The 44,821-nt window shown below is 56.4% G+C and carries 46 protein-coding genes, 1 other RNA gene and 1 other annotated feature; of the genes, 21 read left to right on the top strand and 26 right to left on the bottom strand.

Annotated features, from left to right (window positions below):
* Window positions 1-131: 131 nt before the first annotated feature.
* A complete protein-coding gene (tesB, locus tag F3I20_RS21630; RefSeq protein ID WP_013357007.1) occupies window positions 132-995 on the bottom strand; it encodes an acyl-CoA thioesterase II in 864 nt (287 codons plus the stop codon).
* Window positions 996-1,185: 190 nt separating this feature from the next.
* Here tesB and F3I20_RS21625 point away from each other — a divergent pair, with 190 nt between their 5' ends.
* Window positions 1,186-1,743, top strand: coding sequence for a YbaY family lipoprotein (locus F3I20_RS21625; protein ID WP_033731772.1), 558 nt, complete (start codon window positions 1,186-1,188; stop codon window positions 1,741-1,743).
* A 26-nt stretch (window positions 1,744-1,769) separates the two neighbouring features.
* On the opposite strand, the gene F3I20_RS21620 is transcribed toward F3I20_RS21625, so the two are convergent.
* Entirely contained in the window at window positions 1,770-2,090 is a 321-nt protein-coding gene (locus tag F3I20_RS21620; protein ID WP_150015580.1) for an MGMT family protein, read from the bottom strand.
* Between the two features lie 186 nt (window positions 2,091-2,276).
* On the opposite strand from F3I20_RS21620, the gene ffs reads away from it, so the two are divergent.
* Window positions 2,277-2,373: signal recognition particle sRNA small type (ffs, locus tag F3I20_RS21615), an RNA gene on the top strand.
* Window positions 2,374-2,507: 134 nt separating this feature from the next.
* Here ffs and hha read toward each other — a convergent pair.
* The 3 genes from hha to F3I20_RS21600 all read right to left on the bottom strand — a co-directional run bounded on the left by hha (window position 2,508) and on the right by F3I20_RS21600 (window position 3,626).
* Window positions 2,508-2,723 carry a hemolysin expression-modulating protein Hha gene (gene hha, locus F3I20_RS21610; protein WP_003850458.1) on the bottom strand — a complete coding sequence of 72 codons (216 nt, stop codon included), beginning with the start codon at window positions 2,721-2,723 and terminating at the stop codon, window positions 2,508-2,510.
* A gap of 24 nt (window positions 2,724-2,747) precedes the next feature.
* Window positions 2,748-3,125 (bottom strand): Hha toxicity modulator TomB, encoded by a 378-nt coding sequence (tomB, locus tag F3I20_RS21605; protein WP_013357010.1) that lies wholly within the window; start codon window positions 3,123-3,125, stop codon window positions 2,748-2,750.
* Window positions 3,126-3,272: 147 nt separating this feature from the next.
* A complete protein-coding gene (locus F3I20_RS21600; RefSeq protein ID WP_150015579.1) occupies window positions 3,273-3,626 on the bottom strand; it encodes a hypothetical protein in 354 nt (117 codons plus the stop codon).
* Between the two features lie 329 nt (window positions 3,627-3,955).
* Between F3I20_RS21600 and F3I20_RS21595 the strand changes: the two genes are divergently transcribed.
* From F3I20_RS21595 to F3I20_RS21585, 3 genes are read left to right on the top strand one after another with little or no spacing between them, the layout of a single operon-like run.
* A complete protein-coding gene (locus tag F3I20_RS21595) occupies window positions 3,956-4,624 on the top strand; it encodes a metal ABC transporter ATP-binding protein (RefSeq protein WP_150038620.1) in 669 nt (222 codons plus the stop codon).
* The gene (locus tag F3I20_RS21590) at window positions 4,621-5,460 is read left to right on the top strand and encodes a metal ABC transporter permease (protein WP_150015577.1); all 840 of its coding nucleotides are present in this window, start codon (window positions 4,621-4,623) and stop codon (window positions 5,458-5,460) included. Before F3I20_RS21595 ends, F3I20_RS21590 begins: the two co-directional genes overlap by 4 nt.
* Before the next feature lie 15 nt (window positions 5,461-5,475).
* On the top strand, window positions 5,476-6,354 hold the full coding sequence (locus F3I20_RS21585) for a metal ABC transporter substrate-binding protein (RefSeq protein ID WP_150015576.1): 879 nt from the start codon (window positions 5,476-5,478) through the stop codon (window positions 6,352-6,354).
* Between the two features lie 45 nt (window positions 6,355-6,399).
* Here F3I20_RS21585 and ykgO read toward each other — a convergent pair whose 3' ends face one another.
* From ykgO to F3I20_RS21565, 4 genes are all read right to left on the bottom strand, one after another.
* Window positions 6,400-6,540, bottom strand: a complete 141-nt coding sequence (gene ykgO / locus F3I20_RS21580; RefSeq protein WP_009091664.1) for a type B 50S ribosomal protein L36 — start codon at window positions 6,538-6,540, stop codon at window positions 6,400-6,402.
* Between the two features lie 11 nt (window positions 6,541-6,551).
* The gene (locus tag F3I20_RS21575; RefSeq protein ID WP_033782196.1) at window positions 6,552-6,806 is read right to left on the bottom strand and encodes a type B 50S ribosomal protein L31; all 255 of its coding nucleotides are present in this window, start codon (window positions 6,804-6,806) and stop codon (window positions 6,552-6,554) included.
* A gap of 162 nt (window positions 6,807-6,968) precedes the next feature.
* Window positions 6,969-10,124, bottom strand: coding sequence for an efflux RND transporter permease subunit (locus tag F3I20_RS21570; protein ID WP_150038618.1), 3,156 nt, complete (start codon window positions 10,122-10,124; stop codon window positions 6,969-6,971).
* Between the two features lie 16 nt (window positions 10,125-10,140).
* Window positions 10,141-11,334 (bottom strand): efflux RND transporter periplasmic adaptor subunit, encoded by a 1,194-nt coding sequence (locus tag F3I20_RS21565; RefSeq protein ID WP_150038616.1) that lies wholly within the window; start codon window positions 11,332-11,334, stop codon window positions 10,141-10,143.
* 142 nt (window positions 11,335-11,476) lie between these two features.
* Here F3I20_RS21565 and acrR point away from each other — a divergent pair, with 142 nt between their 5' ends.
* Window positions 11,477-12,115: a multidrug efflux transporter transcriptional repressor AcrR gene (acrR, locus tag F3I20_RS21560; protein ID WP_150015573.1), complete on the top strand. Its 639-nt coding sequence runs from the start codon at window positions 11,477-11,479 to the stop codon at window positions 12,113-12,115.
* Here the strand turns inward: acrR and rsmS are convergent.
* The 3 genes from rsmS to priC are packed head-to-tail and all read right to left on the bottom strand — an operon-like array spanning window position 12,112 to window position 13,106.
* Window positions 12,112-12,264: a pleiotropic regulatory protein RsmS gene (gene rsmS / locus F3I20_RS21555; protein WP_013357018.1), complete on the bottom strand. Its 153-nt coding sequence runs from the start codon at window positions 12,262-12,264 to the stop codon at window positions 12,112-12,114. The two genes, acrR and rsmS, sit on opposite strands and share 4 nt — an antisense overlap.
* Window positions 12,265-12,272: 8 nt before the next feature.
* Window positions 12,273-12,518, bottom strand: a complete 246-nt coding sequence (locus F3I20_RS21550) for a GlsB/YeaQ/YmgE family stress response membrane protein (protein ID WP_150015572.1) — start codon at window positions 12,516-12,518, stop codon at window positions 12,273-12,275.
* Window positions 12,519-12,575: 57 nt separating this feature from the next.
* Window positions 12,576-13,106, bottom strand: a complete 531-nt coding sequence (priC, locus tag F3I20_RS21545) for a primosomal replication protein PriC (RefSeq protein WP_150038614.1) — start codon at window positions 13,104-13,106, stop codon at window positions 12,576-12,578.
* A gap of 57 nt (window positions 13,107-13,163) precedes the next feature.
* Between priC and F3I20_RS21540 the strand changes: the two genes are divergently transcribed.
* The 9 genes from F3I20_RS21540 to F3I20_RS21500 all read left to right on the top strand — a co-directional run bounded on the left by F3I20_RS21540 (window position 13,164) and on the right by F3I20_RS21500 (window position 22,994).
* Complete coding sequence (locus F3I20_RS21540) at window positions 13,164-13,553, top strand: DUF454 family protein (RefSeq protein ID WP_150015570.1); 390 nt, start codon at window positions 13,164-13,166, stop codon at window positions 13,551-13,553.
* A 144-nt stretch (window positions 13,554-13,697) separates the two neighbouring features.
* Entirely contained in the window at window positions 13,698-14,249 is a 552-nt protein-coding gene (apt, locus tag F3I20_RS21535) for an adenine phosphoribosyltransferase (protein WP_013357022.1), read from the top strand.
* 158 nt (window positions 14,250-14,407) lie between these two features.
* The gene (gene dnaX / locus F3I20_RS21530; RefSeq protein ID WP_150038612.1) at window positions 14,408-16,486 is read left to right on the top strand and encodes a DNA polymerase III subunit gamma/tau; all 2,079 of its coding nucleotides are present in this window, start codon (window positions 14,408-14,410) and stop codon (window positions 16,484-16,486) included.
* Window positions 15,828-15,889 (top strand) — a sequence feature (DnaX frameshifting element). (Overlaps the previous gene by 62 nt.)
* 55 nt (window positions 16,487-16,541) lie before the next feature.
* A complete protein-coding gene (locus F3I20_RS21525; RefSeq protein WP_009091641.1) occupies window positions 16,542-16,874 on the top strand; it encodes a YbaB/EbfC family nucleoid-associated protein in 333 nt (110 codons plus the stop codon).
* Window positions 16,874-17,479 carry a recombination mediator RecR gene (gene recR, locus F3I20_RS21520; RefSeq protein ID WP_003850420.1) on the top strand — a complete coding sequence of 202 codons (606 nt, stop codon included), beginning with the start codon at window positions 16,874-16,876 and terminating at the stop codon, window positions 17,477-17,479. The genes F3I20_RS21525 and recR overlap by 1 nt, the downstream gene beginning before the upstream one ends.
* A gap of 97 nt (window positions 17,480-17,576) precedes the next feature.
* Entirely contained in the window at window positions 17,577-19,451 is a 1,875-nt protein-coding gene (gene htpG, locus F3I20_RS21515; RefSeq protein WP_150015567.1) for a molecular chaperone HtpG, read from the top strand.
* A 466-nt stretch (window positions 19,452-19,917) separates the two neighbouring features.
* Window positions 19,918-20,562 carry an adenylate kinase gene (gene adk, locus F3I20_RS21510; RefSeq protein WP_150015566.1) on the top strand — a complete coding sequence of 215 codons (645 nt, stop codon included), beginning with the start codon at window positions 19,918-19,920 and terminating at the stop codon, window positions 20,560-20,562.
* Between the two features lie 113 nt (window positions 20,563-20,675).
* On the top strand, window positions 20,676-21,635 hold the full coding sequence (gene hemH, locus F3I20_RS21505; RefSeq protein WP_150038610.1) for a ferrochelatase: 960 nt from the start codon (window positions 20,676-20,678) through the stop codon (window positions 21,633-21,635).
* Between the two features lie 57 nt (window positions 21,636-21,692).
* Window positions 21,693-22,994 carry an inosine/guanosine kinase gene (locus F3I20_RS21500; protein ID WP_150015564.1) on the top strand — a complete coding sequence of 434 codons (1,302 nt, stop codon included), beginning with the start codon at window positions 21,693-21,695 and terminating at the stop codon, window positions 22,992-22,994.
* A gap of 257 nt (window positions 22,995-23,251) precedes the next feature.
* Here F3I20_RS21500 and ybaL read toward each other — a convergent pair whose 3' ends face one another.
* Window positions 23,252-24,946, bottom strand: a complete 1,695-nt coding sequence (gene ybaL, locus F3I20_RS21495; RefSeq protein ID WP_150015563.1) for a YbaL family putative K(+) efflux transporter — start codon at window positions 24,944-24,946, stop codon at window positions 23,252-23,254.
* Window positions 24,947-25,500: 554 nt separating this feature from the next.
* On the opposite strand from ybaL, the gene ushA reads away from it, so the two are divergent.
* Window positions 25,501-27,267, top strand: coding sequence for a bifunctional UDP-sugar hydrolase/5'-nucleotidase UshA (gene ushA, locus F3I20_RS21490; protein WP_150038608.1), 1,767 nt, complete (start codon window positions 25,501-25,503; stop codon window positions 27,265-27,267).
* Between the two features lie 34 nt (window positions 27,268-27,301).
* Here the strand turns inward: ushA and F3I20_RS21485 are convergent, their stop codons facing one another.
* Window positions 27,302-27,733 (bottom strand): multidrug/biocide efflux PACE transporter, encoded by a 432-nt coding sequence (locus F3I20_RS21485; protein WP_150015561.1) that lies wholly within the window; start codon window positions 27,731-27,733, stop codon window positions 27,302-27,304.
* 89 nt (window positions 27,734-27,822) lie between these two features.
* Between F3I20_RS21485 and F3I20_RS21480 the strand changes: the two genes are divergently transcribed.
* Complete coding sequence (locus tag F3I20_RS21480; RefSeq protein ID WP_150015560.1) at window positions 27,823-28,692, top strand: LysR family transcriptional regulator; 870 nt, start codon at window positions 27,823-27,825, stop codon at window positions 28,690-28,692.
* Here F3I20_RS21480 and ybaK read toward each other — a convergent pair.
* From ybaK to copA, 3 genes are all read right to left on the bottom strand, one after another.
* Window positions 28,689-29,168 carry a Cys-tRNA(Pro)/Cys-tRNA(Cys) deacylase YbaK gene (gene ybaK / locus F3I20_RS21475; RefSeq protein WP_033731793.1) on the bottom strand — a complete coding sequence of 160 codons (480 nt, stop codon included), beginning with the start codon at window positions 29,166-29,168 and terminating at the stop codon, window positions 28,689-28,691. The two genes, F3I20_RS21480 and ybaK, sit on opposite strands and share 4 nt — an antisense overlap.
* A 173-nt stretch (window positions 29,169-29,341) precedes the next feature.
* On the bottom strand, window positions 29,342-30,145 hold the full coding sequence (locus tag F3I20_RS21470) for a TraB/GumN family protein (RefSeq protein WP_150019561.1): 804 nt from the start codon (window positions 30,143-30,145) through the stop codon (window positions 29,342-29,344).
* A gap of 71 nt (window positions 30,146-30,216) precedes the next feature.
* Window positions 30,217-32,730: a copper-exporting P-type ATPase CopA gene (copA, locus tag F3I20_RS21465; RefSeq protein WP_150038606.1), complete on the bottom strand. Its 2,514-nt coding sequence runs from the start codon at window positions 32,728-32,730 to the stop codon at window positions 30,217-30,219.
* A gap of 97 nt (window positions 32,731-32,827) precedes the next feature.
* On the opposite strand from copA, the gene cueR reads away from it, so the two are divergent.
* Entirely contained in the window at window positions 32,828-33,232 is a 405-nt protein-coding gene (gene cueR, locus F3I20_RS21460; RefSeq protein ID WP_150015616.1) for a Cu(I)-responsive transcriptional regulator, read from the top strand.
* Here cueR and F3I20_RS21455 read toward each other — a convergent pair.
* The 5 genes from F3I20_RS21455 to tesA all read right to left on the bottom strand — a co-directional run bounded on the left by F3I20_RS21455 (window position 33,220) and on the right by tesA (window position 37,005).
* A complete protein-coding gene (locus F3I20_RS21455; RefSeq protein WP_150038604.1) occupies window positions 33,220-33,666 on the bottom strand; it encodes an NfeD family protein in 447 nt (148 codons plus the stop codon). The two genes, cueR and F3I20_RS21455, sit on opposite strands and share 13 nt — an antisense overlap.
* Window positions 33,666-34,580, bottom strand: coding sequence for an SPFH domain-containing protein (locus F3I20_RS21450; RefSeq protein WP_150015618.1), 915 nt, complete (start codon window positions 34,578-34,580; stop codon window positions 33,666-33,668). The genes F3I20_RS21455 and F3I20_RS21450 overlap by 1 nt, the downstream gene beginning before the upstream one ends.
* A gap of 57 nt (window positions 34,581-34,637) precedes the next feature.
* Window positions 34,638-35,495, bottom strand: a complete 858-nt coding sequence (locus F3I20_RS21445) for a thioredoxin family protein (protein ID WP_150015619.1) — start codon at window positions 35,493-35,495, stop codon at window positions 34,638-34,640.
* Between the two features lie 79 nt (window positions 35,496-35,574).
* Entirely contained in the window at window positions 35,575-36,348 is a 774-nt protein-coding gene (locus tag F3I20_RS21440) for an SDR family oxidoreductase (RefSeq protein WP_150015620.1), read from the bottom strand.
* 30 nt (window positions 36,349-36,378) lie between these two features.
* Window positions 36,379-37,005, bottom strand: a complete 627-nt coding sequence (tesA, locus tag F3I20_RS21435; protein ID WP_150015621.1) for a multifunctional acyl-CoA thioesterase I/protease I/lysophospholipase L1 — start codon at window positions 37,003-37,005, stop codon at window positions 36,379-36,381.
* Between tesA and ybbA the strand changes: the two genes are divergently transcribed.
* Both ybbA and ybbP read left to right on the top strand, forming a co-directional pair.
* On the top strand, window positions 36,973-37,659 hold the full coding sequence (gene ybbA / locus F3I20_RS21430; protein WP_150038602.1) for a putative ABC transporter ATP-binding protein YbbA: 687 nt from the start codon (window positions 36,973-36,975) through the stop codon (window positions 37,657-37,659). The genes tesA and ybbA overlap by 33 nt on opposite strands.
* Entirely contained in the window at window positions 37,656-40,073 is a 2,418-nt protein-coding gene (gene ybbP / locus F3I20_RS21425; RefSeq protein ID WP_150038600.1) for a putative ABC transporter permease subunit YbbP, read from the top strand. The genes ybbA and ybbP overlap by 4 nt, the downstream gene beginning before the upstream one ends.
* Before the next feature lie 84 nt (window positions 40,074-40,157).
* Here ybbP and purK read toward each other — a convergent pair whose 3' ends face one another.
* From purK to ppiB, 4 genes are all read right to left on the bottom strand, one after another.
* The gene (purK, locus tag F3I20_RS21420) at window positions 40,158-41,222 is read right to left on the bottom strand and encodes a 5-(carboxyamino)imidazole ribonucleotide synthase (RefSeq protein ID WP_150038598.1); all 1,065 of its coding nucleotides are present in this window, start codon (window positions 41,220-41,222) and stop codon (window positions 40,158-40,160) included.
* Window positions 41,219-41,725, bottom strand: a complete 507-nt coding sequence (purE, locus tag F3I20_RS21415) for a 5-(carboxyamino)imidazole ribonucleotide mutase (RefSeq protein WP_150015625.1) — start codon at window positions 41,723-41,725, stop codon at window positions 41,219-41,221. The genes purK and purE overlap by 4 nt, the downstream gene beginning before the upstream one ends.
* A gap of 130 nt (window positions 41,726-41,855) precedes the next feature.
* Window positions 41,856-42,572 (bottom strand): UDP-2,3-diacylglucosamine diphosphatase, encoded by a 717-nt coding sequence (gene lpxH / locus F3I20_RS21410; RefSeq protein WP_150038596.1) that lies wholly within the window; start codon window positions 42,570-42,572, stop codon window positions 41,856-41,858.
* A complete protein-coding gene (gene ppiB, locus F3I20_RS21405) occupies window positions 42,572-43,066 on the bottom strand; it encodes a peptidylprolyl isomerase B (protein WP_013357047.1) in 495 nt (164 codons plus the stop codon). The genes lpxH and ppiB overlap by 1 nt, the downstream gene beginning before the upstream one ends.
* Window positions 43,067-43,278: 212 nt before the next feature.
* Between ppiB and cysS the strand changes: the two genes are divergently transcribed.
* The gene (cysS, locus tag F3I20_RS21400; protein ID WP_110331480.1) at window positions 43,279-44,664 is read left to right on the top strand and encodes a cysteine--tRNA ligase; all 1,386 of its coding nucleotides are present in this window, start codon (window positions 43,279-43,281) and stop codon (window positions 44,662-44,664) included.
* The last annotated feature ends 157 nt before the right edge of the window (window positions 44,665-44,821 follow it).

Raw genomic sequence — 44,821 nt, 5'->3', positions numbered from 1 at the left:
AGCATGAAGTTGAAGATAAACAACTGTCGCTTCATGAGGTGTGAAGAGAGGGCTCTAAGAGTCCGAACTTAGTACGCCCCTATGGGGCGGAAAACAAAGCCGCCTTCTATGAAGGCGGATTTTTACTTTCTTTATTCGCTGCGCTGGCGCATTACCCCTTCCTGAACGGTTGAGGCCACCAGCACACCCTGCTGATTGTAGAACTCGCCACGGACAAAACCGCGTGCCCCAGAAGCTGAGGTACTGACCACGCTGTAGAGCAGCCATTCAGTGAAGTCGAATGGGCGATGGAACCACATAGAGTGGTCGATCGTGGCGACCTGCATATCCGGCTCTAAAAAGCCTTTACCGTGCGGCTGCAGCGCGACCGGCAGGAAGTTGAGGTCGGACGCATAGCCGAGCAGGTACTGATGGATTCGCAGGTCATCGGGCAGGGGGCCGGTGGCACGGATCCAGACCTGACGCTCCGGTTTATCCACATGTCCACGAAGCGGGTTATGGATCTGCACCGGGCGAATCTCCAGCGGACGTTCAGCAATGAATTTTTCACGTAACTTTTCTGGCAGCAGATGCGCCATTTTTTGCGCCATCGCCTGTTCGGTTAACAGGTTCTCCGGTCCCGCCACCTGCGGCATCGGGTTCTGATGCTCAAATCCGCTTTCCGGTGACTGAAAAGAGGCCGTCATATAAAAAATCGGCTGACCATTCTGAATGGCGCTGACCCTGCGTGCGCTGAAACTTTTGCCATCACGCAGCGTTTCAACATCATAGATAATCGCTTTCTGGCTATCGCCGGGCCGCAAAAAATAGCTGTGAAATGAATGAATAATGCGATCTTCCGCGACGGTTTGCTTTGCGGCATAGAGTGCCTGACCTACCACCTGACCGCCAAACACCTGGCGCAGCCCCAGATCTTCGCTCTGGCCGCGATATAAACCCTCTTCCAGTTTTTCCAGATTCAATAAATTCAGCAGATTTTGCAGTGCCTGACTCATGGCGCATTCCTCAATATAGTGACCCGCTCAGTGTGAAAGAGCGGACCAGTTGACGTCAATCAGACTTTCCGCTTTGCCTGTGCCAGGCAAAATTTCATTTTTGTGCCAGTATTAAGCACATACGGCGAGTGAAGCGCTGTAAGCAGGATTCGCTGCCGACAATCATTTTGATCAAATGGAGACGACATCAATGAAACTCAGGCATGTGTTCAGTGGGGTAGTTATTGCGGTTGCTGTTGCGGGATGTGCCGACAAGAGTAAACCAGTGCCAACACCAACGCTGGGTTCTGCAGTTGCAGGACAGACGGCCGCAATTGCGCAGCCAAACGTAAGTGGCTCGGTCTTTATCCGCCAGCGCATTGCGCTGCCACCGGATGCGGTATTAACCGTTACGCTTTCCGATGCCTCTGTATCCGACGCCCCATCAAAAGTGCTGTCGCAGCGCGTGGTGCGTACTGAAGGCAAACAGGCACCGTTCCAGTTTGTATTACCGTTTAACCCGGCCGACATTCAGCCCAACGCGCGCATTCTGTTAAGCGCAGCCATCTCCATCGACGGCAAGCTGGCCTTTGTTACTGAAGGCGTGAAGCCGGTTATCAACCAGGGCGGCACCAAAGCTGAACTGCTGCTGGTACCGGTACCGTCAGTAGCGATGCCAACCCAGCCGGGCGCAGCGACGACGGTTCCGTCGACTTCACCCACTCAGGTGACGCCATCTGCTGCGGTTCCTGCCCCAACCCGTATTTAATTTATCGGGGCGACGTTGTCGCCCCTTCATCCTGCCTGAAATTGCCAGCGACAGGTCGCAAGATTGAGTTGCCCGTCATCACTGACCTCTATACCTTCCGCTTCCAGTGCATCCCGCTGCCGCATCAGACGGTCGCCCTGTAGTGAAATGTTGCCGTGACGATTGACAACGCGGTGCCAGGGGAGGGTAGTGCCTTCGGGTAACCGGCTCAGCACGCCGCCCACCTGACGTGCCGCGCGCGGGGAACCCGCCAGTCGCGCCACGTCGCCATAGGTCGCGACGTGCCCATAGGGAATGGCGGCAACAATTTGCCAGATGCGTTGCTGGAAAGAGTCAGGCTGATCCATGTGCTTATTTCGTCTGCTTTTTTCATCAGGAATAGGGTTTAACTTTAGCATGGAGAGGGTGAGGAGACAGTATCAGCACGGCGGTTGTTCAAGAAAACAACGGTTGTCCCGACTACGCTTGCAATTGCCACCTCCTTCCCAGATAATGCCCCCGCTCTCGTAAAGAGGGCTTGTCAATGGGGGCCCTGTTGGTTCTCCCGCAATGCTAGCTTGTGAACTCGGTCAGATCCGGAAGGAAGCAGCCGCAGCAGGTGACGCGTGTGCCGGGATGTAGCTGGCAGGGCCCCCACCATTTTCTCCTTCCCACTATCTCTTCTCCATAAACTGCAGACAGGCAAAACCCGCCCGGGCCGATCCTTTGCCGGCAGGCAGGAATATCTGGTACTAAGAAGAGATTAACCGTAGCAGCAAGTCAGATTAACGGACAAATTTCCATACTGAACCTGGGACTTTATCGTAGAGCTTGTTCATCGTCAGTTCAGCCAGACGATGGTCAGCTGCAGAGTAAAATACCGCTAATTCATCCTCGGGTAATTCATACTTATTTTTTTCAATGACCCTTTCCAGGGTATCCAGAGAGCGGCAACGCCGCAGTCGCATCAAATAATCAGTTTTAGTCAGGGTTTTGTTCATAAATAAACCGTTCTCATGTCTGTACTATAATGAATGGCTTGGTTGCTGCAGAAAAGCGCACTCTTCAGTGAACAGATTAAATAAGCGTTTTGCTGAACGTTGCCACCGTTGAAGATCCGGACTATTGATACCATAGTTGCTGAATAGCATAAAAGTATCATCAAGATATTCATCGATTTGCGAAATCAGCGCTTCATCTTCAACGTGCTTAATTTTGTAATTCATGGTGAAAGAGGCAATGTGTTCGATCAAATCGTTAAGCTGCAGATTGCTTTCAGAAGTGGGGTCATTCACCCAGCCGTGATGGCTGTCGGTTAATGTTGCCATGCTGTCGTCAAACAGGCTCTCACACAGATATTTAAGCTGGGCAATATCATGCCGTTTCGGTGAGTATTCGTCCATCTTTTTCCCCTCCATAGCTAGCACAGTTGCCGCAGGGCGGCGATATTGGATAACGCGGCCAGGAAGCGATTATTCGGGCAGTTATTAAACGGGATACCTTAAAGATAGTGTAAAACCATTAGTTCTGCTCACCTCCATTACTAAATATTACAATTCATCGCCAGGGGAGGGCTGCTGATTGTCGATCACATCAAACTCAAGTGCTCCGGGCTTAATGTGAAAGTTTACCTGCTCAGACTGCGTTACGGTTTCATTTAGATCCAGACAGGGACTAAATAAATTCCAGTCAAAATCGTAAAGTAATTTAAAACTATTCATATCCAGGTATTCAACCGAAACCATTTTTAAACTGCCTGGAACTAACTGTGCGTTCTGTGAGTACCAGCGTAAATCTCCCACCAGCAAATCTGTTATTTTGAGAATATTCCGCTGAACAATCTCTGCTATTTTTGCGCAGTCTGATTCGCCCTGGGCAATATCACATTCAATACGTGACAGCATATCCGATCCACTAATAACCGTTAATAAACCTATCATTGGTTTTCTGCAACTGCTTTGCAAGCCAGCAGAGCACAAAACTGTCAGAATCTGCGCGTCAGCAGGCGACTGTACCTGCCAGCATCCTGCCGTAAGTCCCGTTGCTGTTTATCTTTTGATACACAATCCCGCGTTTCCCTGACGGGAATATCCGGTATCTTGTTTGTTATGTTATAACATATTGGTGAAGCGATGCGTCAGAGTGGATTACTTATGTCATTGGGGGGGCGGCTAAGTGTAGCCGTGCTATTCATCGCGCTGCTTGCCGTAGCTATAAAATGGGGGATCAGCGCATGATCCGGTTCAATACGCTTCGTGCTGGCTATCAGGGACAGAGCGTGACCCCGCCGGTTACCGGGCAGCTTGCAGCTGGCTCAATGACAGCCTTAGTCGGTGCTAACGGCAGTGGCAAATCAACCCTGCTGAAAACCATTGCGGGTTTGTTGCCACCGATAACCGGACATTGTGAATTGCAGATTCCGCGTCGGGAAATCGGCTGGATGCCGCAGCGTACAGAACTTGAAACCCGTTTTCCCCTGACCGTATTTGAACTGGTCTCAATAGGCTGCTGGCCTCGCTGCGGCTGGTTTGGCGGTGTTAACCGGGTATTACGCCGGGAAATCTGGCAGGCGCTGGAGGCCGTTCAGATGGGGGATTATGCAGATGCGCAGCCCGCGACTTTATCAGGCGGACAACTTCAGCGCGTATTGTTTGCACGGCTGATGTTGCAGCGCAGCCAGCTCTGGCTGCTGGATGAGCCTTTCAACGGCATTGACAGCAAGACCGTGACATTACTGATGTCGATCCTTGAGCAACAACAGCAGGCCGGCACAACCCTGCTGGTGGTGCTGCACGATCGTCCGCTGGTGGCGCGCTACTTCAGTAACGTGATGTCGATGGATGACAGTGAGGTCAGCTGCATCAGCCAGCCTGCTATCCCTTTGCGGAGTTGTGCGCCGTGACCCTGATGCAGCCTTTTATTGAGTTTGGTTTTATGCGTCGCGCGCTGGTGGCCTGCTTTGCACTGGCGGTCAGCGCTACGCCACTCGGCGTATTCCTTTCGCTGCGCCGGATGAGCCTGATTGGTGATGCCTTATCACATGCAGTGCTGCCCGGTGCCGCTATTGGCTATCTGATTTCCGGCCTGTCACTGGTTGCGATGGGGATCGGTGGCCTGATCGCCGGTTTAGCCGTGGCGCTGCTTTCTGGTGCGGTCAGTCGCTATACGCCCCTGAAAGAGGATGCCAGTTTTGCCGGGTTCTATCTTGGCTCCCTGGCGCTGGGCGTCACGCTGGTTTCACTGCGCGGCTCAAGCGTGGATCTGCTGCACGTTCTGTTTGGCTCGCTGCTGGCGGTGGATAACGCCGCGCTGCTGCTGGTCGGCGGCATCGCTGCCTTCACGCTGATTCTGCTGGCGATCATCTATCGACCGCTGGTCATCGACGCATTTGACGGTGACTTTCTGCGGGCGCAGGGGAAATGGAGCGCGCCACTGGTGCATGGTCTGTTTTTAATGCTGGTGGTGCTGAATCTGGTCGCGGGCTTTCAGGTGCTGGGCACGCTGATGTCGGTAGGACTGATGATGCTGCCTGCCGCCAGCGCCCGTTTCTGGAGCCGTCATCTTGCCGTAATGCTGGTGGTTGCCATTTTCATGGCAATGATCTCAGCGCTGGCGGGACTGATGCTCTCCTGGCACTTTTCATTACCGGCTGGCCCCGCTGTGGTGCTGAGCGCCGCCATGCTGTTTTTTCTCTCCATTCTTGCAGGGCCGTGCGGCGGGATTTTGCGCCGCCATTAATCTTAAGGGGTATCTATGAAGAAATTACCGGTTAGCCTGGCGCTCGCGGCGCTGTTTGCCACGCCTTTTGCGATGGCAAAAACGGTGGATGTGGTGGCCAGCTTTACCGTGCTGGCAGACATCGTTAAGCAGGTCGGCGGCGACCATGTCAACGTGAAAAGCCTGGTGGGGCCGAATGGCGATCCTCATACGTTTGAACCCACGCCACAGGACAGTCAGGCACTGGCGAAGGCCGATCTGGTTTTTGTCAGTGGACTGGGACTGGAAGGGTGGATGGATCGGCTGGTCAGCGCCTCCGGATATCGCGGCCAGCCCGTTGTGGCCTCGGCGGGCGTCACCACCCGCAGCATGGAGGAGGAGGGCAAAACCGTTACCGATCCTCACGCCTGGAACAGCATGCAGAACGGCGTTATCTATGCCACTAACGTAATGAATGCGCTGGTCAAAGCCGATCCTGAAGATGCCGCGGCCATTCGTCAGCGTGGTCAGAATTACATTCAACAACTGGAGGCGCTGGATAGCTGGGCAAAAACAGCCTTTGATGCTGTGCCTGTCGACAAGCGGAAAGTGCTGACCAGCCATGATGCGTTTGGTTACTTTGGACAGCGCTATGGCGTGACGTTTCTTGCGCCGGTAGGGTTCTCTACTGAAGCGGAAGCGAGTGCCAGTGACGTGGGTAGCTTAATCAACCAATTAAAGCAGCAGCATATCAATCGCTATTTCATCGAGAACCAGACTGACCCGCGCCTGGTAAAACAGATTGCCAGCGCCACCGGAGCCGAGCCGGGTGGGGAACTCTATCCGGAAGCGTTATCCACGGCCTCTGGTCCGGCAGCCACTTATCAGGCGGCCTTTAGACATAACGTGAATACCATGCTGAAGAGCATGCGCTAAGCATAAAAAAGGCCGGGCAAGCCCGGCCAGTCATCACGACACACACTAGCGTTTTTTCTTTCTTCCCTGTACGGCTTTAAAGCGTGGATTTGTTTTACAGATCACGTAAATCCGTCCCTTGCGGCGCACTACTCTGCAATCCCGATGACGATTTTTTGCTGAGCGCAGCGAACTCAAAACCTGCATGAATCTTTTCCTTATTTACGGCCCAGAAAGCGCCCAAAACGCTGATTAAAGCGCGCGGTGCTGCCCTCTTTGGCGAAATCTTTCTGTTTGCCGGTATAGAAAACGTGTGAGGCCGACGACACATCCAGCGTGACGTAGGGCAGCGTTTCACCTTCAAACTCTACGGTGCGATCGGTTTTGATGGTCGAACCGATTTTGAAATAAACGTCAGCTGATGTGTCATGGAAGACCACGTGACGATAGTGAGGATGGATATTTGCTTTCATAATGCCTGCCTATGTAATGTTATAATATAACATTATTATGCGCCGCACTGACCAGGATTGCAACGGGCAGTAAGTCAGTAAAAATGAAGAGTGAATAAATGAGAAGGACAGAATCGCAGGCATAAAAAAAGGCCGCGCAAGCGGCCTCAGATAATTTATAGCTTAGTGAGTCTGGTCAGCCTCAACCGGATGACTTTTGGATGATTCGTCTTTTTTCTTGCCAAAGCGGCGGCGCACCACCACAAAGAACACAGGAACGAAGAAGATCGCCAGTATAGTCGCGGTGACCATGCCCCCGATAACGCCAGTACCTACGGCGTTTTGCGAACCGGAACCGGCACCGGTACTGATCGCCAGTGGCAGTACCCCGAGAATAAACGCCAGCGACGTCATCAGGATAGGACGCAGACGCATACGACAAGCTTCCAGCGCTGCTTCAAACAGCCCTTTACCCTCTTTATCCATCAAATCCTTGGCAAATTCGACGATAAGGATGGCGTTCTTGGTCGAGAGGCCGATGGTTGTCAGTAACCCCACCACGAAGTAGACGTCATTACTCAGGCCACGCAGCGTGGTAAAGATCAGCGCACCGATGACCCCGAGTGGAACAACCAGCATGACCGAGAAGGGAATCGACCAGCTCTCGTACAGTGCAGCAAGACACAGGAAGACGACAATCAGCGAGATGGCATAGAGCGCAGGTGCCTGGTTGCCTGACAGACGTTCCTGATAGGACATGCCAGTCCAGTCATAGCCGATGCCCGCAGGCAGCTTCGCCGCCAGCTCTTCCATCAGGTCCATTGCTGCACCGGAGCTTTTGCCTGGTGCGGCCTGTCCCAGAATTTCCATCGCAGGCAGACCGTTGTAACGTTCAAGACGCGGTGAACCATATTGCCACTTCGCTGACGAGAAGGCCGAGAAGGGCACCATAGTTCCACTGCTGTTACGCACATACCATTTACCAATGTCGTCCGGCAGCATACGGGAGTCCGCATTACCCATGACGTAAACTTTCTTCACACGACCACGGTCGATAAAGTCGTTTACGTAGGAGCCGCCCCAGGAGGCTGCCAGCGTGGTATTGATATCACTCAGTGATACGCCCAGCGCCTGCGCTTTTTCCTGGTCGATAGTCAGTTTGTACTGCGGGGTGTCTTCCATCCCGTTAGGGCGAACACCCACCAGCGTATCAGGATGCTGCGCAATCATACCGAACAGCTGATTACGTGCTTCCGTCAGCTTATCGTGGCCGAGGTTGTTCTGATCGATCAGCTCAAAGTCAAAGCCGGTCGCGTTACCCAGTTCGATAATCGCTGGCAGGTTGAACGGAATGACCATCGCATCTTTGATCGCGCCCAGTGCCTGCATGGCACGGCCAGCAATCGCCGGAACTTTCATGTCGCTGCCGGTTCGCTCATCCCATGGCTTAAGGCTGACAAAGGCGATACCGGTGTTCTGTCCACGACCGGCAAAGCCGAAGCCGTTAACGGTGAACACCGATTTAACCGTGTCTTTCTCCTGCGTCAGAAAGTAATCCGTTACCTGATCCAACACTTTCTGCGTACGTTCCTGGGTTGCACCGGCTGGCAGCTGTGCCTGAGCCAGCAGCAGACCCTGATCCTCTTCCGGTAAGAATGAAGAGGGCAGTCGCATAAACAGAAACGCCATACCGACCACGATCACCAGGTAGATCACCATATAGCGACCCGTACTGCGAATCATGTGACCGACGCTGTCGACATAGTGATTGGTGCTCTTATCGAACATCCGGTTGAACCAGCCGAAGAAACCAGTGGTTTTGCCGTGCTCGCCTTTTTTAACCGGCTTCAGCATGGTGGCGCAGAGCGCAGGTGTCAGAATAAAGGCGACCAGCACCGACAGCGCCATCGCTGAAACGATAGTGATTGAGAACTGACGATAAATAACGCCAGTCGAACCACCAAAGAACGCCATCGGAATAAATACGGCAGCAAGCACCAGCGCGATACCGACCAGCGCGCCCTGAATCTGCTCCATGGAACGCTTGGTGGCTTCTTTTGGCGGCAATCCTTCTTCCGCCATGACGCGCTCGACGTTCTCGACTACCACGATGGCATCATCCACCAGCAAGCCGATGGCCAGCACCATCCCGAACATCGTCAGGGTATTTATCGAATAACCAAACGCGCTGATAACGGCAAACGTACCCAGCAATACCACGGGCACGGCGATGGTAGGAATCAGCGTGGCGCGGAAGTTTTGCAGGAACAGGTACATGACCAGGAACACCAGCACAATGGCTTCGATCAGCGTTTTCACTACTTCGAAAATCGAGATCTTAACGAACGGTGTGGTGTCATACGGATAGACCACTTTTAACCCGGCCGGGAACGTTGGCTGCAATTTGGCCAGTTCGGCTTTTACTGCATTAGCGGTATCCAGCGCATTCGCACCGGTGGCCAGCTTGATACCAATACCGGATGCAGGCTTGCCGTTATAACGGGCAATAATTTCGTAGTTTTCTGCGCCGAGCTCAATTCTGGCCACATCACGCAGACGAACCTGAGAACCATCCTCGTTCACTTTGAGCAGAATTTTACCGAACTCATCCGTTGAGGTCAGACGGGTTTGGGCAATGATTGAGGCGTTAAGCTGCTGGCCCGGAACCGGAGGCGTACCGCCCAACTGACCGGCAGCGACCTGGGTGTTCTGAGTATTCAGCGCGCTGATCACATCGACCGGTGTCAGGTTGTAGTTGTTCAGCTTGTGCGGATCCATCCAGATACGCATCGCGTACTGCGCACCGAATACCTGGGTATCACCCACGCCTTTGGTACGGCTGATAGGATCTTTGATGGACGATGAAATGAAATCAGAAATATCATTCTGCGTCATATTGTCATCGTCGCTGATGAAGCCCGCAACCATCAGGAAGCTACTGGAGGATTTTTTAACCTGAATCCCCTGTTGCTGCACTTCCTGCGGCAGCAGCGGCGTCGCCAGTTGCAGTTTGTTCTGCACCTGAACCTGTGCGATGTCCGCATCTGTACCTGACTCAAAAGAGATAGTCAGGGTCAGCGTACCGGATGAGTCGCTGCTCGAGGACATATACATCAGTCCATCGATACCGTTCATGTTCTGCTCAATGACCTGCGTCACCGAGTCCTGCAGCGTTTTTGCATCCGCACCAGGGTAGGTCGCCTGAATCTCAATCGCCGGCGGCGCAACATTGGGATATTGCTCGATCGGAAGTTTGAGAATCGATAGCGCACCGACCAGCATGATGATGATGGCGAGCACCCACGCAAAGATGGGGCGATCGATAAAGAACTTAGCCATGAATCAACGGCTCCTGTTATGACGATGACTTGTCAGACTGCGGCTTTGAATCGGGTGCCGCTTTCGCATCGTCTGAGACTTCTTGTGGAATAACCTGTGCGCCCGGCTTGGCACGCTGCAGACCAGTGCTGATCACACGTTCGCCTGCTTTAACGCCGTCGGTCACTAACCACTTGTCACCGATCGCCTGAGAGGTGGTGACCTGACGTGATTCGACTTTGTTATCTGCACCCACGACCATTACGGTTGCCTGACCCGTTGGCGTGCGGGTGACTGCCTGTTGCGGCACCAGCAATGCATTCGGGTTGATCCCCTCATCCAGACGCGCACGAACAAACATGCCCGGTAACAGCGTGTGGTTCGGGTTCGGAACAATGGCGCGCAGGGTGATGGAGCCGGTGGTTTCATCAACGGTCACGTCAGAGAACTCCAGCGTACCGGTCTGTGCATAGCTGCTGCCATTCTGCATCAGCAGCGTCACGTTGGCTTTTCCATCGTTCTGCTTCAGCTGACCCGATTCCAGTTCTGAACGTAAGCGCATGAAATCTTCGCTCGACTGGGTCACGTCGACATACATGGGATCAAGCTGTTGCACAGTAGCCAGCGCAGTGGTTTGTGCGCTTTGGACCAGAGCACCTTCGGTAACAGAGGATTTACCGATGCGGCCACTGATAGGCGAGGTCACTTTGGTGTAGGCCAGGTTAATACGGGCCGTTTCAACATTGGCTTTTGCTACCTGCACGGCAGCATCGTTTTGCGCGGCAGTGGCAACGGCGGTGTCGTAATCCTGCTGACTGATATATTTAGTGCCGAGCAGCGGTTTATAGCGCTTGACGGTCAGCTGAGCGATGCGAGCATTCGCCTGCGCCTGGGTTAAATCCCCTTTCGCGCTGTCGTAAGCGGCCTGATAGGTCGCGGGGTCGATCTGATAAAGAGACTGACCTGCTTTGACATCACTGCCTTCAACGAAATTACGCTTCAGAATGATACCGGAAACCTGCGGACGGACTTCAGCCACACGATAGGCTGAGGTACGGCCTGGTAGTTCAGTCGAAATTTTCAGGGGTTCAGTTTTCAGGGTCACGACACCCACAGCTGGCGGTTGCTGGGCGGCTTGTTCGGATTTATTGTTGTCACATCCTGTTAACAAAAAGCTGCCTGATAGCATCAGGACGGCCGCCAGAGGCGATAATCCTCTGATTTTATTCATAAATAAACCTCTAGTGTCCGATATCAATTGGTCAATGGATCACAAACTGAAAAACCCATTGCTGTGTCAAGTCGCAGGTCGTGCTATGGTACATACATTCACAAATGTATGTAAACTTACCTGTTTGTAAAAAAAGCCCCCTATGGCACGAAAAACCAAAGCGCAAGCACTTGAAACGCGGCATCAAATTCTTGATGCCGCCCTTGTTCTGTTTTCGCAACAGGGCGTCTCAGCCACGTCTCTGGCCGATATTGCCACCGCTGCCAGTGTCACGCGCGGGGCAATCTACTGGCACTTCAAAAACAAAGCCGATCTCTTACATGAAATATGGCTTCGTTGTGATGCCGGTCTGGACGATGTGGAACTTGAGTATCAGACAAAATACCCTGGCGATCCACTCTCAGTGTTGCGCGCAATGCTGGTCTATATCTTTGAAGCGACAGCAAAGGATCCTCAGCGCCGCGCCTTAATGGAGATCATTTTCCATAAATGCGAATTTGTTGGCGAAATGGCGGCGATGAAGAGTATGCAGCAGAGCCTGTTGCTGGAGTGCTACGACAAAATCGAAGATGTCCTGCGTCAGTGCATTGAAGCCGGACAACTTCCAGGCAGTCTCAGTACGCGTCAGGCCGCACTTATCCTGCGTGGTTACGTTAATGGCATGATGGAAAGCTGGCTGTTTGCGCCCGAAAGTTTTGACTTAGCCGCTGACGCGCCAACGCTGGTCAATGCCTTTATTGATATGTTGCGTCTTAGTCCGACGCTGACTGCTCAGCGCTAAGCAGGTTGCCCATCGCGCTTGTTCTCGAAATCGCGCTGCACCATGGCCAGAGCTGAGAGCACCGTTTCAACGGGCAGTTGATGCTCTTCCAGAAGCTGAATCAGATCCACTGCCAGTTTGACGTCGTCAGGGGCGTTTTCCAGTGACATCTTTTCTCCTAAATACGTAAGCGGGCGGCGACCAGCAGCATCAACACTGTGCCGAGAATGGCCATACCCAGCGCGCCAGCATGCAACGTTGCCAGCGAGCCCAGTTCAAAATAGGTGGCGATATAGCCGCCAATCAGTGCGCCGATTATCGACAGCGTCAGGGTCGCCATCAGGCCGCCGGGTCGTCCCGGCATCAGCAGACGCTTCAGCAATCCCAGTAGCAGCCCGCATAGCAGCCAGCTCAGTAAGCCCATTTTTCGTCTCCGCGCTGAATTACACCCAGTATAGAAGCGCTTTTGTCACGCTGCGCTTTATTCGGCGTTTTCACTGCCGCGCAATGACGAGGCCCACTCAACTGAGCGAATCGCCTGTCGACAGCGTGCCAGTCGTCCCTCTAACGTTTCCAGATCCTGCTTAAGCTGATGCTGCACCGCCAGAGTTTCAGCGAGCGCCAGCCGCTGCTCACGCTGGTCGATCATCGCCAGTAAACGCCGTTCAAATTCACGGTACTCCTGATATCTGGTCGCGCGTGGGTTCTTTACTGGCTGTTCGCGTCGGGTACGCAACTGTTGGGTGCTCGCCTCGCGTTGCAGGGCGGCAATCTGATCGACCAGGCGTTCAGCCAGCCAGGCACTGCGGGCCAGGTCATGGCTACTGTCGCACAACCGGGCGAAGTTCTGCTCCACCTCCTGCAGATAATCCGCCAGTCGCGTGCCTTTGGTCTGAAATAGCTGCGTATCAAAACGTGGCAGACGGCAAACGCCATCGGGATGGCGGGCAATCTCCTGACGCAGGGCGACAAGGAGCTGGTGCAGCCGCTGTTGTACAGCGATCGCACTCATCGTCTGGCCCTGAGTTGTGCTAACGTACGCGGATGAGGAAAGAGCTGGGCGAGATTCATGCAACGCATTCTGTTAATAACCCTCGGCTGGCTGGCCATTGTGCTGGGGACGCTGGGCATTGTATTACCTTTATTACCCACCACGCCATTCATGCTGCTGGCGGCCTGGTGTTTTGCCCGTTCATCGCCGCGTTTCCATCACTGGCTGCTGTGGAAATCGCCGTTTGGCCGCTATCTGCGTCACTGGCAACAGCATCGCGCCATGCCGCCGGGTGCTAAAGTGCGCGCTATCTGCCTGATTGTCGCCACCTTTAGTCTCTCACTTTTTCTGGTGCATCAGCTCTGGGTTCGCATCATGCTGTTGATCATGCTGGCGGCGCTGCTGCTGTTTATGTGGCGTATTCCGGTGGTGGCAGAAACAGCGGACGCACCGCCGCCGCCGCGATAAAGTTGCATTTAGCCGGTCATTTGCTTAGATTTGGGCGTCTTCGTGCGTGGCTTCCCTTTGTGAATTGACTTCCGCTGAGCCTTTTACCAGGTATTAGCGCTTTTGAAGCTGCGCGAAACAGAATTTTTTACCAGGCGTATCATTATGACCGACACTGCGCAGCAGCTTGAATTCATTAAAAACAGCATTAAAAGTATCCCCGATTATCCTAAGCCAGGCATCCTGTTCCGCGATGTCACCAGCCTGCTGGAAGATCCGAAAGCCTACGCCGCGTCGATTGCGCTGCTGGTTGAGCGTTACCGTAATAAAGGCATCACCAAAGTCGTGGGCACGGAAGCGCGCGGTTTTCTGTTTGGTGCACCCGTGGCATTAGGTCTGGGTGTCGGTTTTGTTCCGGTTCGTAAGCCTGGCAAACTGCCGCGTGAGGTTTACAGTGAATCCTATGAGCTGGAATACGGCACCGATAAGCTGGAATTGCACAAAGATGCCATCCAGCCAGGCGATCTGGTGCTGGTGGTTGACGATCTGCTGGCGACCGGCGGGACCATTGAAGCGACTGTTAAACTGATTCGCCGTGCTGGCGGTGAAGTGAAAGACGCAGCCTTCATTATTAACCTGTTCGATCTGACCGGAGAATCACGTCTTAATGCCCTGGGTGTTGAGAGCTACAGCCTGGTTAAATTCCCCGGCCACTAAGCCACGCTTTTGGCCTTGCCACCCGGCGAGGCCGTCACGCCTCTGGTGTCAAGATAACGAGTGCCAGCCAAAAGCGTAGCTGATAGACTACTGCAATCTTATACAGGGGTTGCAGAGCGTCTGCGCTCATCTTTCCATCCAACTTCGTCGAACTCCACATGAGCTATCAGGTACTTGCGCGAAAATGGCGTCCCCAGGCTTTTGCTGATGTTGTCGGTCAGGAACATGTTCTGACGGCGCTGGCGAATGGATTGTCTCTGGGACGCATCCATCATGCTTATCTCTTCTCCGGCACCCGCGGCGTAGGGAAAACCACCATTGCGCGTCTGCTGGCCAAAGGCCTTAACTGCGAAACCGGCATCACTGCCACACCCTGTGGTCAGTGCGATAATTGCCGTGAAATTGAGCAGGGCCGTTTTGTCGATCTGATTGAGATTGACGCCGCATCACGTACCAAAGTTGAAGACACCCGCGATCTGCTCGACAACGTGCAGTACGCGCCGGCGCGTGGCCGTTTCAAAGTCTATCTGATCGATGAAGTACACATGCTGTCGCGTCACAGCTTTAATGCGCTGTTAAAGACGCTGGAAGAGCCACCTTCACACGTTAAATTCCTGCTGGCGACCACCGATCCGCAGAAACTGCCAGTGACCATTCTCTCGCGCTGCCTGCAGTTCCACCTCAAAGCGCTGGATGTTGATCAAATCCGTCAGCAGCTTGAACATGTGCTGAAGCAGGAACAGATTGAGAGCGAAACCCGGGCGCTGCAGCTGCTGGCGCGCGCCGCCGATGGCAGTATGCGCGATGCGCTGAGCCTTACCGATCAGGCGATTGCCATGGGGCAGGGCGCAGTGACCAGCAGCACGGTCAGCGTCATGCTCGGCACGCTGGATGATGAGCAGCCGCTGGGGCTGCTGGAGGCGCTGGTTGACGGTGACGGTCAGCAGGTGATGAACCTGCTGAGCCAGGCCGCCTCACGCGGGGTAGAATGGGAGGCGTTGCTGGTGGAGATGCTGCGCCTGCTGCACCAGATTGCGATGGTGCAACTGCTGCCGGCCTCGCTCAACGACGATGACGAAAGCAATGCGATCCGGCTGCGTGAACTGGCCCGCGTGGTGCCGCCCGCCGATCTGCAGCTCTATTATCAGACCCTGCTGATGGGCCGCAAGGATCTGCCGATTGCGCCCGATCGCCGCATGGGTGTTGAGATGACGCTGCTGCGCGCCCTGGCGTTTCATCCTAAAGCGGCGGTGGCAGAACCCATTGCGCGTCCCGCGTTAACGGAACAGATGGCACCGGTTGCTCCGGCGCAGACGTCACCGGCACCATCCGGTCCTGCGCCGGTAGCACGACACACGGCAGCACAGCCAGCTACATCGTCACCTGCTCAGTCAAGATCGCCCGTAGCGCAGCAGCCTCAGCAGCCGATACCTGCGCCGCAACAGCAGGTTGCCGCTCAGCCACAGATGGCCGCGCCCGACCCGGCTCCGCAGCCTGCGCCGCCATCGGATGCATCGCCTGACAGGGCACTCTCCAGCTCCACCAGCCAGCTCCTGCAGGCGCGCACGCAGTTGCTGCGTCAGGGAGCGAACAAACCAAAAAAGAGTGAGCCGGCGGCGCCAGGTGCGCGGCCGGCCAACTCCGCGCTGGAGCGGCTGGCCTCGGTTACCGAGCGCAGTCAGCAGCGTATCCGCGATCGTGAGCCGGCCGCTCCGGTAAAAGAGGAAGCATACCGCTGGAAAGCGGTTAATCAGCCGGTTGAAGTCGCGGAACCGGTGGCGACGCCTAAGGCCTTGCGTTCCGCACTGGAGCATGAGAAAACCCCTGAGCTGGCGGCGCGCCTGGCGGAAGAAGCGCAGCAGCGCGATCCCTGGGCCGCAGAGATTGCAACCCTGCCGCTGCCGAAGCTGGTGCAGCAGCTGGCGTTAAATGCCTGGAAAGAGACAACCGAAAATGGCGTCTGCCTGCATCTGCGCAGCAGCCAGCGTCACCTTAATTCACCGTCGGCGCAGCAGGTGTTAAGCGATGTGCTTAGCCAGAGTGCCGGGCAGAAAGTTGAACTCTCTGTCGTTGAAGACGATAATTCATCGGTGTTGACGCCACTGGAGTGGCGTCAGGCCATTTACGAAGAGAAACTGGCGCAGGCGCGTCAGTCGATCACCTGTGATACCCACATTCAGACGCTGCAGCGATTTTTTGATGCCGATCTGGATGAGGAGAGTATCCGACCTGTTTAGACACGCTGCTGCTATCGTAACGATAGCGTTGTAGCCTCAGCTGAGAGAGAAAACTATGTTTGGTGGTAAAGGCGGATTGGGCAACCTGATGAAACAGGCCCAGCAGATGCAGGACAAAATGGCCAAAGTTCAGGAAGAGATCGCCGCGCTTGAAGTGACCGGTGAGTCCGGTGCTGGCCTGGTAAAAGTCACCATTAACGGCGCGCACAACTGCCGTCGCGTGGAAATCGATCCCAGCCTGCTGGAAGATGACAAAGACATGCTGGAAGATCTGGTTGCCGCCGCGTTCAACGATGCCGCACGTCGCATTGATGAAACCCAGAAAGAGAAGATGGCGTCTGTCTCCTCAGGCATGCAGCTGCCACCTGGCTTTAAGATGCCGTTCTGATGCAAACCAGTCCACTGCTTGAATCATTGATGGAGTCGCTGCGCTGTCTGCCTGGCGTTGGGCCGAAGTCGGCACAGCGCATGGCTTTTCAGCTGCTGCAGCGCGATCGCAGCGGTGGCATGCGGCTGGCGCAGGCGCTGACCCGCGCGATGTCGGAGATCGGACACTGTGCCGACTGCCGGACATTTACCGAGCAGGAAATTTGCACCATCTGCGCCAATCCACGGCGTCAGCAGAATGGTCAAATCTGCGTGGTGGAAAGCCCGGCAGATATCCACGCCATTGAGCAAACCGGCCAGTTTGGCGGTCGCTACTTTGTGCTGATGGGGCATCTTTCGCCGCTCGACGGCATCGGTCCGGCGGATATCGGTCTGGACCGTCTGGAGCAGCGACTGGAGAGTGAAACCCTGCAGGAAGTGATCCTCGCGACCAACCCGACGGTAGAAGGCGAGGCAACCGCCAACTACATCGCGGAGCTCTGTGGCCAGTATGGCGTTGACGCCAGCCGTATCGCGCATGGTGTGCCGGTTGGCGGAGAGCTTGAGATGGTGGATGGCACCACGCTGTCCCATTCACTGGCGGGCCGCCAGAAGTTTAAATTTTAATCACTTGCCGGTGTTGTGACAGACACCGGCTTGAAATTCCTCCTGTCATCCCCACATCAACCTCAACGTTTGTTCAACCTGTTTTGTTGAGGTAGCAATGACCATGAAAGGACAAGAGACCCGTGGCTTTCAGTCGGAAGTAAAACAACTTCTGCACCTGATGATCCATTCTCTCTATTCAAACAAAGAGATTTTCCTGCGTGAGCTGATCTCCAACGCCTCCGATGCGGCAGACAAACTGCGCTTCCGTGCGCTGTCAGACTCCAGCCTGTATGAAGGTGATGGCGAGCTGCGTGTTCGTCTCTCTGTTGATAAGGACAACCGTACCCTCACGCTCAGTGATAACGGCATCGGTATGCGTCGCGATGAGGTCATTGAGAATCTCGGGACTATCGCCAAATCAGGCACCAAATCTTTCCTGGAATCTCTCGGCTCCGATCAGGCGAAAGACAGCCAGCTGATCGGTCAGTTCGGTGTCGGTTTCTACTCTGCCTTTATCGTGGCGGACAAAGTCACAGTGCGTACCCGTGCTGCTGGCGCATCAGCCGATGAAGGCGTGTTCTGGGAATCCGCGGGCGAGGGCGAATATACCCTGGCTGAGATCGAGAAAGCCGATCGCGGTACTGAGATCACCCTGCATCTGCGCGAAGGCGAGGATGAGTTCCTGGACGCATGGCGCGTGCGCAGCATCATCAGCAAGTATTCCGATCACATCGCGCTGCCGGTTGAGATCGAGAGCAAAGATGAAGAGGGTGAAGGAACGCACTGGGAGAAAATCAACAAAGCCCAGGCGCTGTGGACCCGCAACAAGTCTGAGATCAGCGACGACGAGTACAACGAGTTCTACAAGCATATCGCTCATGACTACAGCGATCCTGTCGCCTGGAGCCACAATCGGGTGGAAGGTAAGCAGGAGTACACCAGCCTGCTCTACATTCCGGCGCGTGCGCCATTCGATATGTGGAATCGCGATCAGAAGCATGGCCTGAAACTCTACGTGCAGCGCGTCTTTATCATGGATGACGCTGAGCAGTTTATGCCGAACTACCTGCGCTTTGTGCGTGGTCTGATTGACTCAAACGATCTGCCGCTGAACGTCTCCCGTGAGATTCTGCAGGACAGCCGCGTGACCCAGAGCCTGCGTGCTGCGCTGACGAAGCGTACCCTGCAAATGCTGGAAAGACTGGCGAAAGAGGATAACGAGAAATACCAGACCTTCTGGAATGAGTTTGGTCTGGTGCTGAAAGAAGGTCCGGCGGAAGATAACGCCAACCAGGAAACCATTGCAAAACTGCTGCGCTTCGCCACCACTCAGAGCGAAGGTTCAGCACAGACCATTTCGCTGGAAGACTACGTCAGCCGCATGGTGGAAGGTCAGGAGAAGATTTACTACATCACTGCTGACAGCTATGCCGCTGCGAAGAGCAGCCCGCATCTGGAGCTGTTCCGCAAGAAAGGTATTGAGGTGCTGCTGCTCTCCGATCGCATTGACGAATGGATGATGAGCTACCTCACTGAGTTCGACGGTAAAACCTTCCAGTCGGTCAGCAAAGCGGATGAGTCGCTGAGCAAGCTGGCGGATGAAGAGACCGAAGAGCAGAAAGAGGCGGAAAAAGCGCTGGAGCCGTTTGTTGAGCGTGTGAAAAATCTGCTGGGCGAACGCGTGAAAGAGGTGCGTCTGACCCATCGTCTGACCGACACGCCAGCGATCGTCACCACCGATGCCAACGAGATGACCACCCAGATGGCGAAGCTGTTCGCGGCGGCCGGACAGGACGTGCCGGAAGTGAAGTACCTGTTTGAAATCAACCCGGATCACCCGCTGGTGAAGCGTGTTGCCGATACGCAGGATGAAACACGCTTTGGTGAGTGGATTGAACTGCTGCTGGATCAGGCGTTGCTGGCCGAGCGCGGCACGCTGGACGATCCTAACCAGTTTATCCGTCGCATGAACCAGCTGCTGACCGCATAAGGGTAACCGGCCGGTGGTTTTCACCGGCCTGTAGTGACAAATGCAGCGCTGGCTCAGGGCGCATACGCCCTACGCAAAGACGTAAAAAGCCGCCATCCCTGGCCCGCGATGCTTTGCTTCAGGCGTATGCTCCCATCGCTTTGACTTTGAAGCTGTCTGTCTGATTCTGTTCAGCATCAATTTCGAGCAGATGAACCCCGTTAAAAGCATAAAGTTTTTCAGCAGTCTGAAGCCGGTGATGATCACCGGCTTTTTTTTATGGCTGTGCGGCATCCCGCCATTTCTGCTCAGCGCAGGCGGTAAATCTGAAAATGCGACAGGCCAGCCAGCCGGGTCGGGTTCAGGTCCATAAAGAGGGTAAAGTCATCCTGAGTGATCCTCGCCCTTCCTTGTGATGAGCGGGTCATAATGGTATGTTCTTCCGCTTCTAAGATAGATCAATGCGATTCGCAAGGGGATTTACGCAATGCGTATTATTCTGCTCGGAGCTCCGGGCGCAGGTAAGGGGACTCAGGCCCAATTCATCATGGAGAAGTACGGCATTCCGCAAATCTCCACTGGCGACATGTTGCGTGCAGCAGTAAAAGCAGGCAGCGAGCTGGGTAACCAGGCGAAAGCCATCATGGATGCTGGCAAACTGGTGACCGATGAGCTGGTGATTGCGCTGGTTAAAGAGCGTATCACTCAGGAAGACTGCAAAAACGGTTTCCTGCTGGACGGTTTCCCGCGCACCATTCCTCAGGCAGATGCAATGAAAGAGGCCGGGATCAACGTTGATTACGTGCTGGAGTTCGCTGTACCGGACGAGCTGATTGTTGAACGTATCGTTGGCCGCCGCGTGCATACGCCTTCTGGCCGCGTCTATCACGTCACCTTTAATCCACCGAAAGTGGAAGGTAAAGATGATGTGACAGGCGAAGAGCTGACCACGCGTAAAGACGATCAGGAAGAGACCGTGCGTAAGCGCCTGGTGGAATACCATCAGATGACCGCGCCGCTGATTGCTTACTACAGCAAAGAAGCCGAAGCGGGCAACACCGCCTATCACAAAATCGACGGCACCCGTAAAGTGACCGAAGTGAGTGCCGAGCTGGCTAAGATCCTCGGCTAAGCTCAATGGGGCCGGTATCACTGGCCCCTTTTGCAGTAATTGCTTTTACCTCCCACTAATTCCGCTACAATTTCCCTGTTTTCACGCATCCCCGTTGTCATCAAGGAACTCAAATGAGGCAAGATAAGCCCGGCGTGTTATTGGTTAATTTAGGTACGCCAGACGCCCCAACCACACCTGCAGTTAAACGCTATCTGAAACAGTTTTTAAGCGATCCGCGCGTGGTCGATGCACCGCGCTGGCTCTGGTGGCCGGTTCTTAATACTGTCATTCTGCCGTTTCGCTCGCCGCGCGTGTCAAAGCTCTACGCATCGGTCTGGATGGAAGGCGGTTCACCGCTGCTGGTCTACAGCAAACGTCAGCGTGACGCTCTGGCAGCACGTGTCGATATGCCCGTCGAACTGGGCATGAGCTACGGCAATCCCAGCCTGAAAAGCGCGGTGGATAAGCTGATGGGGCAGGGCGTCACCCGCCTGATTGTACTGCCACTCTATCCGCAATTCTCCTGCTCTACCGTGGCCGCGGTGTGGGATGGCCTGACCACCGTCTTCAGAGGGTATCGTTCGCTGCCCGATGTGCAGTTTATCCGTGACTACGCCGAACATCCGGCCTATATCGCTGCACTGAAAGCGACGGTAGAGCGCTCGTTTGAGCGGCACGGTCAGCCCGATCTGCTGGTATTGTCGTTCCACGGCATTCCGCAGCGCTTCGCCAACGAAGGTGATGACTATCCGCAGCGCTGTGCCGATACCACGGCGGCACTGGTCAACGCGCTGGGTCTGCGTGAAGATCAGTACATGATGACGTTCCAGTCGCGTTTCGGTCGTGAGCCCTGGCTGATGCCTTATACCGACAAAACGATGGAAGGCCTGCCTGCCAAAGGGATCAAACATGTTCAGGTTATGAGTCCGGGCTTCTCGTCTGACTGCCTGGAAACGCTGGAGGAGATCAGTGGTGAAAACTGCGAAATCTTTATGCATGCCGGCGGTGAGAAGTTTGAGTATATCCCTGCGCTGAACGCCGATGAGGCGCATATCGACATGATGGTGCAACTGGTCGACGCACGCCGTTAAAGCAGAGGCGGAGAGTGTGATATCATTCTCCGCCTGTTTTTCCAGACGGCATTCCCGATGAAATTTCCCGGCAAACGCAAATCCAAACACTACTTTCCCGTCAGCGCACGCGATCCCCTGTTACAGCCCGCTCAACACGATGTTGATGCAGGCAGTTGGGTGGTGGGTATCGACCAGACGCTGGTGGATATCGAAGCCAAAGTCGATGACGACTTTCTCGCCCGTTACGGTCTGAGTGCCGGGCACTCCCTGGTTATCGATAATGCTGTCGCGGAAGCGTTATACAACGAGCTGATGCGCGATGCGCTGATCACTCATCAGTTTGCCGGAGGCACCATCGGTAACACGCTGCACAACTTCTCAGTGCTGGCCGATGACCGTTCCGTGCTGCTGGGCGTGATGTGCAACAACATTCAGATTGGTGGCTATGCCTATCGCTACCTCTGCAATACCTCAAGCCGGGTCGATCTCAACTATCTGCAGGGCGTCAATGGCGCTATTGGCCGCTGCTTTACGCTGATTGGCGAACATGGCGAGCGAACTTTCGCGATCAGCCCCGGCCAGATGAATCAGCTGCATCCGGATAATGTGCCTGAAGAGGTGATTGCCGGGGCGTCTGCGCTGGTACTGACCTCCTATCTGGTGCGCTGTGCCGAAGGTGAGCCGATGCCGCAGGCAACGTTACAGGCGATAGAGTATGCCAAACGCCATAACGTGCCAGTGGTGCTGACGCTCGGCACCAAACATGTGATTGGCGACAATCCCGGGTTCTGGCGGGACTTCCTGCGCGAGCACGTCAGCATCGTGGCGATGAACGAGGAGGAAGCGCTGGCGCTGACCGGCGAAGCCGATCCGCTGCTTGCTTCCAATATGGCGCTGGACTGGGTCGATCTGGTGCTCTGTACCGCTGGCCCGATTGGACTTTATATGGCGGGTTACACCGAAGATGAGTTCAAACGCAAAACCAACCATCCGTTGTTGCCTGGCGCGATTGCGGAGTTCAACCAGTATGAGTTCAGCCGCGTGATGCGTCAGCAGGATTGCCAGCAGCCGCTGCGCGTCTTCTCGCACATCGCGCCTTATATGGGCGGACCTGAAAAGATCATGAACACCAACGGTGCCGGAGATGGTGCGCTGGCGGCGTTGCTGCATGACATCACCGCCAACAACTATCACAGCCTGAATGTGCCGAACTCCAGTAAACATGCGCGTCCTTATCTGACCTATTCGTCGCTGGCGCAGGTATGTAAGTATGCTAACCGCGTCAGCTATCAGGTGCTGAATCAGCATTCACCGCGTTTAACCCGCGGCCTGCCGGAGCGTGAAGACAGTCTGGAAGAGTCTTACTGGGATCGGTAACGCGGGTCGCCACAGGGCGTAAAAAAGGCCCTTCTGAACAGAAGGGCCTTAGATGACTGGCAACGTCTGACTCGTTTAGCGGTGAGATCGAGCCTGCTTAGAGAACACGGTCAGATCGGAAAGGCGCTTAAGCCGTCCCTGGCGCGGGACGCTTTCCTCCTCTGCCCCTGTTCTCTGCGCATTGAGTTTATTCGTTGCGGGAAAATTCATCCTGATTTGGATATATCAGTAGTCTGCGAGATCTTGCTGAACACGCATCAGCGCACGACGTCGCAGGGTTTTAAATCTTCGCCCTGCGTCATCTCATCCTGCAGGATTTGCAGCATACTGCTGGCAATCTCACGTTCACCCATCACGACGCGCGAAGCGCCACGCTCCATGATGTACTCCACCTCATCGTCATAGTGGGCACGGGCGATAATCTCGATATTCTGATGCTTTTCACGCGCCGCCGTCACTACTTCACCCGCTTCATAGCCATTCGGGATGGTCAGTAACAGCCAGCGGGCGCAGTCGAGTCGTGCCAGTTCCATGGTGTCCGCGCGGGCCGCATTCCCCAGCACCGCCTTGATGCCCTGTTCGCGCAGCGCTTCGACCCGGGTACGGGAGTTTTCAACCACCACCAGTGGCACATTAGCCTCAAGAAGCTTCTGACCAATCAGGCTGCCAACCCGACCATAGCCCACAATCACGGCATGATTGCAGAAATCCACCGGGATCTGTTTCTCTTCTTCGATAGCTTCTTCCAGCGTCTGCTCCTCCATGGTTTCCGTTTTAGCCAGGAAACGCTCCAGCAGGGTAAACAGAATCGGGTTAAGCATAATCGACAGGATGGCGGCGGCCAGCACCAGGTTGCGGCCCTCATTACTCAGCAGGCCCAGCGAGATACCCAGACCGGCCAGAATAAAGGCGAACTCACCAATCTGTGCCAGGCTGACCGAAATGGTCAGTGCTGTACGACGCGAATGGCCGAGCAGCGATACCAGCAGCCACGCGGCGACCGACTTGCCCACCACGATAATCACCAGCGCGCCCAGCACCGCCAGAGGCTGCGTCACCAGAATCGACGGGTCGAACAGCATGCCGACCGAAACAAAGAACAGTACGGCAAAGGCATCACGCAGCGGCAGAGTATCCCGTGCGGCGCGGTGGCTCAGTTCCGACTCATTCAGCACCATACCGGCGAAGAAAGCACCTAATGCAAACGAAACATCAAAGAATTCAACGGCCCCAAATGCGATACCCAGCGCCAGCGCTAACACCGCCAGCGTAAACAATTCTCGAGAGCCGGTGGCGGCGCTGCGGGCGAGGATCCAGGGCACGGCACGACGTCCCACCACCATCATCAGCACCATAAAGGCAGCCACTTTTCCAATGGTCCACAGCAGATCCCAGGCCAGCAGTCCGGCGCTGGCGTTGCCCTGTTCCATCATGCCCGCAATCGCAGGCAGCAGCACCAGCGTCAGCACCATCACCAGATCTTCAACAATCAGCCAGCCAATGGCTATCTGCCCGCGCTGGCTATCGATTAGCTGTCGCTCCTCTAACGCGCGCAGTAACACCACGGTACTGGCGGTAGAGAGGCAGAGACCAAACACCAGGCCGGTCATCCACGACCATCCCAGCGTCCATGACAATCCCATTCCCAGTAACGTCGCGACGGCGATCTGCGCGATGGCACCGGGAATGGCGATCGACTTTACCGACATGAGATCTTTCATTGAGAAGTGGAGGCCGACACCAAACATCAGCAGGATAACGCCGAGTTCTGCCAATTCAGGGGCCAGATTGGTATCTGCGACAAAGCCGGGGGTAAAGGGGCCAGCCAGCACGCCTGCCATCAGGTAACCGACGAGGGGCGAGATACGCAGGCGGTTTGCCAGCATCCCAAGGAGAAATGCCAGAACCAGTGCTCCGACAATGGTAGTGATCAACGGTGTGGTGTGATGCATGCCTGTCTCCTTGTATACAAATGTATCCGCTTGTAACAAATGAGTTTAAAACAAAATCACTTCTTTCGCTGAGCAATTTGCGGGAATACTTTAAAAAACCATGAAAAAAAGTCAAAACCACAATCGAAAGGGTGTTTTTGTCCATTATCCATAATATTGGCTGATTTGACGCTTTAAACAGGGCCGGATAAATAAAACTTCGCATCAGTAAATTGCGTCGGTCTGGCACGAATAAGGAAGAAATGTGCATACAGAGGGGTTAAAGCCTGCCAGCGGCACTTTTGCAGCAGTAAACAATCGGTTAACAACACGCTTTCCTGCCTGTTTCCGCTCAGTCGGTAGAAGCGGACCCGGGCTGGAACGTTAGCCTGCTGTTGCACGGGGATCACTCTGCGGCCACTTTCCTGCCCTGCCAGGGGGGAGCAGAGACGAAAAGCGTAAGCACCTGCATGCACGCAGATGTGCATTGGCCTTGAGTTCGCCGGGGGAATATGCGACACAGTGGGGCAAAGCGGCAGATAATCGGGCCAGAAAGTAAATTAAGGAGAATCACCGTGTTGTTATCAAAATGGACAGGGGCAGGTGTGGTGCTACTGGTGGCCCTGATGCCGCTGTTTTCACAGGCCGCCGAGGCCGATCGCACCTATCGTTTCAGCCTGCTGCACACTAACGATGAGCATGGCCACTTCTGGTTTAATGCGCAGGGCGAATATGGTCTGGCGGCGCAGAAAACGTTGATGGATACCCTGCGCTACGATGTCCAGGCCAGAGGCGGCGGCGCACTGATTCTCTCTGCCGGTGATATCAATACCGGCGTGCCGGAGTCCGACGAGCTGGATGCTGAACCCGATTTTCGCGCGATGAACCTGATTGGCTATGACGCGATGGCGCTGGGCAATCATGAGTTCGACAAGCCGATTGCGGTTGTGCGCAAGCAGGAGAAGTGGGCACGATTCCCGCTGCTCGCCGCCAACGTTTATCAGAAAGGTACCGATCAGCGCCTGTTTAAACCCTGGGCGGTATTCAACCGTCTCGGGCTTAAAATCGCTGTCGTCGGGTTAATTACCCCGGACACCGCAAAACTGGCTAATCCGGCTGGGCTGACAGATACCGAGTTCCGCGATCCTGTCGCAGAAACGGTGAAGGCGGTTGCTGAACTGCGTGCCGCGGAGAAGCCGGACGTGATTGTCGCGCTGACCCACCTTGGCCACTATGACGACGGTAAGCACGGCAGCAACGGTATCGATGACGTCACGCTGGCCCGCAGCCTGCCTGCCGGCACCATCGATCTGATTGTGGGTGGGCATTCCCATGATGCGGTCTGCATGGAAAAAGAGAACGTCAGCGTCAAAAATTATCAGCCTGGCCAGCCCTGCAAACCCGATCGGCAGAACGGCGTCTGGATTATGCAGGCCGACAAGTGGGGCAAATATGTCGGCCGTGGCGATTTCACCTTCCGTAATGGAGAGGTGTCGCTGGAGGCTTATCAGCTGGTGCCGGTCAACCTCAAACATCAGGTGAAGAATGCAGATGGCAGTGAGACCTGGCTCACCTGGCAGGAAGAGATCCCGAAAAATACCGCGATGATGAAGCTGCTGATGCCGTTTCAGAAGCGGGCAGAGGCGAAGCTGACCCAGAATGTCGGCAGCGTTGACGGCGACTTCAGCGGTGAAAAAGAGCAGGTTCGGTTTAAGCAGACAAATCTCGGCCAGCTGATTCTGCGCGCCCAGATGGCGCATACTAAAGCCGATTTTGCAGTGATGAGCGGTGGCGGAATCCGCACCTCGCTGAAAGCGGGCAAGCTGAGCTGGCGTGATCTGTTGCAGGTCCAGCCGTTCAGCAACCAGGTCGTCTCGGTCAGCCTGACTGGTGCAGAGATCAAAAAATATCTGAATGTGGTCGCCAATATTCAGCCTGACTCAGGCGGCTTCGCCCAGTTTGCTGGCATTAGCCTGACCACCGACGGTAAGCATGTCAGCGATGTCAGTATTAACGGCAAACCGATTGAAGATACGCAGCATTATCGCATGGCGACCAACAGCTTTAATGCGGCGGGCGGCGACGGCTATCCGCGTCTGGATAATCATGCCGGATACGTCAACAGCGGAGCAGTGGATGCGCAGGTGCTGCGCGACTTCATTAAGGCGCATACACCGGTTAAAGCCAGTGACTACCAGCCGAAAGGTGAGATCGTGCATCTGACCGATGAGCAGATTCGGGCGCGGGAGGAGGCAGCAGAGAAAGCGCGGAAGCGTAACTATCCCAAAATGATTCTGGCGTGGATCTGGCCGTGGGGGAACGAAACAGCCGCTACGCATTGAACTCACCGGGAGGCGCTTGCGCCTCCCGTTTTTCTCATGTCCGGCAGGGGTGACGTCTGATCCAGCGCTCGCGCAGTTTGTCCCATCCCCAGTTGTAAGCCATGGTGAAGGGCAGGAAGAAGAGGAAAAAGGCCACTTCGACCAGGAAAGCTTCCCACAGGGAGATATCCAGCATCAGGGCGGCGATCGGCAGACCGATCAGGATAAATCCCCCTTCAAATCCCAGTGCATGTAACACGCGCACGCCCGGACCGCGTTTCTGGCCTGGCGCATAAATCCGATCAAACCCGCTGTTGTAAATCATATTCCATAGCATCGCGACCGTAGAGAGCATAATCGCCAGCGATCCCATCTGAAACAGCGGCTTATTCATGATCCATGCCGCCAGCGGCGAAACGGTCAGAATCGCCAGCGTTTCAAAGCAGACAGCATGAAGAATACGTTCTTTAAGTGAGCGGGTACGCATTGTTTGTTCTCCTTCATTAATGCGGCGCATTTTCACATGTCAGAATGCTAAGATAAAATGAACACCTATCGAAAAAAGCGATGGAACAGATGCGATACTCCCCAGAATCCCTTGAGGCGTTTATGCAGACCGTGGCGAGTGGCTCGTTTTCGGCGGCCGCGCGTGCGCTGGGTAAAAGTCAGTCCACCATCAGCGCAGCAGTGGCAAATTTAGAAGACGATCTCGGCTTTGCGCTGTTTGATCGAACGGGCCGTCAGCCGATCCTTACCGAACAGGGACGCCGCGTTGTTCCTCAGGTCCAGCAGATTCTGTCGGCCAGCGAGCGGCTGGATGCGCTGGCGATACGTCTGTCGCAGGGCGTTGAACCCCGGCTCAGTTTTGCCATGTCCGATTTCTGGCAAACCGATCATCATGAACATCTGCTCAGGCAATTCGATGCGCGTTATCCGGAGATTGAACTGGAAGTGATGATTGCTGAAGATGGTGATGTCCTTGATCTGCTGCAGGCCGGGCGGGTACATCTGGGTGTCGTGCGGGCGCAGCCCAATCTGCCGGTAGATATTGCAGTGGCGCGGCTGCAGGTTGAGGCGCAGATGGCGGTCTTTTTACATCGCGATCATCCGCTGGCACAGCCTGATACCCTGAGCGAAAGCGAACTGGAAGGCGTGCGACATCTGCGGCTTAACACCTGGGTTGAGGCGCATGAACCCGCCCCGATGGGTCGCATCTGGTCAGCGCCTACCTATTTACTGCTGCTGGAGATGGCGGAGCAGGGATTTGGCTGGACGATTCTGCCACGCTGGCTGGTGAAACAGTTTGGGCATGGCGTGCTGAAAGAGTTGTCGATGTCGGGCTGGCCACAGCATATCGCCGTTGAAGTCGTCTGGTCACGACGAACGCCGCCCGGTCCGGCGGGCCGCTGGATGATCGATCAGCTGTGCGCCCAGCCGCGCGTTTAATCGTGGCGGGCGATATCCGCAAACGGCGCGTCCAGCAGGCGTGAAAGATCCTGAGGTGCCAGTTCAATATCCAGGCCCCGTTTGCCGCCAGAGATAAACATGGCGTCAAATGCGCTGGCAGAGTCATCAATTACCGTGGGCAGCCGTTTTTTCTGCCCCAGCGGACTGATACCGCCCACCAGATAGCCGGTAACACGCTGTGCCAGCTGCGGATCGGCCATATCCGCTTTCTTCGCGCCCAGCGCTTTTGCCACCTTTTTCAGATCGAGCTGTGTCGATACTGGCGTAATCGCTACCGCCAGCTGTTTCGCCTCACCATTCAGCGCCACCAGCAGCGTTTTATAGACCTGGCGTGCATCAAGATTAAGCTTGCGAACCGCTTCGTCACCAAAATGGGTTTCGTTACTGTCATGCTCATAAGGATGCAGCGTAAAGCTGACCTTTTGTTTTTCCAGCAATTTTACGGCGGGCGTCATACAGGTTCCTTACTAAGAAAAATCTTATTGCGCAGAATTATGGAAAAAGGTGGCGAAATTTTGTTCTTTGCGTAAAATTGGGCGCGCGCCAGCAATCTGATTGCTGAGCGATAACCAAAATCATAAACAAATTCCTCTTTGACGGGCCGATAAACTTATCGGCTCTCTTTTTTTCAGGGCTTCTTCAGCATCTCAGGCAGATTATCTTCGCCGTAAAGATGCAAAGCGCCCACCGCGACCACATAGTTGCCCGCCGCTAACCCCTGCAGCTTGTCACACCACTGCGCATTACGCTGACCGATCAATGTATCATTCAGCGCCTGACTAAAGGTGGCGGGCAGGGTGATTTCCGGCTGGCGTGGCGGCGTATCAAGCCACCAGCTCACCATCATCTGCAGCAGTCGCGCATTTGTGTGCCAGTGCAGCAGCGTATCCTGTAACAGCGCCATGCCATCATCCGGCAGCGCGGTGAGTAAGGCGATCTGTGCATCTGCGCCTTCCAGTTCAATCACGGGTTTGTTCAGGTCTTTCGCTGCCTGCAACAGCTGATAATCGATGCCGTAGTCTGGTCGTAATCCCAGCCTCTGTGCCTGTTGTGCCTGTAACATCAGCGCCACCTGCCAGGCGGGCAGATTATCCAGCAGGCTAAGCGTGAGACTCATCTCCTGACACAGTGCGGTGAGCGTTTGCATCGCGCTGCCCTTCAGCCGTACTGAGAGCGGAGGACGATCGCCGTAATGGTCAAAGGGTGAGCCACCCTGCGTAATATCCGCCTCCACAATCAGCGCGTCCGCCTGCTGCAACTGACGCAGCAGACGGCCTGGCAACGGCTGCATGTCGCGTGTTCCCATGTGGATGCTGCCCACCAGATGCAGCTGGCGATTGCCAAGCCGGATATCTATCGCAGGCCAGCGGTAACTGGCGGGAAAAAGCTGGCTGATAAAGCCGCGCAGTGAGCGCCAGATGTTGCCTGTCATTCCCGATCCTTTGCGATTCAAAACCCCATGCTAGCGACTTCAGAGAGCGAAAAACAGCGCTGAGAGGACGATTACTGGCGCGGCGGTCGGTAACGCAGCAGGCGGTTCGCATTGCTGACCACGGTAATGGAGGAGAGCGCCATCGCCGCACCTGCCACAATCGGGCTGAGCAGGGTGCCGGTCAGCGGATAAAGCACGCCCGCGGCTACCGGAATACCGATACTGTTATAGATAAATGCGCCAAACAGGTTCTGCCGGATATTGCGCAGCGTCGCGGAAGAGAGCGCTAACGCGTCTGCCACGCTGTTGAGGTCGGCGCGCATCAGCGTGATTCCCGCAGTTTCTACCGCCACATCGCTGCCGCCACCCATGGCAATGCCCACATCCGCCTGCGCCAGCGCGGGTGCGTCATTGATGCCATCACCGACCATCGCGACGCGACGCCCCTGCTGCTGTAACTGTTCAATGGCTGCTGCTTTGCCTTCAGGCAATACGCCTGCAATCACTTCATCAATGCCGGTTTCGGCGGCGATGGCGCGTGCGGTATTTTCATGGTCGCCGGTCAGCATAATCAGGCGATAACCCTGCTGATGCAGCCGGTCAAGGGCGTCGATACTTTCTGGTCTCAGCCGATCGCGCAGCGCGATAAGCCCGGTGAGCTGACCCTGTTCTGCCAGTAGCACCGGCGTGGCCCCCTGTTGCGTCAGGCGCATAATCTCTGCTTCTGCCGCCCGGTAGTCGACGCCGTTATCCTGCAACAGCGCCGCGTTACCCAGCAGCAGCGCTCTGCCATCCAGACTACCGCTGACCCCTTTGCCGCGTATTGTACGAAATTGCGCTAACGACGCTGGCTGCGTCAGTTCCGCTTCGGCGACAATCGCTTTCGCCAGCGGATGACCCGAGGCGAACTCCAGCGCCGCCGCAGTCGCTAAAACCGATTCACGGCTGGCGTTACCCCAGACCAGCACCTCACTGATTTGCGGCTTTCCGGCCGTCAGGGTGCCGGTTTTATCAAACACCAGCGTGTCGATCTGGCTGGCGCGCTGCAGGGCATCGGCGTCGCGGACCAGTACGCCCAGCTCGGCGGCGCGGCCAACACCGGCAATAATCGACATCGGCGTCGCCAGGCCCAGCGCACAGGGGCAGGCGATAATCAGTACGGTTGTCGCGATCACCAGCATGTAGGCAATCTGCGGCTGCGGCCCGAACAGATACCACACCGCGCCGCTGATCAGCGCAATCAACACCACTACCGGGACAAATACGGCGGAGATGCGATCGGCCAGGCGTCCCACATCGGGTTTGCTGCTTTGCGCCTGACGCACCAGCCGGATAATGCGCGACAGGGTGGTGTGATTGCCGGTCGCCCGGGCGATAAATTCTACCGCGCCATCCTGCACCAGGGTGCCGGCGAAGATCGCCGCACCCGGACTTTTGCTTTGCGGCACCGCTTCGCCGGTGAGCATCGCTTCATCAAACCAGGCTTCACCCGTGGCGATTTCGCCATCGACCGGCACCCGATCGCCGGTGACCAGCCGCAGCGTCATACCGGGCTGGACGTCGCTGACCGCGATCAGCCGGTCGCCATGGGGGTTGACCAGCTTCGCCTGAGCTGGCGTCAGATCAAGCAGTCGTTCCAGTGCCTTAGACGATCGCTGACGCGCCCGCTGTTCCAGGGCATGCCCCAGATTGATCAGGCCCAGGATCATCACGCTGGCTTCGAAATAGAGATGGCGCGCCTGCGGCGGGAAAAAGTCGGGCCACAGCACCACGCTAAAGGAGTAAATCCAGGCTGTGCCGGTGCCGAGTGCCACCAGCGTATCCATGGTGGCGCTGCCATTACGTAAACTGCGCCAGGCGCTGCGATAAAAGTGACTGCCGGTCACGACCATGATCAGCAGGGTCACGACGCCCAGCGTCAGCCAGATGCCGTGGTTATGGTCGGTGAGCATCATGTTATCGCCCGCCATGCCCCAGATCATCAGCGGCACGCCAAAGGCTAACGCGACAGCCGCCTGCCAGCTGAAACGCCGCATCGCACTGCGGGCGCTGTCTTGCTGCTTTTCGCGACGCTCCTGCTCGTCATCCACCACCTGCGCGCCATAACCCGCGGCATCAACGGCAGCCACCAGCTGCTGCGGGTCAGCATCGCCCAGCACCAGCGCACTGCGCTCGCCGAGATTGACCCGCGCCTGGCTGACGCCTGCGACCTGCTGCAGCGCTTTTTCCACCCGACTTACACAGCTGGCGCAGGTCATGCCTTCAATCAGCAGCATATGGGCAGGTAATGTTTTTTCTGCCGGATGAGAAGGGGTCTCCGTTGTCAGCGCCTCCGGCGGCGGCTCCGATGCTGTCAACGGTTCAGACTTTGGGAACGCGTCCGCCGTTTTCAGCGTCGCGTGATAGCCCGCCTGCTCAACAGTGGCGATCAGTGCAGACGCATCCGCGTGACCTGAGACCTGCGCCTCCTGTTGGGACACCTCGGCCTGGTCAACATCGTCGCGCTGTTCCAGTGCCTCTTTGACGCGTTTGACACAGTGGCCGCAGGACAAGCCGTCCAGTGCCAGAGAAATGGTGTGTGACATTATCAACTCCTCGTGTAATCCCATTTGACCGATTGGCCAGTTTCGATTCATGCTTAAGCATAAACCTTCCATCAAGGGGAAGGTCAAGGGGACGAAAATGAACATCAGTGATGTGGCGAAAAAGACCGGGCTGACCAGCAAGGCGATTCGTTTCTACGAAGAGAAAGGGGTGGTGACACCGCCGTTGCGCAGTGAAAATGGTTACCGCCATTATGACGGTCACCATCTGGATGAACTGAACCTGTTACGTCAGGCGCGGCAGGTGGGCTTCACGCTGGATGAGTGCCGCGAACTGGTGGCACTGTTTAATAATCCGTCGCGACACAGTGCCGATGTAAAAGCGCGCACTCTGCAGAAAGCCGATGAAATTGCGGCGCACATTGAAGAGCTGCATGCCATGCGCGCTCGTCTGCTGGCGCTGGCGGCTGCCTGTCCGGGTGATGAGAGCGCAGAGTGCCCGATTATCAATAATCTGGCCGGGTGCTGCGGTCAGCGTGGCTGAATTCGCAGCGTAATCCCCTCAATGCCGACCACGACGACCGGCGTGCCGGCAGGCAGATCCTCATCCGCCTCAACCCGCCAGCTGCTGTCCCCGATGCGCACGTGTCCGGTGCGGTTATGCAGCGCGGTATCCAGCGTCAGCTGCAACCCGATCATCTGGCTGCCGCGCTGGTTCAGCGCATTGGGCGTCTGACGCGTTTCACGATGTCGCATCCAGCAATACCAGAGAAAGACGCAGACCAGCGTCAGCACGGCAAAGAGTGACCCCTGTGTCGTCCAGCTCACCGGCACCAGCCACTCAAAGATGCCGACAATAACTGCTGCCAGCCCGCTCCATAGCAGATAACCGCTGGTGCCCAGCATCTCAGCCGCCAGCAGTAATCCACCCAGCGTCAGCCAGAACCAGTGCGGATGCGCGATGATTTCCATCAGCATCAGCGTTTCGACTCGGTACGCGATTCCTTCAGCAATTCGCCGATGCCCGCAATCGACCCCAGCAGACTGCTCGCTTCCAGCGGCATCATTACGACTTTGCTGTTAGTGCCTTCACCGATTTTTTGCAGCGCATCGGTGTACTTTTGCGCCACGAAGTAGTTGATAGCCTGAATATCACCCGCAGCAATCGCTTCCGAGACCATTTTAGTGGCGTTAGCTTCCGCTTCAGCCTGACGTTCACGGGCTTCTGCCTGCAGGAACGCAGAGGTACGTTCACCCTCCGCTTTGAGGATCTGCGACTGCTTCTCCCCTTCAGCGCGCAGGATAGCCGCCTGTCGTACCCCTTCAGCCGTCAGAATATCGGCGCGCTTGGTTCGCTCTGCTTTCATCTGGGCATTCATCGCGCCAACCAGCTCCTGTGGCGGACGCACATCGCGAATCTCGATGCGGGTGATCTTAACGCCCCACGGATTGGTCGCTTCATCCACGATATGCAGCAGGCGGGTGTTGATGCTGTCGCGCTGTGACAGCATTTCGTCCAGCTCCATGCTGCCCAGCACGGTACGCATATTGGTCATCGTGAGGTTCAGAATCGCCTGCTCAAGATTGCTGACTTCATAGGCGGCACGCGCCGGATCCACGACCTGAATAAAGCAGACCGCGTCGATGGTGACGTTGGCGTTGTCTTTGGAGATGATTTCCTGCGAGGGAATATCCAGTACCTGTTCCATCATGTTGATCTTGCGACCAATTCGATCCATGAATGGCACCACCAGGCTTAACCCTGGCTGTAGCGTGCGGGTATAACGGCCGAAGCGCTCAACCGTCCATTGAAAACCTTGTGGCACGATCTTGACGGTCGCCCAGACCGCCACCAGCGCCAGAATAATCAGGGCAGGAATGACAGTTATCATACAACCTCCGCATTGTCAGATTAACGGGCCGAGTCGCTTCGGCCCGTGGGTGTGCTGTTAGTACAGCAGGGAATAGAGCTGGCGACGATAACGCGCAGCCAGTGCATCACCGGTTCCCAGCGCCGCCAGAATCTCCTGCAGCATCTTACGCGCCTGGCCATCAGCGGCATTAAGATCGGATTTCAGGAAGCTGAACAGCAGTTCCAGTGCTTCTTCATTTCGACCCACCTGATGCAGCTGTAACGAGAGTTTAGCAGCCAGTCCGGCGTTAGTCGGGTCCGCTTCCAGCTCGGATTGCAGCTGTTGAATTTCCGGCGTATCCGCAGCCTGTTTCAGCAGATCGATCTGCGCCATCAGGCTCTGATAGCGGGTATCCTGATCCTGCAGGGGGACGACTTTCAGTACCGCTTCCGCTTCATCGCTGCGGTTAAGGGTAATCAGCACGTCTGCCAGCAGGAAACCGATCTCACTGGACTGGTTGCTTAGCTGCCACGCATCTTTTAACAGCGGCAGCGCCTCCAGCGGTTTATCTTCCTGCATCAGCGCCATCGCCTGCTGCGCTTTCAGCTCTTCTTCACGCGGCAGGACTTTTTCCAGCAGGGCGCGGATCGCCTCTTCCGGCTGCGGTCCCTGGAAGCCATCAACCGGCTGACCATCCTGGAACAGGTAGACGGTCGGGATTGAACGCAGACCAAACTGCGACGCCACCCTTTGCTCTTTGTCGCAATCGAGTTTTGCGAGAATAAACTGACCCGCGTACTCCTGTGCCAGACGCTCAAGCACAGGTGTCAGCTCCTGACAGTGCTGGCTGCGCTCAGACCAGAAGTAGAACAGCACCGGCAGCTGCATCGACTGCTCAAGGGTCTGCTGCAGGTTAGATTCGTTGATGTCGATGATAGAAGCGTGTGGTGACATGGAGAAGTCTCTTTGCAAAAAGTGTTCTAAGAATATGGGGCCAACCGGCCCGGCTTCAAGCGCTATTGCGCATGGCTGATTAATGGCTGCGCAAAATGCGATCCAGCATCCAGCCTGGCAGTAACCGTTTCAGCAGGCTCATGACGTGTGCGACCAGCGTCACCGGATAGCGCAAACGTGGATGTTTACTCTCGAGTGCGTGACGAAGTTTAGGCAGAATGGCTTCCGCTGGCAGGGTAAAGCGTGCCGCGATACCCGGGTTACGCACCGGGTTATGCTGTTCCCCCTGCGTCACATTGTCGGTAAAGCGGGTCTCAATCGGGCCGGGTTCAATCAGGCTGACCCGGATGCCGCTATTACGTACTTCGAGACGCAGCGCATCGCTCCAGGCTTCCAGCGCATATTTACTGGCGGCATAGGCACCCCGGCCAGGCGTGGAGATCAGGCCCAGCACCGAGCTGGTATTAACAATGCGTCCATCGCCGCTGGCCTGCAGCGCCGGTAACAGCCTGAGCGTCAGCTGATGGACGCCGAAAAAGTTGCTGGAAAACTGCTGCTCCAGCTGCTGACGTGAGAGTGTGTGCAGCGGGCCATACAGACCAAAACCGGCATTGTTAAACAGTGCAGCCAGACGGTTATCGCAGAGCGCGAGCACCGCATCCGCTGCCCGATCGACACTCTGCGGATCGTCGAGATCGAGCTGGATGCCCGTATAACCCAGCGTGTTCATGCGGGCGACATCGTCGGCTTTTCGGCAGGCGGCGATTACACGATAACCCCGCGCCAGCAGATCGTGCGCGGCGACCAGGCCAATACCGCTGGAACAACCTGTAATCAGAATGGTTTTTTGCATTTCTTTACCCTTTTTGCGCATCCGGACGCGCTACGGCTGCTTAACTAAGGGGGCCAGTTCTTTTGCCATTAATCCGGCGATAAACGGCTGAGCATCAGGACTGGGATGAATGCCATCCTGTTGCATCCACTCGGGTTTCAGATAGACCTGCTCCATGAAAAAGGGCACCAGAGGAATATCATGCTGCTGTGCCAGGCCAGGATAGATGCCGCTGAACGCCTCGGTGTAGCGGCGGCCATAGTTGGCGGGCAGGCGGATCTGCATCAGCAGCGGCTTTGCATTGGCGGCTTTGACATCGTCGATCACTTTACTCAGATTCTGCGCGATAGCGTCAGGCGGAAAACCGCGCAGACCATCGTTACCGCCCAGTTCGATTAACACCCATTGCGGCTGATGCTGTTTTAATAGCGCAGGCAGACGCGCCAGTCCCTGTGCGGCAGTATCGCCGCTGATGCTGGCGTTGACCACTTTCGGTTTCTGCTGCCACTGCTTATCGAGCAGGCTGGGCCAGGCGGCGGTGGCAGACATCCGATAGCCTGCACTCAGGCTGTCGCCCAGCACCATCAGGGTATCTGCAGCAGCAAGACGCGACACCATCAGAAGAATCAATAACAGGAAGGGATAATGCCAGCGGAAAACATTGTTGAAGTTCATCATCTTATTAAGTCCGTCGGTCAGGGAGAGCATCAGTTAACCATCCTTACCGGAGTTGAGTTGGTTGTCAAACCAGCCGAGACCATTGCGCTGATTGGCGAGTCCGGCTCCGGCAAGTCAACCCTGCTGGGAATCCTGGCCGGGCTGGACGATGGCAGCAGCGGCGAAGTTCATCTGCTGGGGCAGCCGCTGCACCAGATGAACGAAGAGCAGCGTGCGGCCCTGCGTGCCCGGCAGGTCGGCTTTGTGTTTCAGTCATTCATGCTGGTGCCGACCCTGAATGCGCTGGAGAACGTCCAGCTGCCATCACTCCTGCGCGGCGACAGCGACCGCCAGAGCCGCGAACAGGCACGGGAACTTTTGTCGCTGCTCGGGCTGGGTGAACGTCTGCATCATCTGCCCGCTCAGCTGTCAGGCGGCGAACAGCAGCGTGTCGCGCTGGCCCGCGCCTTCAGTGGTCGTCCGGGTCTGCTGTTTGCCGATGAGCCAACTGGCAACCTTGACCGCAAAACCGGTGATCGCATCGCCGATTTGCTCTTTTCCCTTAATCGCGACTTCGCCACCACGCTGATTCTGGTGACGCATGACGAGCAACTGGCGGCGCGCTGCGATCGTCGTCTGCGGCTGCGCGACGGAAAATTGTGGGAGGAGCAATGATCTGGCGCTGGTTCTGGCGCGAGTGGCGTTCGCCCTCGCTGCTGATTGTCTGGCTGGCCCTGACGCTGGCGGTGGCCTGCGTGCTGGCGCTGGGATCAATCAGCGATCGCATGGAAAAAGGGCTGAATCAGCAGAGCCGTGATTTTATGGCCGGTGACCGCACGTTGCGCAGCACTGATGCTGCGCCCGAAGCCTGGCTGGAAAAGGCGCGGGAAACCGGCCTGACGGTCAGTTCTCAGCTCACCTTCATGACCATGACCTTTGCGGATCAGTCACCGCAGCTCGCCTCCGTCAAAGCGGTAGATGACCGCTACCCGATGTTTGGCACGCTGCAGACGCAGCCGCCGGGGCTGAGACCGCAGGCAGGCACCGCGCTGGCGGCACCGCGCCTGATGGCGCTGCTGAACCTGAATGTGGGCGATACGCTGGAAGTCGGCGATACCCAGCTGCGCATCAGCGGAGAGGTCATTCAGGAGCCGGATGGCGGCTTTAACCCCTTTGAGATGGCACCACGTCTGCTGATCAATCTGGCGGATGCTGGCAAAACCGGTGCGATTCAGCCTGGCAGCCGTATTACCTGGCGCTATAAATTCTCCGGTAATTCTGAGCAACTGGCCCGCTATGACCGCTGGATTGAACCGCAACTGAAAGCGGACCAGCGCTGGATCAGCGTGGAGAACTCGGAAGATGCGCTGGGCCGTTCGATGCAGCGCGCGCAGCAGTTCCTGCTGCTCTCGGCCTTACTGACGCTGATGCTGGCAATTGCGGCCGTGGCGGTCGCCATGAGTCATTATTGCCGCAGCCGCTACGATCTGGTTGCGGTGCTGAAAACCCTGGGCGCGACGCAGGGCGCGTTGCAGCGTTTGATCATCGGTCAGTGGCTGGCGGTGTTGCTGCTGGCGGCGATTGCCGGAGGCGTTGTGGGGCAGGGCGTGGAAGCGATCCTGATGGCGATGCTGAAACCCGTATTGCCCGCCAGCTTACCGGCGGCCAGCGTCTGGCCGTGGATCTGGGCAGTGGGATCGCTGTTTGTGATTTCGCTGCTGGTGGGGCTGCGTCCCTATCGTCTGCTGCTGGCAACCCAGCCGCTGCGCGTACTGCGGCGCGATGCAGTGGCAAATCTCTGGCCACTGAAATTTTATATTCCGGTAATGATCGCGGTGGTCGTCACGCTGTTAGCGCTGCTGGTCGGTGGCAGTAAAATGCTCTGGGCGCTGCTGGCGGGTGTGGTGGTGCTGGCAGCATTACTGGCGTTACTCGGCTGGGGAACCCTGTTGCTGCTGCGTCGGCTGGTGGTGCGTAATCTGGCGCTGCGACTGGCGATCAACCGGCTACTGCGCCAGCCCGGTATGACGCTGAGCCAGCTCGCGGCCTTTTCCCTGTCGTTTATGCTGCTGGCGCTGCTGCTGGTGATGCGTGGCGATCTGCTGGATCGCTGGCAGCAGCAGTTACCGGCAGACAGCCCGAACTTCTTCCTGCTCAACATGACGGCGGATCAGGTGCCGCAGGTGCGCGATTTCCTGCAAGCGCACCAGATTAAGCCCGAAACTTTCTATCCGATTGCGCGGGTGCGGCTTAGCGAACTCAACGGTAAACCGGCCGATCCGAAACTGGATAATGCCCTTAACCGCGAGCTTAACCTGACAGAGCTGGCGGACCGCCCGGATCACAACCCGCTGGTAGCTGGCAGCTGGCCGCCGAAGGCCGGTGAAGTGTCGATGGAGGTGGAACTGGCGGAGCGTCTGGGGCTGAAGCTCGGCGATACCCTGACGTTCGACGGCGATACGCAGACGTTCAGCGCCCGTATTACCAGCCTGCGTAAAGTGGACTGGGAAAGTCTGAAGCCGAACTTCTTCTTTATCTTCCCGCCGGGCGCGCTCGACAGCCAGCCCCAGACCTGGCTCACCAGCTTCCGCATGGAGGCCAATCCTGCTCTGCTGGCGCAGCTGAACCGCGCCTTTCCCACGCTGAGTCTGCTGGATATCGGCAGCATTATGCGGCAGATCGGTCAGGTACTGACGCAGGTCAGCCAGGCGCTGGAGATCATGGTGGTGCTGGTCACGGCCTGCGGTGTGTTGCTGCTGCTGGCGCAGATTCAGGTCGGGATGCGCCAGCGCCGGCAGGAGTTGGTGGTCTATCGCACGCTGGGTGCCGGTAAACGCCTGCTGCGCACCACGCTGTGGTGCGAGTTTGCGCTGCTCGGCGTGGTTTCAGGTGTGGCGGCGGCTATAGGCGCGGAGGCGGCGCTGTGGGGATTACAGACGAAGATTTTCGACTTCCCCTGGCAGCCGGACTGGACACTGTGGCTGGCGTTGCCGTTGTGTGGCGCGCTGCTGCTGTCGCTGTGCGGCGGCTGGCTGGGGATCCGGTTACTGAAAGGAAAGGCGCTGTTCAGGAAGTTTGATGCGGCGTAAAGCAGGGCTGAAATAAGGCGGCACCAGGCCGCCTTTGACCTTCATTCAGACCGCACCCGTAATCCGCAAGCGGGTTACGGGAAACTACAGCTTTTCAACGGCCCAGGCGATGCCGCTGGCGTATTCTTCCGGTAGCTGAGGGACCAGCGCATTCAGCGCCGCTTTCAGCCGCTCTGCATCGCTGTCGGTCAGATTGAGGTGACCCACCTTACGACCCGGACGCACCTCTTTGTCATACCAGTGCAGATGCACCAGCGGCTGTTGCAGCCAGCTGAGATTCACGGCAGTGCCGATCAGATTGACCATCACCGACGGCGCAAACACCACCGGCTGCGGCAATGCCAGCCCAAGAATGGCGCGCAGATGCAGCTCAAACTGGCTGATCGACGCACCGTTCTGCGTCCAGTGACCACTGTTGTGCACACGCGGTGCTAATTCATTGATCAGCAACCCGGCAGGCGTCACGAAACACTCCATCGCCATCACGCCCACGTAATTCAACACCTGCATGATCGCGCTCAGCATCGTTTCGGCCTGCTGCTGCTGTGCCGGATCCGCCTGCGGCAGTGCCACGCTGGTGCGCAGAATGCCGTCCTGATGCAGGTTATGCGTCAGCGGATAGAACACGACGTTGCCATCGTGACCGCGCGCGCCGACCAGTGACACTTCCCCGGAAAAGTTGATGCCCTGCTCAACGATACATTCGCCATAGCACGCATCCGGCAGCTGGTGCGTTTCATCAGCACGCAGACGCCACTGACCCCGTCCGTCATACCCCCCCGTGCGGCTTTTCACAATTGCCAGCTCGCCCAGTGAATCAAACACCGCTGGCCATTCGCTCTTGTCCGCCAGCCACTGCCACGGCGCGGTGGCCAGTCCCAGCTGATCCAGCAGCTGTTTCTGCGTCAGGCGATCGGCCAGACGTGGGAAAATATCACGATTAACAAAAGCCGGATGGCTCGCCAGTTCCCGCGTCAGCGCCGTTTCCGGCCAGCGCTCGATTTCGGCGGTGATCACGCTGTCGGCGATAGGAAGCGCGGCAGGGTCGGCGTCCAGACCCACCGGATAGACCGCAATACCCAGCGGTTCACCCGCCTGACGCAGCATACGACCTAACTGGCCGTTGCCCAGTATGCAGACCGGCTTCATGCATCCACCCGCGGATCGGGATGGTTCAGCACCTCATCGGTCTGACTCTGACGCCAGGTATTCAGACGTGACGCCAGCGCGCTGTCATGCAGCGCCAGAATCTGCGCGGCCAGCAGGGCGGCATTAGCTGCACCCGCTTTACCAATTGCCAGCGTACCGACCGGAATACCGCGCGGCATCTGCACAATCGAATAGAGGCTATCGACACCGCTCAGTGCCGCACTCTGCACCGGCACACCCAGCACCGGCACCAGGGTTTTTGCTGCCAGCATTCCCGGCAGATGCGCCGCGCCACCTGCGCCAGCAATAATCACCTGATAACCGTTGTCTGCTGCCGTTTCGGCGAAGCTGAACAGTTTATCCGGGGTGCGGTGCGCAGAGACCACTTCAACATGAAAAGGGACGTCCAGGCTGGTGAGGATTTCAGCGGCGAACTGCATGGTGGCCCAGTCACTTCTGGAACCCATAACAATGGCGATGCGGGCCGGGGCGTTGGATGACATGCGGTCAACTCCTGTGAATAAACAAACAGACCTGGCCGGGCGGACAGGTTTTGAAGGGCACCGAGAATAGCATGACAACGACGCAAGGAAAACGGTTGCGTCGGCCAGATGTCGTGGATTTAACCGGCGATCAGAAGTCGAACTCGATAAGCTGAATGCCGCTGGCGTCGAGCTGAATCATCGAGCCACGGCTGTGCCAGGCACCCAGCACCGCGCGTTGCGCCATTTCACCCTGCAGGCTCAGCGTATGGATTGCCGGGCGATGGGTGTGGCCGTGGATCAGCAGCGGCACCTGCTGGCACAGCATCGCCGCGGCCACAGCATCCTGATTCACATCCATAATGGTCTGAGATTTGTGCTGGTTAGCCTGTTTGCTGTCGGCGCGCATCCGGGCGGCAATGCGTTTACGTATCCATAGTGGCAGCGCCAGGAAGAGTCGCTGGATCCACGGATTGTGCACTTTGGCGCGAAAGCGCAGATAACCCGCATCGTCCGTACAGAGCGTATCGCCGTGCATGATCAGCAGTCGATGACCATACAGCGTCAGCACCTTTTCTTCGGGCAGCAGCGTCATGCCGCTGGCGCGCGCAAAGCGTCGGCCAATCAGGAAGTCGCGGTTGCCATGAATAAAGCAGACGGGAACCGGCAGGGCGCGCAGGGCACTGGCAATCTGCTGATGCAGTGGATTGGGATCGTCGTCACCAATCCAGGCTTCAAACAGATCGCCGAGAATATAGAGCGCGTCGCAGTGGGGCGCTTCGCGCTGTAAAAAATGCAGAAAACCGGCGGTAATCGCCGGTTCTTCCTGACACAGATGGAGATCTGCGATAAACAGCGTGCGGGACATTACTCGCTGACGGTCACTTTCTGGATAACGACGTCATCTTTTGGCACATCCTGGTGCATGCCGCTGCGGCCGGTAGAAACGGCTTTGATCTTCTCGACCACGTCCATGCCTTCAACCACTTCTGCGAATACACAGTAGCCCCAGCCCTGAACGCTTTCGTCACGGAAGTTCAGGAAGTCGTTGTCAGCCACGTTGATGAAAAACTGCGCGGTAGCAGAGTGCGGCGCAGAGGTACGTGCCATTGCCAGCGTACCTTTGGTGTTCTTCAGACCGTTGTTCGCTTCGTTCTGGATTTCATCTTTGGTTGCTTTCTGCTTCATGCCCGGCTCGAAGCCGCCGCCCTGAATCATAAAGCCGTTGATGACGCGGTGGAAAATGGTGTTGTCGTAAAAACCTTCACGGCAGTAATCCAGGAAGTTCTGTACGGTTGCCGGCGCTTTATCATCGAAAGTTTTGATTACGATATCGCCATGGTTCGTCTGGAAAGTTACCATTTTTGTTGTCCTGTAAAGGTTGTGATCAGTTGCCGGGATCGCGCTGTTAACTGGCGTACCCCTTTTAGTCGACCGTTCTTATATCATAATTTCCAATGACGCGTCAGCAGCACGGCGCAGTTGGCTTGCTTTGCGTCGCGCGAGCGATAAAAATACGGCACAATGTCTGGATACTTAAAAAAGCCAACCACACGCGAAAACGGAACCGTTCAATGCTTAAGATTTATAACACCCTGAGTCGACAGAAAGAGGAATTCAAACCCATTCATGCCGGTAAAATCGGGATGTATGTTTGCGGCATCACGGTGTATGACCTCTGTCACATTGGTCATGGGCGGACGTTCGTGGCGTTTGACGTGGTGGCGCGCTATCTGCGTTACCTCGGTTATCAGCTTAACTATGTACGTAACATCACCGATATTGATGACAAAATCATCAAACGCGCCAATGAAAACGGCGAGAGCATCGAAACGCTGACCAACCGTATGATTGGCGAGATGCACAACGACTTCGCTGCGCTGGGCATTCTGCCACCTGACGAGGAACCGCGCGCCACCCGCCACATCGCAGAAATCATCGAGCTGGTGGAAACGCTGATCGCTCGCGGTCATGCCTATGTGGCAGACAACGGTGACGTAATGTTTGATGTGCTGAGCGACACCGATTATGGCGCGCTGTCGCGTCAGGATCTGGAGCAGCTGCAGGCGGGCGCACGCGTTGAAGTCGCCGACGTGAAGCGCAATCCCATGGACTTCGTGCTGTGGAAGATGTCCAAAGCGGATGAGCCCGCCTGGTCATCACCGTGGGGCAACGGCCGTCCTGGCTGGCACATCGAGTGCTCGGCGATGAACTGCAAACAGCTGGGCACCCATTTCGATATCCACGGCGGTGGTTCAGACCTGATGTTCCCGCACCATGAAAACGAAATCGCCCAGTCGAGCTGCGCTCATGACGGTCCGTACGTTAACTACTGGATGCACTCCGGCATGGTGATGGTAGACCGCGAAAAGATGTCGAAATCGCTCGGCAACTTCTTCACCGTGCGAGACGTGCTGCAACATTATGATGCGGAGACCGTGCGTTACTTCCTGATGTCCGGTCACTATCGCAGCCAGCTTAACTACGGCGAAGATAATCTGAATCAGGCGCGTGCGGCGCTGGAACGTCTCTATACCGCGCTGCGTCACACCGACAGCAGCGTGCCAGCGCACGGCGGCGAAGCGTTTGAAGCGCGTTTCCGCAGTGCGATGGATGATGATTTCAACACCCCGGAAGCCTATTCAGTGCTGTTCGATATGGCGCGTGAAGTGAACCGCCTGAAAAGTGAGGACGGCGCGTCAGCACATGGTCTGGCGTCGAAGCTGCGCGAGATGGCTAACGTGCTGGGCATCCTGCAGCAGGATCCTGAGCTGTTTCTGCAAAGCGGCGCGCAGGTGAATGACGAAGAGGTTGCCGAGATCGAACATTGGGTGAAGGCCCGTGCCGATGCGCGGGCAGCCAAAGCCTGGGCGGAAGCGGACATCGCGCGTGACAAGCTTAACGCGCTGGGGGTCATCGTCGAGGATGGACCACAGGGCTCCAGCTGGCGTCGAAAATAAACCGGAGAGGGCGAGCAATCGCCCTTTTTTATTGCCAACTTAAAACCACGTCCTATGGACGTGGTTATCGCCTCGGTTCTGGCTCTGCCTGTAAAGACCTGCCCATGTCAAACTCCTCATCTGTTGTCCCCACAACTGATAAGGAAATTCAACATGA

This window comes from Candidatus Pantoea gossypiicola (genome assembly GCF_008632075.1).
GTDB classification, from domain to species: Bacteria; Pseudomonadota; Gammaproteobacteria; order Enterobacterales; family Enterobacteriaceae; genus Pantoea; species Pantoea gossypiicola.
Note: the sequence above shows the minus strand (reverse complement) of the source record. Positions and strands in the feature narration are given on the sequence as shown.

What these genes read in the sequence shown, in the direction of transcription:
- tesB (WP_013357007.1), bottom strand. Translation starts at nt 995, where the DNA reads ATGAGTCAGGCACTGCAAAATCTGCTGAATTTATTGAATCTGGAAAAA.
- F3I20_RS21625 (WP_033731772.1), top strand. Translation starts at nt 1,186, where the DNA reads ATGAAACTCAGGCATGTGTTCAGTGGGGTAGTTATTGCGGTTGCTGTT.
- F3I20_RS21620 (WP_150015580.1), bottom strand. Translation starts at nt 2,090, where the DNA reads ATGGATCAGCCTGACTCTTTCCAGCAACGCATCTGGCAAATTGTTGCC.
- hha (WP_003850458.1), bottom strand. Translation starts at nt 2,723, where the DNA reads ATGAACAAAACCCTGACTAAAACTGATTATTTGATGCGACTGCGGCGT.
- tomB (WP_013357010.1), bottom strand. Translation starts at nt 3,125, where the DNA reads ATGGACGAATACTCACCGAAACGGCATGATATTGCCCAGCTTAAATAT.
- F3I20_RS21600 (WP_150015579.1), bottom strand. Translation starts at nt 3,626, where the DNA reads ATGCTGTCACGTATTGAATGTGATATTGCCCAGGGCGAATCAGACTGC.
- F3I20_RS21595 (WP_150038620.1), top strand. Translation starts at nt 3,956, where the DNA reads ATGATCCGGTTCAATACGCTTCGTGCTGGCTATCAGGGACAGAGCGTG.
- F3I20_RS21585 (WP_150015576.1), top strand. Translation starts at nt 5,476, where the DNA reads ATGAAGAAATTACCGGTTAGCCTGGCGCTCGCGGCGCTGTTTGCCACG.
- ykgO (WP_009091664.1), bottom strand. Translation starts at nt 6,540, where the DNA reads ATGCAGGTTTTGAGTTCGCTGCGCTCAGCAAAAAATCGTCATCGGGAT.
- F3I20_RS21575 (WP_033782196.1), bottom strand. Translation starts at nt 6,806, where the DNA reads ATGAAAGCAAATATCCATCCTCACTATCGTCACGTGGTCTTCCATGAC.
- F3I20_RS21570 (WP_150038618.1), bottom strand. Translation starts at nt 10,124, where the DNA reads ATGGCTAAGTTCTTTATCGATCGCCCCATCTTTGCGTGGGTGCTCGCC.
- F3I20_RS21565 (WP_150038616.1), bottom strand. Translation starts at nt 11,334, where the DNA reads ATGAATAAAATCAGAGGATTATCGCCTCTGGCGGCCGTCCTGATGCTA.
- acrR (WP_150015573.1), top strand. Translation starts at nt 11,477, where the DNA reads ATGGCACGAAAAACCAAAGCGCAAGCACTTGAAACGCGGCATCAAATT.
- rsmS (WP_013357018.1), bottom strand. Translation starts at nt 12,264, where the DNA reads ATGTCACTGGAAAACGCCCCTGACGACGTCAAACTGGCAGTGGATCTG.
- F3I20_RS21550 (WP_150015572.1), bottom strand. Translation starts at nt 12,518, where the DNA reads ATGGGCTTACTGAGCTGGCTGCTATGCGGGCTGCTACTGGGATTGCTG.
- priC (WP_150038614.1), bottom strand. Translation starts at nt 13,106, where the DNA reads ATGAGTGCGATCGCTGTACAACAGCGGCTGCACCAGCTCCTTGTCGCC.
- F3I20_RS21540 (WP_150015570.1), top strand. Translation starts at nt 13,164, where the DNA reads ATGCAACGCATTCTGTTAATAACCCTCGGCTGGCTGGCCATTGTGCTG.
- apt (WP_013357022.1), top strand. Translation starts at nt 13,698, where the DNA reads ATGACCGACACTGCGCAGCAGCTTGAATTCATTAAAAACAGCATTAAA.
- dnaX (WP_150038612.1), top strand. Translation starts at nt 14,408, where the DNA reads ATGAGCTATCAGGTACTTGCGCGAAAATGGCGTCCCCAGGCTTTTGCT.
- F3I20_RS21525 (WP_009091641.1), top strand. Translation starts at nt 16,542, where the DNA reads ATGTTTGGTGGTAAAGGCGGATTGGGCAACCTGATGAAACAGGCCCAG.
- recR (WP_003850420.1), top strand. Translation starts at nt 16,874, where the DNA reads ATGCAAACCAGTCCACTGCTTGAATCATTGATGGAGTCGCTGCGCTGT.
- htpG (WP_150015567.1), top strand. Translation starts at nt 17,577, where the DNA reads ATGACCATGAAAGGACAAGAGACCCGTGGCTTTCAGTCGGAAGTAAAA.
- adk (WP_150015566.1), top strand. Translation starts at nt 19,918, where the DNA reads ATGCGTATTATTCTGCTCGGAGCTCCGGGCGCAGGTAAGGGGACTCAG.
- hemH (WP_150038610.1), top strand. Translation starts at nt 20,676, where the DNA reads ATGAGGCAAGATAAGCCCGGCGTGTTATTGGTTAATTTAGGTACGCCA.
- F3I20_RS21500 (WP_150015564.1), top strand. Translation starts at nt 21,693, where the DNA reads ATGAAATTTCCCGGCAAACGCAAATCCAAACACTACTTTCCCGTCAGC.
- ybaL (WP_150015563.1), bottom strand. Translation starts at nt 24,946, where the DNA reads ATGCATCACACCACACCGTTGATCACTACCATTGTCGGAGCACTGGTT.
- F3I20_RS21485 (WP_150015561.1), bottom strand. Translation starts at nt 27,733, where the DNA reads ATGCGTACCCGCTCACTTAAAGAACGTATTCTTCATGCTGTCTGCTTT.
- F3I20_RS21480 (WP_150015560.1), top strand. Translation starts at nt 27,823, where the DNA reads ATGCGATACTCCCCAGAATCCCTTGAGGCGTTTATGCAGACCGTGGCG.
- ybaK (WP_033731793.1), bottom strand. Translation starts at nt 29,168, where the DNA reads ATGACGCCCGCCGTAAAATTGCTGGAAAAACAAAAGGTCAGCTTTACG.
- F3I20_RS21470 (WP_150019561.1), bottom strand. Translation starts at nt 30,145, where the DNA reads ATGACAGGCAACATCTGGCGCTCACTGCGCGGCTTTATCAGCCAGCTT.
- copA (WP_150038606.1), bottom strand. Translation starts at nt 32,730, where the DNA reads ATGTCACACACCATTTCTCTGGCACTGGACGGCTTGTCCTGCGGCCAC.
- cueR (WP_150015616.1), top strand. Translation starts at nt 32,828, where the DNA reads ATGAACATCAGTGATGTGGCGAAAAAGACCGGGCTGACCAGCAAGGCG.
- F3I20_RS21455 (WP_150038604.1), bottom strand. Translation starts at nt 33,666, where the DNA reads ATGCTGATGGAAATCATCGCGCATCCGCACTGGTTCTGGCTGACGCTG.
- F3I20_RS21450 (WP_150015618.1), bottom strand. Translation starts at nt 34,580, where the DNA reads ATGATAACTGTCATTCCTGCCCTGATTATTCTGGCGCTGGTGGCGGTC.
- F3I20_RS21445 (WP_150015619.1), bottom strand. Translation starts at nt 35,495, where the DNA reads ATGTCACCACACGCTTCTATCATCGACATCAACGAATCTAACCTGCAG.
- F3I20_RS21440 (WP_150015620.1), bottom strand. Translation starts at nt 36,348, where the DNA reads ATGCAAAAAACCATTCTGATTACAGGTTGTTCCAGCGGTATTGGCCTG.
- ybbA (WP_150038602.1), top strand. Translation starts at nt 36,973, where the DNA reads ATGCCAGCGGAAAACATTGTTGAAGTTCATCATCTTATTAAGTCCGTC.
- tesA (WP_150015621.1), bottom strand. Translation starts at nt 37,005, where the DNA reads ATGATGAACTTCAACAATGTTTTCCGCTGGCATTATCCCTTCCTGTTA.
- ybbP (WP_150038600.1), top strand. Translation starts at nt 37,656, where the DNA reads ATGATCTGGCGCTGGTTCTGGCGCGAGTGGCGTTCGCCCTCGCTGCTG.
- purK (WP_150038598.1), bottom strand. Translation starts at nt 41,222, where the DNA reads ATGAAGCCGGTCTGCATACTGGGCAACGGCCAGTTAGGTCGTATGCTG.
- purE (WP_150015625.1), bottom strand. Translation starts at nt 41,725, where the DNA reads ATGTCATCCAACGCCCCGGCCCGCATCGCCATTGTTATGGGTTCCAGA.
- lpxH (WP_150038596.1), bottom strand. Translation starts at nt 42,572, where the DNA reads ATGTCCCGCACGCTGTTTATCGCAGATCTCCATCTGTGTCAGGAAGAA.
- ppiB (WP_013357047.1), bottom strand. Translation starts at nt 43,066, where the DNA reads ATGGTAACTTTCCAGACGAACCATGGCGATATCGTAATCAAAACTTTC.
- cysS (WP_110331480.1), top strand. Translation starts at nt 43,279, where the DNA reads ATGCTTAAGATTTATAACACCCTGAGTCGACAGAAAGAGGAATTCAAA.